Source organism: Rhizobacter sp. Root1221, assembly GCF_001425785.1.
Taxonomy (GTDB): domain Bacteria; phylum Pseudomonadota; class Gammaproteobacteria; order Burkholderiales; family Burkholderiaceae_C; genus Rhizobacter.
On record NZ_LMDI01000067.1, the window covers coordinates 1 to 57,671 of the forward strand.

The following is a 57,671-nucleotide window of genomic DNA, read 5'->3' on the forward strand; positions in this document are numbered from 1 at the left end:
CGCCAGGCCTTCGTGGCCGGTGGCTCGCGCACCGCCGAGATCTACGGCGACAAGAAGTCGGGCACGTCGATCGGCATCCAGGGCGAAACCTGGTGGTGATCTGACGCGTCGACCGCCGGCGGACGGCGAAGCTGTTGCGGTTGGGGGAAACCGACGTGACACTCCTCGTCTTCCGGCGCCGGCAGATCCCGGCGCCGGTGCCGTCAACCGGTGCTCACAGCGAGGCCTTCGGGCCTCGTTTTTTTTGGCGCGCGGACGAGGTGCCAGGGGAGGGGAGGACAGGCTGTCGGGCACTGATGCCCGCGCGTAGTCTGCGTTGCCCGCAATTTGCGGTGGCTTGCCCTCTACACCTTCGTACCAGCCTGAGGCCGGAGCAGGCGCAGGCCGTTGGCCACCACGATCAGCGTGGCCCCCATGTCGGCGAACACGGCCATCCACATCGTGGCGGACCCGAACAGCGCGAGTGCCATGAACACCGCCTTGATGCCGAGCGCAAGCGCGATGTTCTGCCACAGCACCGCATGCGTGCGGCGTGACAGCCGTATGGTCTCCGGCAAGCGGCCCAGGTTGTCGTTCATGATCACCACGTCGGCCGCTTCCATCGCGATGTCCGTGCCGGCGCCACCCATCGCGAAGCCGATGTCGGCCTGGGCGAGGGCAGGGGCATCGTTGATGCCGTCGCCGGTCATGGCCGTGGGGCCGTGACGCTGCTGCAGCGCCTGGATGGCCGCCTGCTTGTCCTGCGGTAGCAGGTTGCCTTGCACGTCGTCGATGCCGGCCTGGGCGGCGATTGCGCGCGCCGTGGTCGTGTTGTCGCCGGTGAGCATCACCGGCACCACCCCCAACGCCTTCAGTTCGCGCACAGCGTCGCGGGATGTAGGCTTGATCGTGTCCGCCACCGCAAAGAGGGCCATCACCCCGGCCGTGTCGGCCAGCAGCGTGACCGTGCGGCCTTGCTGTTCGTGTTCGGCGAGGCGTGCCTCGAGGTCGGGGGTGGCCAGGCCACGTTCTTCGACAAGCCGGCGGTTGCCCAGCACGAGGGGTTGGCCGGCGAGGCGGCCTTCGATGCCGCGGCCGGGGAGGGCAGTGAACCCGTCGACAGCGATACGGGTGCCGTCCAATCCGGCCGCGATGGCCTGTGACACGGGGTGGTCCGAGCGGCTGGCCAGGCTGGCGGCCAGCACGCGTGCGTCCAGGCCCGGGCGCAACAACTCCCAGGCCACCAGCGATGGCTTTCCGGTGGTCACCGTGCCGGTCTTGTCGAGCGCGATGGCCTTCAGTGTGCGTGCCGATTCGAGGTACGTGCCGCCCTTGATCAAGATGCCCCGGCGGGCTGCCGCTGCAAGTGCGCTGACCACCGTGACCGGGGTGGAGATCACGAGCGCGCAAGGACAGGCCACTACCAGCAGCACGAGTGCTTTGTAGACGGCATCGAGCCAGCTGAAACCGAGAAGCCATGGGGTAGACAGCGCCACGGCCACCGCCAGCAGGAAGACGGCTGGCGTGTAGATCGCCGCGAACCGGTCCACGAAACGTTGGGTTGGAGCGCGTTTGCCTTGTGCCTCCTCGACGGCATGGATGATCCGGGCGAGCGTGGTGTCCGAGGCCGCTGCCGTGACCCGGAACTGCAATTCGCCGGCCTGGTTGATGGTGCCGGCAAACACCGGGTCGCCGACGGTCTTGTCCACCGGCAGGCTCTCACCGGTGACCGGGGCCTGGTCGATGGCGCTCTGGCCACGGGTCACCACGCCATCCAGCGGCACGCGGGCGCCGGGACGCAGGCGCACCACGGAATCGATGGGTACGCCGGCCGATGCGGTGGTCAGCCACTGGCCGTCCACCTGCAACACGTCGGCCGATTCGGGGGCGAGGGCCAACAATCCTTCGATCGCGTTGCGGGCGCGGTCCGCCGCCCGCGCTTCGATCAACTCGGCGATGGCGTAGAGTGCCATCACCATCGCCGCCTCGGGCCATTGTCCGATCACGAAGGCGCCAGTGACAGCCACCGTCATCAGCGCGCTGATGTTCAAGCGGCCACGGCGCAAGGCCCCGAACCCCTTGAGGTACGTGTCGATGCCCGACAGCCCGATGGCCAACGCGGCCACGGTCAACCCGAGCGCTTTCAGCCAAACCGTCTCGGGCGCCAGGAAATGGAGCGCTTCCGCCGCCAGCGCGAGGATCAAGGCCGCGGCAAGGCGGATCGGGCTGGTGGGCGCCGCGTCGGGAGCGTGATCGGCATGGTCATGGGCGTGGGCGTGGGCGTGGGCGTGGGCATGAGCGTGCCCGTGATCGTCGTGCGCATGGGCATGTCGATCAGGCTCGCCGGTGGGTGCCGCGCCGCCCGGCGTGTGCTGTTTCGGATCGAAGCCTGCCTTGCGGATGGCCGCCAACGCAGCGGTCTGCACGTCGTGGTCGCCGCGGATGGCCAACGTTCGCGCGGCGAACTGGAAACGCAGCCCGCGGATGCCGGCGACGGGTTCCAGCGCCCGGCGGATCTCGTTTTCCTCCACGGGACAGTCCATCGTGGCGATGCGGTAAGTGGTGCTGCCGGCCAGCGACGGCATGGGCATCGCGGCCAATGTCCCGGAGCCACAGCCGCCGCTGCAGCAATCGTCGTGGGATTCAGTTGAGGTCGAGGCTGAGGGGTCGGGTCGCATAAGTGCATTACAAACCTTGCAGCAGGTGCAGAGTCAAGCGGATGGGAATCCTTTGGCAGTTCTACAATGTGCGTTATGTAAACTAATGAATGGGAACTGCTGGCCGTGATGCCTCCTGCGTTTCGACTCTGTGCTCGGCCTTGTCCTTGGCGACTCGTGCCCCCTTCAAATCTTTGCACGCGCCGCCTCCCGAAAGTGCTTGCCCGCCGGAAGAACAACGTCTGGGACGTCAGCGGGAGCCGCAAAAGCGCCCGGGTCCTTGATTCGTCCGCCGAGGTGCTTGAACCAGGTCTCCACGTTCGGGCTGACTGTGTTCGGCGAGCCGCTCTCGATCTTCTGCCGCACTCGCTCGATCGTCGGACGAGCGCCTTCGAGCAGGAGTGTGTTGCACGCCTACCAAACATCTTCTCGGGTGATACCGAGTGGCAACAAGGGTCTCCTGCAAAAGCGCCCTGCTCCGGCTTCCGGACCCTAGATAAACCATTGGCATCCGCATGTCACACTCGCCCGAAAGTCCGGTACCGCGATCCCTCCGGCCAGCAGTCGCTCAGCCTAAAACCCATGAACACTTTCACCTTCCGCCCCCACTGGCTGCTCGCCGCCTTGGCGCTGCTAGCCATCGAAGTGGCCATCGCCTGCTATGCGCCGCCGGGTGCATTGCGCGGCTTTGGTGGCGACGTGCTGGTGGTGGTGCTGGTGTACGCCTTGCTACGGACCTGCGTGGCGCAGCCGGCGCCGCGGCTGGCGCTCTCGGCGCTGCTGTTCGCATGTGCGATCGAATGCCTGCAAGGCCTGGGCATGGTCGACGTGCTGGGCCTGCACGGGCAGACCGCGTTGCACCGCGTATTGCGCATCGCGCTGGGCGCCACCTTCGACCTGTGGGACCTGGTGGCCTACGGCTGCGGCTGGCTGGTGTGCCGCGCGCTGGATTTGCCCAGGCTTACCTTGCGACCAACCTGTTGAACCCGGGTGGACCAGCATCTACGGACGCAGGGTTCATCGAGGGATTAGTCGAGATTGAATCGTCAGGCGCCATCCGAGGCCTTTGGGAACGGAACGCCTTTGATCTCAGCAAGAAAGCAATGTTTCGGCTCATAGTTGCCCACGTATGTCAGGGCAATCTTGCCTTCCCAAGTGATATCGAACAGATCCGCACCCCCCACACGGGAAAAGGCAATTTTGTGATCCACCACGGAATCATGCCCGAGCAGATAGGTATGAAATGCACGCGCCTCATAGCCTTCCTTCAGGTCATAGGGAGGTGTGTCTACGTGGAGCCGAAGTCCATCGACAGGCCCAGGTGCGAACTGTACGAGGGAGCAGCCTCGAAAGCCGCCCTGATGCCACTGGTCAGAGGAGATGGTGCAACTGCCGTAGTTGCACCAGACCCCCGGTGCCTCCCAAGCCGAGGGATAATCTTCATCCTCATCTTCTTCGATGTCTCTTTCGGCGTAGTAATTCTTGGTTTCCAAATGGAAGTGAAACCAGACGTCATCGCCCCTGCGCTCGGCGGACCACCGAAACTTCTTGAGGGCATGGCCTTCAGGCCACGGGTTGCTCAGGAATGTAATTCGACCTGATTTCATAGGGCGTAAACCTCTTTGTCGCTACAGATATTCTCGTCAACATACAAATTGCACTGCGCTCCCTTCCCATTGACTTCAATGGAAATGAGCGGCGACCGCAGGCAGGCAAAGCCTGTTGTAGGGCGTCCGCGCTCGATGAAGGGGTTAGGCGTCGCGGTCTTTGAACAAACCAAGATAAATCAAGCCGTTGTATAGCTTGTCGGGGTCTCGAACCAGCTGCTCCGGGTCTGCGTATGACATGACCGCGTTGGCTGACACAATGCCTCGTTTCTCACAAGCCCCCAGGATGTTTTCTTCCGCGGCTTGGGTATTCAGAGGCAGTTCATTCACCAACTTCTGCACCGAAACCGCGTTCGGAAAGTATTGGTAGTAAATCAGATCGCCGTCGTATAGATATTGACTATCCAAGTCAACGCAAAACCCGCACCCAGTCGCACTGGGACTAAGCGCATCTCGATCCTCCTGATCCCAGTAATCATCGGCATGCGAGAAGTAGCGGTTGAACTCTTCCAGGGATTGCGTCGTCGTGCCAATCCATACATGCGTTGATGAGAACGGGGGCGGTGAAGGAGGAAAGAATTCACGCACCCAATCAAAAATCAGTCGAGGTTCGAGTCCATACCTGGCCGCAACTTCAGGGTATCCACCCGGCGGCGTAGCGCAGTACGCCTCCGTGGCCACTTTTCGCTTGAACTCATCCGAATGATGTTCGCCCGCAGTACTACTCATGGATTCCGCCTCCCAAGCTGCCAACGAAGGCCTCCTCAATCATATGTGGGCCTATGCTCGCGACTGTTTGCGCTGCCTGCCCGGCTATTTCGAGGTATGTGGACATGAAAGTGAGTTTGGCCTTCAATGTTTGAGATCAACGGCGACGCCCGGCTTGCCGAGTGACATATTTTTGATTAAAGGGTTAGGCGGCCGCATCCGAATGCTCAAGCCTTGGTACTCGATGCCGCCTGCCATTTCAAGTTCGATATAACGCGACGAGGGCAGCAGGACACGGATGTATGGCCATACGCCCTGGTTGATGGGCTCCTGTATCTGCGTTTCGTACCAATCCGCGGCGTCGCGTTGGGTAATGCCAAGCCACTCCAGGCCTGGTTCCTCGACTTCTTCCGACGTGCAGTGCAAATCGAGTTGCATGGCCCAGAATTCTGGCTCATCGAGAACGTGAGAAATATCGATGCGCGCCTTGGCGCGGCTGATCGCCCCCAGGCCGATAAGCGTGGTGATCCTGAGCTCATTTGCAGGAAGCGGAATGCGAAGGATCAGGACAGTCTCGCGATGCTCGGGAAGGACCGGCCAGCCTTCGGGATGTTCGATGCGGTGCGAGTGGACGTGCGTGGAGATCTCTTCACCGTCCGCAAAACGCACGACGGCTGACTCGGGGCCGAAGTAGGCTCCGCTCACTACACGCCCACGGAGAACAAGTTCATCGCCGTCGGGGGTTGTCTCGAGCGCTTCGAATGTGAATGGCATTGCTTCGGTAGCCTAAGGTTTTTGCTTGCTATCTGGCGTGTGGGTTCGTGTCGATTGGTTAGTCCGAGGCGCCAAATATATGGCCGCAAGCGCACTGCAGGCGAGCGCTATCAACACGGCCAAGGCGAACCTGATTGGGAAAATATTCATCAATCCAGCATCTGGAATTGGATTCCAAACGGCTGCGCCGAGCTGGAACGTCAGGCAGGCGCAAAAAGCCAGAATGGCGGCAGCGTTTGAAGCCAACGTTGCAAGCAACTTTGAATTAATGATGCGGTGACAAACAAAAAAACAAGCCAGCCATGAAGTCAAAATAATTGCTACGAGTGGAATTCCGGTTGGAAAGGAAATGGATGTATCTTCAACGCTGCCGGGAATTTTCCTTCCTGCGGCCCATACAAGACCTGTTGAAAGCACCCATGTGAACGGAACTGTGAATGAAATCAACAGAACGACGGATGAAGCAATCCGCGAACTTCTAATGCCTGCAGTAACTTTCCCGGTCATGCTGATCAAGAGGTCTAAGGTTGAAGGTAGGCGGCTGCCAAATGCCGCACGCTCATGTTCGCTTGGCAAGACAACCCAGCCGCCATTTGGCGGTCCGCTGGACCGACGGGATGTGGGCGATGCGCATTCGCAAGTATGGCGCCCGTTCCTCCTCAATGCCTCGAGAGCGCCTCCAGGTGCTGACCAGTGCTTCAGCAGTGGCGAAGCGCCTTGCCGAACGCCTGCATCTGGCCGAAGGCGCGGTACCGCTGCAGGTGGACTTCCGTCGTGCCGGGGGACGGCCGGTAGGTGCAGCGCACCGCCGACATGTCCTTCATGGCGGCGGGAACATCGTCATACCGCTGCGCAGCAACCGCTCCGAGGATGGCCGCGCCCAGCAGCACCGGTTCGTCGGACGCCGTGGCCACCACGGGGCGGCCCGTGGCGTCGGCGAGAAGCTGGCGGACCAAATCGTGCCGGCCGGCCCCGCCACTGATGACCACCGATTCGATCGGTGCCCCCGCCGCGGCCTGCGCATCGATGATCTGGCGCAACCCGTAGCCGATCCCGCAGAGGCCCGCAACATACAGCGCCACGAGATCGTCGATGCTGCGGTCCATGCCAAGTCCGGCCATCATCGCCCGGGCCTCGGGATCTGCAAACGGGGCACGGTTGCCAAGGAATTCGGGAAGCACGTGCCGCCCTTGTGCCAGCCGGACGACGCCCGAGGCCTCGTCGCCGTGGCGGGCTGCTGCGTCCGCCAGGAAGTCGGGCAGCGACTGGCCCGCCGCTGCGGCCATGGTTCGCGCCTCCGGCGTGGCCGGGTGCAGCGAGAGCAGCTGGTCGATGGCGGCGCCCGCCACCGATTGGCCACCTTCGTTCAGCCAGGTGCCCGGCACCATCGCCGAGAAGTAAGGGCCCCAGACGCCCGGCACGAACACCGGGTCCGCCGTGGTGGTCATGGTGCAGGACGATGTGCCAAAGACGTAGGCCAGGCAGGACGCCGCTCCCCCCGCACCCGCGCCCACCGTGCCAATTCCCCCGGCATGGGCGTCGATCAGTCCGGCGCCGACGGGCGTGCCCGCGTTCAGCCCCAGTTCTCGCGCGGCCGCCTCGGTGAGGCCGGCGCCCAGGGGCGTGCCGGCGTCCACCACCTCCTGACCGATGCGGGCGAAGTCTTCGGATGCCAGCACGTCCAGGCCGACGGCGTGGAAGTAGCTGTCGTCCCATCGGCGCTCGTGCGCGAGGTACGTCCACTTGCAGGTGACGGTGCAGGTGGAGCGGGCAAGGTCCCCCGTGGCGCGCCACGTCAGGAAGTCGGTGAGGTCGAGGAACTGCCAGGCCGCGTCGAAGACGTGCGGCCGGTTCTCGAGCAGCCAGAGCAGCTTCGGTGTCTCCATCTCCGGAGAGATCCGCCCGCCCACGTACTTGAGCACCGGATGCGCCGTGGCATTGATCCGCCGTGCCTGGTTCACGGCGCGGTGGTCCATCCAGACGATGATGTTGCGTTCCGGGTCCTCCGACGGTCCCACCGGGAGCGGCACCCCGCCCTCCCCCAGCACGACGAGGGAACACGTGGCGTCGAACCCGATGCCGGCGATGTCGTCCGCCCGCAGCTGGCTGGCAGCCAGGGCATTCTTGACCGAACGGCACACGGCGCGCCAGATGTCCGAACTCGACTGCTCGACGATGGCGTGCGGCGCATGAAAGACCTGAATGTCTTGTTTTGCAGCGGCGGCGAGGCGGCCGCCCTCGTCGAAGATGCCTGCACGCACGCTGCCCGTGCCCACGTCGATCCCCATGAAGTAGCGCATGTTCACCTTCCGTTCGTCCGTTGCGTCCACGTCGGCCGGGCGTGTCACAGGTCGACGGCGTTGGGCAGGATCACGAGGTCGCGCACGGTGACACCCTTCGGGCGGGTCAGCATGAACAGCACGGCGTCCGCCACTTCCTTGGCCGGCATCAGGCTGCCGTTGGCGAGTGCATCGTCCATCTTCGCCTTGGGCCAGTCGTCCAGCAGCGCGGTGACGACCGGGCCCGGCGCGACGGCCCCCACCCGGATGCCGTGTTTCGCCACCTGCCTGCGCGTGGTGTGAACGAACGCCTGGACGGCGAACTTGGAGGCCGTGTAGATCGGCTCCCACACCACGGGCACGATGCCGGCGATGGAGCTGGTGAAAATGATGTCACCCGAGCCTTTCGACACCATGTGCGGCAGGATGGCGTGCACGCAGCGGAAGGCCGCGTTCACGTTGAGGTTGAGCATCCGGTCCCACTCGTCGGGATTTCCGGCCAGGATGTCTCCGCCCACGTAGGCACCCGCATTCGCATGGAAGATGTCGATGCCCCCGGCCAGCGCGAGCACCTGATCGAGCAGCGTGGAGACCTCGCGTGGCTTGAGAAGGTCCATCACGAGGGGCATCGCGTGCGGGCCGAGTTCGTCACACGTCCGGCGAAGCCGTTCTTCCGCATGGTCTACCAGAACGACCTTCGCACCCTCCGCGAGGAGCGTCCTGGCACATTCAAGACCGATGCCGGATGCGGCGCCGGTGATTGCTGCGATCTTGCCGTTCATCAGATGGGTCATGGGGTTTCCTGGGTGAGTCGTGTGGTTCATGCGCGGCCGTGGGACACACGGGACTGACGCGCCAGCGAATCCACGATGACCGCGATGGCCAGGACGGCGCCGGTGATCATGAATCGCAAGGAGGAGGAGAGGTTGAGCAGCGTCAGGCCGTTGGCGATGGACTGGATCACGATGATTCCGAGCACCGCCGAGTAGGCGCTGCCCCGTCCGCCGAAGAGGCTCGTGCCCCCGATGACGGCGGCGGCGATGGCGTTCAGGTTCACGTCACCCGTGCCGGCCTGCTGACTTGCCGAGGCCAGCCGAGACGCCATCAACACCCCGCCGAGGGCCGCCAGGCTGCTGCACAGCACGAAGGCGCTGACGAAGACGGCGTTCACACGCATGCCGGCCCGGCGCGCCGCCTCGCGGTTGCCGCCCACCGCGAACAGCGCCCTGCCCCAGCCGGTGCGCTGGAAGGCGTACTGCAGGGCCACGGCCAGTGCGAGGAAGAGTGCGAACATCATCGGAACGCCTCGTCCGAGGTTCAGGTAGGTGACGGCGACTTCGAGCATCACCGTGAGGGCGGCAGCGCGCAACGCCAGGCTGCCCACGGACGGCGCGAACAGCCGTGCGGCCGTGCGCCGCGCCCTCGTGCGCATGCCCGTGGCAAAGAGGACCAACCCAGGCACCAGGGCCAGTGCATGCGACAGGACGGCGGGAAGGACGTCCTGCTGGCCGAAGTCGACGGCGGCGGAGCCATACGGCAGGTTGATGGAACCACTCGGGCCCAGGATGTACAGCTGCATGCCCAGCACGGCGAGCAGGCCCGCCAGCGTCGCCACGAAGCTCGGCATGCCGAGCTTGTTGAAAAGCATGGCGTAGACCAGCCCGGTCACCGCGCCGCTGGCGACCACCACCGCCACGGCGGCAAGGAACGGCCAGTCCTGGTTGACCCACAGGACGCCCAGGAGCGCCGAGGCGAATCCGCTGATCGAGCCCACGGACAGATCGATCTGTCCGACCATGAGCACGCAGACGATGCCCAGTGAGATCACGCCCACCGTGGCACAGTCGAACAACAGGTTCACCAGGTTGTCCGGCGACAGGAAGACCGGATTGAGCGCGGTGAACACGGCCCAGATGACCACGAGTCCGACGACGACCGGCAGGGACCCCAGGTCGCCACTTCGGACCCGTTCGATGAAGGCGCGGACCGTGTCGCCGACGGTGGCGGCGTGTTTCACGCGGACATCGCTTCGATCCAGCAGCTTCGGCGACTGGTCGGCGTTTTCGATGTGTGTGTTCATGGCGCTATGGGTTCAGGCGCGTTCTGCGGCAAGGCGCCGCTCGGCCCTGCGCGAGACCGCGTTTTCGTCGGCGCCGGTGATGGCTGCGACGAGGTCCTCGTTGGAAGAGTCGGGGAAAAAGACCCCGTTGTTGCGGCCGAGGCGCAGCACGACGATCCGGTCGGCCACGGCCCGAACGTCTTCCATGTTGTGGCTGATCATGATCACTCCGTGTCCCCTGTCGCGCACGCGTTCGATCATGTTGAGCACCTCGGCCGTCTGCGCCACACCCAGTGCTGCCGTCGGCTCGTCCAGCATGATCAGCTTCGGATCGAGCAGCAGCGAACGGGCGATGGCCACCGTTTGCCGCTGCCCCCCGGACAGCGAGGCGACCACATCGCGCACGTTGGGAATGCGGGCGGACAACTCGTTCAGCAGGGTCCAGGCACGCACCTCCATCGCGGTCTCGTCCAGGCGCAGGGGATTCAGCTCCCGACCGAGGAAGATGTTGGCCACCACGTCGAGGTTTTCGCAGAGTGCCAGGTCCTGGAAGACGGTGGCAATGCCAAGATCGAGCGCCGAGGCGGGATCGGGCAGAGTGACCGGTTTGCCCGCGAAGGCGATGGTCCCTGCGCTGGGCTGGTGAACGCCCGCCAGGATCTTGATCAGTGTGGATTTGCCCGCACCGTTGTCCCCGACGAGGGCCACCACCTCGCCCGCGTGAACATCGAGGTCGATGCCGGTCAGTGCCGACACGGCGCCGAAGTGTTTCGAAATTCCGCGCAGACTCAAAACCAGGTCGCCGGGGCCCCGTGGGGCGTTGGAGTTGCGTGACATGTCTGTCCCCTTCAATGATCGGCACACCAGCCGTCGCGGATGCGCGCGCTGGTGTGCATCCGGTGTGTCAGCGGATGCCCAGCTTCTGGCAGCCGTCCGCGTAGCGGCCCGTGCACAGTTCCTTCGCGCTGGCGATGCCCTTGTCCACGATCTCGGCCTTCAGGTTCTGGGCCGTCACCACGGCCGGCGTGAACAGCTGCGACGGTGTGTTGTAGAGCGTGGTCTCGGCAGCAGGCTTCTGGCCCTCGAGGAAGGCCACGGCAACCTTCGCGGCGGCCGCCGCCACGATCTCGCTGGGTTTGGAGATCGTGTTGTATTGGTCGCCGGCGATGATCAGCTGCAGGGCGGCGACGGTCGCGTCGTTCCCGCTGACAGCCGGAACGGGCTTCACCCCGGCCGCCTTGAAGGCAGCGATGGCACCGCCACCGGTCCCGTCATTCGCCGCCACCACGCCCACGATCTGCGTGTTGAAGCGCGTGATCTGGCCCGCGACCCACTGCTGGGCCTTTGGCGGCGCCCATTCCGGCGTGTCGAACTCGGCGAGCGTCTTGTACCCGCTGCCCTGGATCCCCGCGTGGATGCCGTTCTTGATGAGTCCGGCGGCTGCATCGGTGGGAGACCCGTTGACTTGCAGCAGGCCACCCTTGTCCGTGGGCACACCTTTTTCCTTCAGGTGCCGGACCAGCGATTCGGCGATGGCCTTGCCGATGCCTTCGTTGTCGAAGGAAACGTAGTAGTCGGCCGGCGTGGAGGGGATTGGTCGGTCGTAGGCAATGACCTTGACGCCACGACCCTGCGCCATGCGCACCAGCGACGCGGCAGCGGTGGAATCCACCGGGTCGAGGACAACCACCTTCGCGCCCTGCGCCACCACTGAATTGAACTGCTGTTGCTGCTGTGAGGCATCGCCGGTCGCGTTCTGGTACAGCACCTTGCAGTCGGGGCACAGTTTGCTCATGGCCGCCTTGAAGCCCGGGAAATCGTGCTTTTCGTATCGGGTGGAGGCTTGGTCAGGCATCAAGAAGGCCACCGTTCCACTGGGAGCAGCGACAGCCTCGAGGCCGAGGCAGGCGATGGCCAGGGCTGCGGCAGAGCCGGGGAGATTGAAAGGCAGAAGCATGGTGGTTTCCTTTTGCAGCTGTTGAAGAAGGGCTCGGTGCTCCCGGGGCGGGCACCGAAAATGTCGCGTGGTACGCGAACATCCGGGTCGTGGCGGGCAGGCGCTGCCCTCGCCGCCCGCGTGGGGGCAACGATGTCGTGGGGGGCGGCGCCGGACCTTGCGCCTAATGGGGGGGTTTGGACTCGGCGTTCTCGCCGAACAGGTTCCTGAACTGGGTCGGCGACATCGACTTCAGCCGCAGGAACTGCCGGTTGAAATTCGAGATGTTTCGAAAGCCTGATGCGTAGCAGACATCCGTGATCGGCATCTGCGGTTCGCTCATCAAGAGCTGGGTCGACAGGTTGATTCGCAACCGGTTCACGTAGTGCACCAGCGACATGCCGGTGTGGCGCCGAAAGCTTCTCGAGAAGCCGCTGGTGCTCAGTTGCGACAAGCTCGCAAGCTTCTGTTCACTGAAGGAATCGGTCAGGTTCGAACTGATGTACGACAGTGCTTCATTGAGGCCGCTTGCCATGAATCCGGACGGGTCGGGCAAGTAGGCGGTGCTCGTCAAGGCTTGGACGTGCTCGGCGCGACTGAGCGTTCCGATGATGGCGACAAACAGTTCGATCCGGCGGAGGTCGGTGGCGTCCACCAGCGCCGCGAGCAGCGGCCCCACGCGTTCGGCCACCTCCGGCGTGAACAGCGCGCCGCTGCGGCTCTTGTCGAGCACGTGCTGGAACGCGCCGAGTTCGGGCAGCACCTCGGCGACACCCGTGATGAACCGTTCGCTGAATTGCAGCACCCGGCTGCGAACGGGAACGGTGGCCTCGTCTGCCAGGTCGCTGACCCAGTTGTGTGGCAGGTGGGGGCCGGTCAGGACGAGGTTGCCGGGCACGAAGGTGCCGATGAAGTCGCCCACGAAGTACTGGCCCGTCGTGGCCACCACATGGTGAAGTTCGAACTCGGGGTGGAAGTGCCACCGGACGGTGCGGAACGGGTAACCGTGCTCCCAGGCCTTGAACGACTCCGCTCGGCCGATCTGGACCACTTCCAGATCGGGCGTCAGGGGGCGCACGAGGTGCGGCTTTCGGTGTGTCTGCGTGGTGTCCATCGTGTTGCTCCCGTCCGTTGCGTCTCACGGTTGACACGACTGTAGGGCGCCTGCCCCGGGTGTCGCTACGCCCGTCCAGGCCTGGCACAGATACTTTTTTGACCTTTGACAACCCGGCGATGACCCAAAAATGGCAGCGCTCATAGGGAAGCCATGAAAAGGCGGTGTCAGGACGAGGCCGCTCGCCTCGGGGTTTGTCCCAATCCGTTGGGCATCAGTGCTTTCCCTTGGAGTGGGTGGCGTTGGAAGCGCTTTCTTGAGCTGTCGTGTCATCAACGGTCACGCAGCTGCCACACGAATGACATCGTTCCTCGGCAACCTAACGCTTTTCGACCTTCCGAAGTAACGCACATGTCCTCAGAGAACTCGAGCGCCTCGCCGTCCCTCATCTCATCGCTGCGTGAACTGGAAGGCCTGCCCGATCGTCAGCGCAGGCTCCTGCTGCGCGCGGGTTTGGGCTTGTCAGTAGGCGGCTCCGCCTTGCTCGCCGCCTGCGGCGGCGGTGACGACGCCAGCAGCACCGATGGCACCCAGGATCCGGCAGCCAACAAGGTGTCGAGCTTTGCGCTCGCCGTGTTGCCCGATACGCAGTTCTACTCGCGCTACGCCACCACCGACGAGAACCTGCAGTTCCAGCGCAAGTACGGCTCGACGCCCTACGCCGCACAGACCCAATGGATCGCCGGCAACGCCGCGGCACTGCGCATTCCGTTCACGATCCACCTCGGCGACGTGGTCGACCAACAGGGCAAGCCGCTGCAATGGCAGGTCGCGGATTCGGCGATGAAGATTCTCGAGTCGGCCAAGGTGCCCTACTCCATCCTGGCGGGCAATCACGACGTGGTGTCCGACGTGGACTATGCCGACGCAAGCAGCCAGTCGGCCAATACCGATGCGCAGCGCAACCTCGCGAAGGAGCCGTACCTGCAGACCTTCCCGACGACGCGGGCGCAGCAGCAGGCGACCTTCGGCGGCCGCGACCCGTCGGGCTTTCACGAGTACCACGTCTTCAGCGTGGACGGCAACGCCTTCATGGTGCTGTCGATGTCCTGGCGCGCTTCCGACGCCGCCATCGCATGGGCGCGCGGCGTGCTTGCCAGGCATCCGACGCTGCCGGCCATCCTGTCGACCCACCAGCTGCTCAACATCGCGGCCGACGGGGTGAGCCCACTGGAGGTGCCCTACGGGCTGATGCTGTGGGACAAGCTCATCCGCGACAACGATCAGATCTTCATGACCTTGAACGGCCACTACCACGGCGGTGCTCGTCTCACGAAGACCAATGACTTCGGCAACGCCGTCGAGGAAATGGTCGTCGACTACCAGATGGCCTACATGGGCGGCAACGGCCTGCTGCGGCTGTACGAGTTCGACCTCACCCACGACAAGATCAAGGTGCTGTCGTTCTCGCCGTGGGTGACGCAAAAGCCCACCGACACGCTCAATGAGTTCGACGTGGCCGTGCTGACCGACCCGAACCATCAATTCGAGATCGACATCGACTTCAAGAAGCGCTTCGCACGCTTCAACCCGAACTTCGCGCTGCCGCCGGCCGCCAACGCGCCGATCAACGAACGCGCCAAGGCCGCGTTGCTGTCCAACTTCACCGAGCCGGCCGCCAGCGCCAAGACGCCGGCGGCGGACACGGCGGACTACCCGCAGGTGGCTTCCACGGTGGCCCACTGGCGCTTCTTCGGCGGCACGGACGGTGCCGTCGTGCCGGTGGGCCAGGTCATCGACGATGAGGCGGGGTCCAACCCGATCTCGCGTCAGCCGCTCGCTCAAGGCGGCGCGGCGCAGGACGCTGACATGGCGTGGTCCAGCGATCACCACCATCTGTCGGCAGCGCCCGGCAGCGTGCGCTTCTCCAACTCGGTCAACTCGCCGCTGCGGATGAGTTCTTTTGCAACAGACATCAATGCGCCGCTGAATGCGCTGAGCTTCAACGACGGCTACACCGTCGAGGCGTTCCTGAAGATTCCTTCCAACTGGACGGCGGCCAACAACGCGTGGATGAACATCATGGAGCGCGAAGGGCGCCGCGGCGACGTCAGCGGCATCGACGCAGGCGCCGACGGCGATGAAAGCGCACTGATCTTCGCGATCTCGAGCCTGCGCGAGGTGCAGTGGGAAGTCACGCCGGGTACGGCGGGCACCCGGTCACCCGCCGCCAATTTCTCGGGCGAGATCGTGACCGAGCGCTGGATCCACGTGGCGATCGTGAACGACCCCGCGCAGAACAGCACCATCATGTACGTCGAGGGCGCGCCCATCCTGCGCAACGCGTCGAACACGAACGGCATCGCGGTCAGCAGCGCCACCGGCCGGATGATCGTGGGCGGCGGCGTCTATGCGAACGCCCCGTCGAACGGTTTCCTGGGCAACATCGGTGAGATTCGCATCTGCAGCGCGCCGTTGACCGCGGACAAGTGGCTCACCGCCCGCAGGAGCTGAGACCGCCATCGCAGCCTTCCAACCGCCTGCTTCGTTCAAGCGGACAGATGGCCCTGTGCATAGACGCACATGGCTTCTCCCAGAAAGTCGACCATGTTCGGGTGGTACGCATTGTGGAAGTTCTTCATGTCCTGGTTCTCCTGATAGAACAGGCCCAGCCCGATGTAAGCCTGTTTGGAGGGAGCGTAGAACCGGGATGCCACTGCGTAGTGACGGGTCATGAGCGCCTGCACCTCTGGTGACGAGGGCGACCGCTCCAGCAAGGGGGTCAGTTCCTTGTAGAGCACGTCCCAATCGAGGTGAGCCTGCTGCTTGTCGACATGCGACCAGTTGTCGGTGGTGGCCAGCGACCGGGTCTGTTCGGCGTTCAATGCGTTTCTGCATTCTGCGAGGTATTCGGTGCTCAGTTTTTTCATGCGTGTGAGGGTTGATTCCTGGTTTTCCGAGAGCGTCTGAATGACGCCCCGTGGCCGGTCATTGTGCACAGCAGCCAGCGACTGGCAGCGTTCGCGTTGAAAAGAGGCCCCCGGCCTCTGGGCACATCGGGCACCCGCTCCCACCGCAACGCTACTGCGCGGCGGCGCCGGGCCTGGCTTCTAGGGTGAACGCCTGGGCCGCGTCGTCGATCCAGCTCAAGTTGAGCAAGGACGCCGCGTGTTGCAACAGGATCGTCAGATCGACTGGTTTGGTGAGGAACGCGTCGGCGCCGGCGCGAAGGCACTGTTCACGGATCTCGGCGGTGGCACTCGCCGAGACCGCCACGATCGGCACCTTGCGCAGGCCCGGCACCTCACGCAGGCGCGCGATGACCTCCTGGCCGCTCAGGTCCGGCATCACGACGTCCATCAGGATCAGGTCCGGCACGAGGGCTTGCGCGCGGGCCAGCCCCTCGTGGCCGCCGGTCGCTTCGAGCATCTGGAATCCGAAGCGTCCGAGCATCTCCACGAACACCGCCCGGTTGTCGCGCGAGTCGTCGACGACGAGCACCTTCTTTCGCGGCCCCCGGTAGCCCGTCATGGCCGGCAGGGACACCGGCGGATGGGCGGGGGCTTCGGGGTGGGTCTCGGGCACATCCAGTTCGAAGCTGAATGAACTGCCCTCGCCTTCGCGGCTGCGCACCTTGATGTCGCCGCCCATGAGGCGCACGAGCTGGCGGCTGGTGACGAGCCCCAAGCCGGTGCCGGCACTGCGACGCTGCGTGTCTCCCACCTGTTCGAACGGCCTGAAGATCTGCTGGAGTTGCTCGTCACTCATGCCGACGCCCGAGTCCCGGATCTCCACGCGCAAGCGTGATGGCGGCACGAAATCCACCTGCAAGGTGACCTGGCCGCGGTCGGTGAACTTGACCGCGTTGTCCAGCAGGTTGAGCAGCACCTGGCGCAGCCGGGTGTCGTCCACCCGGATGGTGCTGGGCAGGTGCGGCGAGTGCTGGTGGACGAACTTCACGTCCGGTTTCTGTCCGGCCTTGACGCGGATGATGTCGGCGATGCCTTGCAGGAATGCCGGCAGGTCGACATCGGAGGGAAAGAGTTCGAGCTTGCCGGCCTCGATCTTCGCCAGGTCGAGGATGTCGTTGATCAGGGTCAGCAGGTGCTCGCCACTTTGATGGATGGCGGTCACCGCGCCGATCTGGCGCGGACTCAAGGACTGATCGAGCTGGAGGATCTGCGAGAAGCCGAGGATCCCGTTGAGCGGCGTGCGCAGGTCATGGCTCATGTTGGCCAGGAACGCACTCTTGGCCCGGTTGGCCACCTCGGCCCGGTCCTTGGCTGCAACCAGTTCGGCGGTACGCTCCTTGACCAGCTCCTCGAGGTGGTCCCGGTGGCGCCGAAGCGTTTCCTCGACACGCTGCCTTTCGACCACCTCGGCCCGCAAGGCATCGACGGCGCGGGCCAGCTCCGCCGTGCGTGCGACGACCCGCTGTTCCAGTTCGTCATGGGCTTGCCGCAGCGCCTCTTCTGCCTGGCTGCGACCGATCGCATAGCGAATCGCCCGGATCAACGTGGCGCTGTCCACGTGGCCTTTGACGAGATAGTCCTGGCTGCCCGACTGCAGCGCCTGGACCGCGACCTCCTCGTCTGTCAGGCCACTCAGCACGACCAGCGTGGGCACATTGCGCCCGAGTTCGAAAAACAGCCGCAGGGTGTCGAGCCCCGAACTGCCGGGCAAGCCGAGGTCGAGCAAGACGACGTCGGCACCGCTGGCGTGGAGCCGCTCGATGCCGCTCGGCAGATCCTCAGCCCACACCAGATCGAACATCAACCCCTTTGGGCGCCCCTCGGCCAGCATCAAAGAGATCAACTTCGCGTCGGCCGGGTTGTCCTCGATCAGAAGGACTTTGATGGGAAGGGGCATCGCATCTCACCTCGGCGGAAGGTTCACGACGGTGAGCCAGAAATCTTCGATGGATTGAACGATGCGATTGAACTGGTACAAGTCAACCGGCTTGGCCACGTAGCAGTTCGCATTGAGCCGGTACGCGCGCAGCACGTCCTCCTCCGCCTGCGAGGTGGTCAGCACGACCACAGGGATGAGTTTCAGCGCGCCGTCCGATTTGATGATCGACAAGACCTCGCGGCCATCCATCTTCGGCAGGTTCAGGTCGAGGAGGATGAGATCGGGCCGCGGTGCATCCTGGTACGGCGGGCGCTTGTACAGGAAGTCCAGCGCAGCGACACCGTCCGTGACAACGTGTAACCGGGTCAACAGCTTGTCGCCCTTCAGCGCCTCGCGCGTGAGCCGCACGTCGCCGGGGTTGTCTTCGACCATCAGGATCTCGAGGGCCCTGAATGCTTCGATGCCTGCTGTCATGGCCGGTCTCCTGGTCGCCGCTCGTGCGAATCATTCAGGCCACTATAGACCTAGTTGACACGCCTGGCCCATGGGGTGGGCCCCTGACTCCCCCGATCGCGGGCCCACCTTCGACACCGGAACCATCGACGTCCAGCGGGCCAACCCGCCCTGCGCTGCCATGGGCGAGAGGCCCCCTTCCCTCGAATTGTGCAGAACTGATGCTTCATTTCACGCGTTTGATCAGAACTGATTGAAGTGAACATTAGTACCGTCCGAAGACAGAGGGAATCGGCAATCCGATCGTCCTCGCCCGATTCCTCCTGGCTGATCTCGTGATCACCCAGGTGTGAACGCCTCCTCGTGACGATCATCGATTGCCGCAACGCGGACCTTCCGGGACAGCCCTGATCGACCGAATTGCACTGGACACACAGGTCCCAGCTTCATGACCTGTGCGCGATGCGGCTCGCGATCAGTCACCGGCCGCGTGGAGACACCCTTGAACGCTTTCAACAACCTGAGAATCGGCAGCCGGCTAGGCATCGCCTTTGCCCTGTGCGTGGCCGTGATGCTCGCACTCGTGGTCACGGCGAAGTACGGCCTGGGTCATGTGCGCGACGACATCGACCTGATCAACAAGGACCGCTACCTCAAGGTGCGCTGGGTCACGGACATCAAGGATGACGTGAACCTGGTTGTCCGCTCGGCACACAACCTGGTGATCCACACCCATGTGAACGAGCGTGCAGCCGACTTCAAGGAAATCGAAACGGCGCGTCCACGCATCACCGAGACCTTCAAGAAGATCGAGGCGCTGCTCGTCAACGAGGAGGCCAAGAAGCTCTTCGCGGACGTCCAGTCCCAGCGCCAGAGTTTCTTGCGCGAACTCGCCGTGCTGGAGCAGTTGGCGCGTGGCGACGACAACGCCAAGCTGCGTGTCCAGCTGCTCGAGAAGCTCCGGCCGGAGCAACACGCGTACATGAAGGCGCTCGGTGCGTTCGTCGACGTGCAGGAGCAGCGGATGATTGACTCGGGTGACGAAGCGGCGCGTACCGTGACACAGACGTCGACGATGATGATCATTGCCGCGCTGATTGGCGCCAGCGTGGCGGTCGTCGCGGCATGGAGCACCACCGTATCCATCACCCGGCCCATCAACCAGGCCGTGCAGGTGGCACGAACCGTCGCGGCAGGCGACCTGACCTCCCGGATCGACGTGACACGCAAAGACGAAACCGGCCAGCTGCTCGACGCGCTGAAGGCCATGAACGACAGCCTGGTGGGGATCGTCCATCAAGTTCGCCAGAGCAGCGACAGCATCGCGACCGGCTCCGGCCAGATCGCCACCGGCAACCAGGACCTGTCCCAGCGCACCGAGGAACAGGCGTCCAACCTGCAGCAGACCGCGGCGTCGATGGAGCAACTGACCAGCACGGTCAAGATCAATGCCGAGGCCGCACGCCAGGCCGCACAACTCGCCCTGTCGGCCAGCGGCGTGGCGGCCAAGGGCGGTGAAGTGGTCGGCCAGGTGGTGGGGACGATGGAGCAGATCACGAGCGCCAGCAAGAAGATCGCCGACATCATCGGCGTCATCGACGGCATTGCCTTCCAGACCAACATCCTCGCGCTCAACGCGGCAGTGGAAGCGGCCCGGGCCGGCGAGCAGGGCCGCGGGTTCGCCGTGGTGGCCAGCGAGGTGCGCAGCCTCGCGCAGCGCAGCGCCCAGGCCGCCAAGGAGATCAAGCAGCTGATCAACGACAGCGTCGAGAAGGTCGAGACCGGCAGCAGGTTGGTGGGCGATGCCGGCAGCACGATGGACGACATCGTGGTCCAGGTGAAGCGGGTGACCGACCTCATCAGCGAGATCGGCGCGGCCACGCTCGAGCAAAGCACCGGCATCGGCCAGATCGGCGACGCGGTGACCCAGCTCGATCAAGTCACGCAGCAGAACGCCGCGCTGGTGGAAGAGTCGGCCGCCGCCGCGGAAAGTCTCAAGCAGCAGGCCAATCAGTTGGTGCAGGCGGTGGCCATCTTCACGCTCGGTGCATCGCCGGCCGCGCAGGCAACGATGACACGCGCGCACCCGTCGGCCGGCAAGGCACCCGCGCCTCGCCCGGTCAGCAAACCGGCCGCCGCACCGGGCAAGGGTGTGAAGCCCAAGCCAGCCGCGGACGTGTCCACCGCCAAGGACGAGGACTGGGCCTCGTTCTGATCGGCCGCCGTGCGGCACCGGCGCCGCCAGGTGCCGCACGGACCACGGGAACTACACGACCGCCGCGTCGAAGCGGCGGCGCGCCTCCAGGATGGACGGATGGTGCTGTGTGGCCCATCGGGTCAGCCCGACCAGCGGTGTCATGATGGATTGGCCCAGGTCGGACAACCGGTAGTCGACGCTGGGCGGCTTGGTGGCATAGACGTGGCGCTGAACGAGGCCGTCGCGCTCCAGATCGCGCAGCGATTGCGTCAGCATGCGCTTCGAGATGTCAGGCACGGCCCTGTGCAGCTGGTTGAAGCGCGTGGGGCCGGCTTGCAGGGTCAGCAGGATCAGCGCCGTCCATTTGGTGCTGACGTGGTCCAGCACATCACGCACCGGACAACGCGCAGGATCGGGCGCGTCTGCAGACGGCACCGCGGTGACGGGCAGGTTACCTGGAACTACCTTGGGCACGGTTGGCTGCCTCCTTCTCAATCCCTGGGAAGGTCTCCAGAATGGGCTCCCTTCTGACTTGAGTATCCCCCATGTCCCTGCCCCATTCCGATGCACTGAACGCTAGTCACCATGCCCGTCGCCGCCGGCCGATGAGTCGGGTGTCGCAATGGGCCGCCGCGGCCTTGTTCCTGGTCGGGCCGATGGTCCAGGCACAGGACGCGGTGATCCCGGTCCGGGATGCCGAATCACTGTTCACCAGCCCGGATCCCCGGCTGCATGCCAACAAGCAGGTGGTCTACCACATCATCCGCAACCTGCTGGAGTCCGGCCGATGGGACCAGGCCGGCTTCTTCCTGACGGATCGCTACGTGCAGCACAACCCGAATGCCGCGTCGGGCCTGGCCAGCGTCGTGCACTACTTCGTCAACGTCCTGAAGGTCCAGCCCAAGCCGCTGCCGGAGCGCATCACGACGCCGATCGTGGCCGTGATGGCCGAGGGCGACCTGGTCACCGTGATGTACCCACGCACGGTCAACGGCCCGGCGGGCCAATACACCACCACCTGGTTCGACACGTGGCGCATCCGGGACGGCAAGGCCGACGAGCACTGGGACCCGGCGCTGAAGGACCAGGCGGCACCCTGAACCGGGCGGTCTTGAGGCTCATCGCGAAACCTCTGTCAGACCGCCACCAGCTTGCCGCGAAAGGTGTAGCCGACCTTCGCCTCGGAATGCAGGGGCACTGTCGAGGAGGTGGCGCGTTCGATGCGCCGGCGCAAGCGGTAGATGGCCGCGTGCAGGACGTTGTCGGCCTCCGTCGCCGGGTCGCGGCCGAGGCGCTCGCACAGGGTGGTGCGCGTGACGGTGGCCCCGTCCGCGGCGACAAAGCACTCGACCAGTACCAGGTCATTGCTGCTCAGGTCGATGCGCGCGCCATCGGGGGCGATCACTTTCTGCGCCATGCGGTCGAGCCGCCACACGGCGACCTGCGAGCGGCCGGATTCCACGCGCCGGTGCACCGCTTCGATCGCCAGCGCCACCTGTTCGAAGCGCACCGGTTTCATCAGGTACATGTCTGCGCCGGCCCGCAGGACGGCCTCGAACACGTCGGACCCGACGCGCCCCGACACCACCACGATGCCCGCGGGCCCCTTGCGCCGGATCAGCCGGATCAGGTCGACGCCGTCCACGCCGGGCAGGTTCAGGTCAACGACGAAGAAGTCGCATTCGTAGGCGTCCCGTGCCGTGAGGAACTCGTCACTGTCGGGGAAGACGCGAACGCGGACGCCCCGCTCCTCCAGGAACTTGCTGAGGTACTCCGCGTACTCGCGGTCGTCGTCGATGATGGCCAGCGTGGAAGGCAGCATGGTCGGTCTGGAAGGAGGTCAATCAGTTGCCCGCGAGTGGATCACACCTCGACGCCTTGTGGAATGAGCACCCGCACGAGGCTGCCGCGCGGCATGTCCGGCACGAATTCGATGCTGCCGTGGTGCCGTTCGACCACCCTCCGCGCAATGTACAACCCGAGACCCGCGCCGGTGGTTGCCCGCGTGTTCGTGCCGCGCGTGCCCTTGTCGAACACACGCGGCAGCAGTTCCGCGGGAATCCCGTCACCCTCGTCCTGCACCTCGAAGACGATCGCCAGCGGATCCTCGGAATCGCAGATGCGCAACCGCACCGGCGACCCGGGTGGCGAGTAGGCCAGCGCGTTGAACAGCAGGTTGCTCAGCGCCAGGCGCATCAGGACCGGCTGCAGCTGCACGGTGCGCGCCTCGGTCAACGACTCGATCGCGACACGCGGACGGTCTTCCACCGCGATGTCGCGGAAAACCAGGCCGACCAGCGTGTGGAGGTCGGTGTCGACGATCACGTCGCCGGCACCGGAGGTCAGCAGGGTCGCTGCGGCCAATGCGTTGTTGAGCGTGCCGATGACGTGGTCCAGCACGTGTTGCGCGCGTGCGAGCGGCGTGCGCGCGCCCGCCACAGGTTGGCTGCCCGAGGCGGCAATGGCCGACGAAGCACTCTCCAAGGCGGCGGACGCATTGTTCAGCGGCTGCCGCACCTCGTGGGCCAGCATCCGCAGCATGTCCTCGCGCTCGGACAGCATCTGGTCTCGTTCCTCGAGCAACCGGCGAAGCCCCTCCGAGACGCCCTCGGCCTTCAAGCGCACCTCCTTCTCGATCGCGAGTTCCTGCGTGCGCAGCAACTCGCGTTTCATCGCCTCCTCGGCCTGCCGGCGTCCGATGGCGTAGCGGATCGCCCGGAGCAGCAAGGGGCCGTCCACCTGCGCCTTGACGAGATAGTCCTGAGCACCTGACTCCAACGCCTTGACGGCGACGTCCTCATCGGTCAACCCGCTCAGGACAACGAGCGTGGGCACGGCACATCCTTGCGCGAACAAACGCTGCACCGTGGCCAACCCCGTGCTCTCGGGCAGGCCGAGGTCGAGGAGCACGACGTCGATACCTCCCCCGTGCAGGCGCTCCACCCCCGCGGACAGGCCGGTCACCCAGGTCAGCTCGAATGCCCATCCCTTGGCCTGCGCGAGCAGGCTGGTGATCCTGCTGGCGTCGGCAGGGTTGTCTTCGATCAGCAGAATCTGAAGCGGCTGGGTCATGGTGTGTTCATCGGCGTGTTTCGGGTTCCTTGAACTGCATCACCAGATCGAGAATGGCCTTGGGCTGGAACCGGTCCGCCAAGTCGCGGAGCCGGCGTGCGAAAGGCTCGTAGGCAGGGCCCAACGCGGCGAGATGGTCTGCTTGCGCCCGGATGCTGCGCATGTCGCCGATCTGGGCCAGCCGGAACAGGATTTCGATCTCGTGCGCGGGGGGCGGCACGAGGGGCGCCGCCGCTTCGGCAGCCACTGGTTTCGATGCCTCCGCGATCCAGGTCAGCTTCAGCAGCGCGCCGATCACGTCGAGCAGGTGCGCCAGGTGGATCGGCTTGGCGAGGAAGGCGTTGGCGCCGGCGGCCAGGTGGTGCTGCTGGTCCACCGCCGCGGCGCTGGCTGACACGGCAATGATCGGCACGCCGTCGAGCGCCGGCAGTTGGCGCAGGCGCTTGGTTGTCTCGAGGCCATCCATCACCGGCATCACGCTGTCCATCATGATCAGGTCGGGTCGTTGCACTTGCACCTGCTGCAGGCACGTCTCGCCATTGTCCGCCTCAGCCATCTTGAAGCCAAGGGGAGACAGGAAGTCGATCAGCAGCTGGCGGTTGGCAGCAACGTCATCGACCACCAGCACGGTATTGCGCCGGCCCTGGTAGCCGATCGGGCGTGGCCGCTGGGACGGCATCGTGCGCTCGCGCTCGATCGTGGCCGTGGGCAGGTCCATGTCGATCCAGAAGCGGCTGCCAGCGCCGTCGCGGCTCTCGAACTGGATGTCGCTGCCCATCAGACGCACCAGCTGGCGACTGATCGACAGGCCCAACCCGGTACCGCCGAAACGGCGTTGCACGTTCGCGGCCTGCTCGAAGGGCTCGAAGATGCTCGCTTGCTGGGCGTCTGGAATGCCGATGCCGCTGTCTTGCACTTCAAAGCGCAGGCGCACGCCAGTGGCACTCGCGCCCAGGGTTCGCACCCGCAGGGTCACTTGACCCCGTTCGGTGAATTTCACCGCGTTGCTCAACAGGTTCAGCAGCACCTGGCGCAGTCGCTTCTCATCGACACACACCACCTGCGCGACGCCGGGCTCGCCGTCGAAGTTGAACTGCAAGCCTTTCTCGTCGGCCTTGACCTTGATGATGTCCGTGATGGCGCGCAGGAATTCCGGCAGCGTGACCGGCTCCGCGTGCAGCTCGACCTTGCCGGCCTCGATCCTCGACAGGTCCAGGATGTCGTTGATCAGCGTCAGCAACTGCTCCCCGCCTTGCTGGATGATCCCCAACCCGCGGGCCTGGTGCTCGTTGAGCTTCGGATCGGCGAGCAGGATCTGCGCGAAGCCGAGGATGGCGTTGAGCGGCGTGCGCAGTTCATGGCTCATCGTGGCCAGGAAGGTGCTCTTGGACCGATTGGCCACGACGGCGGCATCCTTCGCCCGCTGTGCATCCGCGAACACCGTCTCCAGGTGCGCGATGGTTTCGGCCAGCCGCTGGGTCATCGTGTTGAAGCTCGTGGCGAGCACGCCGATCTCGTCTTGCGACGCCACTTCCGCACGGGCCGAGAGGTCGCCGGTGGCCACGCGCTCCGCCACGCCGGTCAAGCGCTGCACCGGCCCGACGATGCTGCGGCGGAACACCAAGGCCATCGCGACGCCGAGTGCGACGGCCACCAGTCCGCCGATCAGGGTCTGCGCACGAACGTCGTACAGGCTTTTCCGGGCCCGCGCCAGTTCGCTCCGCAGTTGAGCCTGCTGCCGCGTGGTCAGCTTGGCGAGCAAGCCGATCATGGCCTCGGCCTGCGGGGCGACCTCGGTGCGATACAGGAACAGGTCTTCGAAGGCCTTTTCGCCGTTGAGGATGCCGATGAGTTGCAACGCGAGGTCCGCCACGAGCGCCCGGTAGCGGGCGATGGCATCGAGCCGGGTGCGCTGCTCGGCCGAGAATTGCGGGCGTTTGGCCAGAAGCGCGTTCCAGACCGCGGCATTGGTTGCCAGCTGCGGGCCGTAGGAGAGCTTGAAATTGAGTTCGCCGGAGGTGGCGTAGGCCATCAAGTTGGTGGCCATGGCATCGAACGAGGTCTGGAAAGCCAGCAGATCCGACATCAGGCCGCGGTTCCGCGGCGAAGCGTCACGGGTCTTCTGCAGGCCGATGATGGCATCGATCTCGTCGAGGATCCGCACCCGCAGCGCCTGCAGGTCGACCCGCGCGATGCGAAGCGCGGGGCGATTCTTCAGCGGGTTGTCGTGCAGGTCGAACAGCTGCTGGGGCAGCGTGACCCAACGTTGGTAGGTCTGGGTGAGTTCGGTGAGCCACTTCGCCTCATCGGCTTCGGGCCAGCTGCGGGACATGGCCTGCAGCGAGGCCAGGCTCTTCTCGAACTCGTTCCGGGCGCCATGGTATTGCTCGATGTCCAGCGGATCGCTGAGCACCAGGTAACCGCGCACGTGCAGCTGCATCTTCAGCAAGCTGGCCTGCGCCTGTTCCGATGCGATCCATGCCGGACCGCGCACCTCCTCGGTGAGAACGATGTCATCCGTCGCGTTGCGCCCCGCCACGAAGGCCAGCAAGACGACCATCAGCGTGACGGCGGCCAAGGCAGCAAAGGCCAGCGTCAGTTTGCTGCCCACCCCGAGGGGCATGATGCGCCGTACGCTGCGCACCGTCATGGCAAACCGAGCGCGCTCCGGTACGCGCGCCGCTGCGCGTCGCGCCCGACGCGCAGGGTAATTTCCTCGAAGTCGACGGCGGTGGCCCTCAGCGCCGCGTCCGGACGCACCTGGCCCGACACCGCTGCCGCCAGATGCAGGTTGAACGCCTGCAGATAGGTGTACGTGCCGGGAATTCGCAGATAAGGAAGCTGGAGCGGGTTGCTGAAGTTGACGAAATAGGCGTGCAGATAGTCGTGTACGTCGGCCTCGTTCCAACCCGCTTTCAGGTAGTCGCCGATCTTCGCGTTGCCGTCCGGGGGCAGGAAATGAAAGCGGCGTCCGGGATCGATGCCGTCCCAACCGCGCGCGGCATAGACCTTCGACTTCTCCATCGTCGCCATCAGGGCAAGCAGGTAATAGGTCGCCTCGGGAGACTTCGAATACCTGGAGATCACGCCGGCCCAGGACCCGCCCGTGGTATTGCCGACCCAATTGGGCGGATCGCTCTTCACCCACCGGCGTTGCGTGACATTGAAGTACTCCGCAACGCCCGGCAGGTGCGCCACACCGACCTTGCCCTTGACCTGGCTTCCCTCTTGCTGCGCCAGCGCCCCGAGGTCCCCCCAGCTGAAGGTCAACGCCGCACGACCCGACAGGAAGTGATCCCAACTCTTGCCGGACTCCCAGTTGAGCATCTCGCGCGGTCCGAACTGCACCAGGTCGACCAGCACTTCGAGCGCGCGCACGTGGCCAGGACTCTCGATCAGCGGCCTCATGTTTTGTGGGTCGAACCAATAGCCCTTGGGATTGGTCGGGCCGATCACGAAGGCCGCCGACAACGACATGAAATGGAACATTCCCTGGTTGCCGGCCTTCAGCGCCAGGGTGAGCCCGTGGTCAGGCACACGGTCCCCGTTCAGGTCGCGGCCATTGAAGTACTCGGCAATGTCGCGGAACTGGGCCCAAGTCGTGGGCACGTCGAGCGCATGGCCGTACTTCCGCTGGAAGTCTTGCCGATGCTGCGGATCGGCCAGGAGGTCCCGGCGGTAGTACATGACCTGGCCGTCGTGGTCATTGGCAACCATGTACTTCTTGCCGCCATAGGACAGCAGGGCTTGCGGGGCGGGGAGCACGTCATGGATGTTCCACGCCGGAAAGCGCGGGTCGTGGAGGTACCGGTCGTAGGAGACGACATGATCCCCCGCCACCAACTCGCCCAGCCACCATGCGCTCGCCAGGAGCGCGTCGTATTTGCCGGCACCCTTGGTCACGTCGGAGTAGAAGGTTTCGAAGAGGTCGAGGGGACGCACCTCGACGATCTTGAGCGTGGCCCCGGTCGCGGCCTCGAACTCCTCCTTCAACTCCGGAACGGACACGGCGACCACGCTGTGCGGCAACAGCAACGTCACGGTCTTGCCTGCGAACGGGCAACTGCCGGGTTTGCAGGGCGGCACCACCCGCGGCGGAACGATGTCGTTCGGCTTGACCACGGTGACCGCGGAACTCCTGGGCGGCTGCGCGTCCGACGCCGCCGGTTCGGCGGCCGCCCAGATCGGGACGGCCAGGAACAGCCCGAGAACCCCGATCCACCTGGTTTTTCGGCCCTCGTACATCGGTTCGTGCGCGGTCTGCATAGGTTTAAGTCAATTCATGGCAGCGATCTGCAGGGTGCTGGCGCCGAACCCTCAAGCACTGATGCATCGAAAATCAAGCCTGGAACACTGCACTAGAACTCCATCGACGCCCGGTAGGCGTGCCGCTGCCGATCGCGCCCGAGACGGATGGTGATTTCCTCGAAGTCGATGGCAGTCGCCTTCAGCGCAGCCTCCGGACTCAGCTGCCCGCGCACCGCTTCCGCCAGGCGGATGTCGAGCGCCTGCCAATAGCTGAAGGCGCCAGGAATGCGCAGATAGGGGAACTGGAACGGGTTGCTGAAAGTCTGGAAATAGGCATTCGTGTAATCGCGGATGTCGGCTTCGTTCCACCCGGCCTTCAGATACGTCTCGATCCGCCCGGTGCCATGGGGCGGCAGGAAGTGATAGTAGCGCCCGAGGTCTAGGCCGTCCCAGCCGCGCACCGCGTACACCTCGGACTTCTCCTTGGTGGCCATCAGTGCCAGCAAGTAATAGGTGGCTTCGGGTGCTTTCGAGTACTTGGAAATCACCCCCGCCCATGAACCACCCGTGTTGTTGCCCACCACATTGACCCCTTCGGTCTTGACCCATCGGTGCTGCACCAAGCTGAAGTATTCGCGGGTTCCCGGCATGGGTGCCGTGCCGATCCTGCCCTTGACCTTGCTGCCTTCTTGCTGGGCCAAGGCCCCGAGGTCACCCCAGCTGAACGCCAGTGCGGCGCGACCGGTGAGAAAGTGATCCCAGCTTGTTCCCAGGTCGGCGGTGAGCATGTCCTTCGGCCCGAATGGCACCAGGTTCACCAACGTGGAGAGCGCCTGCACATGGCCCGCACTTTCGATCAATGGCTTCATGGTCTGCGGATCGAACCAATAGAGCTTGGGGTTGTCTCGCCCGATCACGAAGGGTGCCGACAAGGACATGAAGTGGAACATGGCCTGGCCGCCGGCCTTCAGGGCCATCGTCACGCCGTTGTCGGGAATGCCGTCCGCATTGAGGTCCTTGCCGTTGAAGTATTCGGCGACGTCGTGGAACTGCGCCCAGGTGGCAGGCACGGTCATCGGGTAACCGTACTTCCGCTTGAACGCCGCCTGGTGCTGCGGATCGGACAACAGGTCTCGCCGGTAGTACATCACCTGGCCGTCGTGGTCGTTGGCCACCATGTACTTCTTGCCCCCGTAGAAGAGCAGGTTTCGGGGGGCTGGCAACACGTCGTCGACGTTCCACTTGGGAAAGCGCGGATCGTTGTAGTACTTGTCGTAGGACATGATGTAGTCGCCGGCCACCAGGTCTCCCACCCACCAGGCCCCGGCAATCGACGCGTCATACGCGCCAGCACGGCTGCTCGCATCGGAGATGAAGTTCTCGAAATGCTCGTTGTGTGGGGCTTGGACGATCTCGAGCGTGGCGCCGGTCGCGGCTTCGAACTCCGCCTTCAACTCCGGGATGGCATGGGCAATCGTGCTCTTCGACACGATCACCGTGACCTTCTGGCCCGCAAACGGGCATTTGCCGGGCTTGCAGGGCGCCACCACACGCGGCGGAACCACGTCACCAGGTTTGACCACGCTGGCATCGACCCCTGGTTGCACCTTGAGTTTCCAGCCCTCGCGGCGCCCGTTCGACCTGGATTCGGGTTGATCGGCCGCAACCGAGATGGAGGCGAGCAAGAGCCCGATCACCCCCCAGGGCCACCGGATCCTCCCATCCTTGCCAGCGCGCGCGTGGCAAGGGCGCGCACCGGAACGGGTGCCGTTGAACACTCGCATGCTAGAACCCCAGCGAAGCGCGGTAGGCCCGCCGTTGCTGGTCTCGCCCGAGGCGAATGGTGATTTCGTCGAAGTCGACGGCCGCGGCCTTCAACGCCACCTCCGGCGTCAACTGCCCCGCCACGGCCTCCGCCAAGTGCACGTCGAGCGCCTGCCAGTAGCTGTAGGTGCCCGGAATGCGGAGATAGGGAAACTGCAGCTTGTTGTTGAAGTTCTCGAAGTACGCATGCAGGTAGTCCCGCACGTCGACTTCATCCCAGCCTGCGTCCAGGTAGGTCTTGAGCTGCCCGCTGCCGTCGGGTGGCAGGAAGTGGTAGGTGCGCCCCGGATCGATGCCATCCCAGCCGCGCACTGAGTACACCACTGATTTTTCCTTGGACGCCATCAGCGACAGCAGGTAGTAGGTGGCCTCCGGCGCTTTCGAAAACTTCGAGATGACACCCGCCCAGGAACCACCGGTGGTATTGCCCACGATGTTGGGCTGCGCGGTCTTGACCCACGCGCGCTGTGCCACGCTGTAGTACTCGGTGGTACCGGGCAGCGGCGCGGAAGCGATCTTGCCCTTGATCTTGCTGCCTGGCTGCTGCGCCAGAGCGCCCAGGTCGCCCCAGGTGAAGGTCAGTGCGGCACGTCCCCCCAGGAAGTGGTCCCAGCTTTGGCCGAGGTCCCAGTTGATCATGTCCTTCGGACCGAACTTGACCAGATCGACCAGCGCCGACAGCGCACGCACATGGCCCGGGCTTTCGATCAGCGGCTTCATGTCCTGCGGATCGAACCAGTACATCTTGGGATTGTCGGGTCCGATCACGAATGGCGCCGAGAACGACATGAAATGGAACATGCCTTGGGCACCGACCTTCAGGTGCATGGACAGCCCGTGATCCGGCGTGGTGTCGCCGTTGAGGTCCTTGCCATTGAAGTACTCGGCCACATCCCTGAACTGGGCCCAGGTCTTGGGCACGTCCAGCGGATAGCCGTACTTCTGCCGGAACGCCGCCTGGTGTTGCCGGTCGGCCAGCAAGTCGCGCCGGTAGTACATGACTTGGCCATCGTGGTCGTTGGCAACCATGTACTTCTTCCCCCCGTAGGAAAGCAGGCTGCGCGGCGCAGGCAGGATGTCTTCGACGCGCCATTTCGGGAAGCGCGGATCGTTGTAGTACTTGTCGTAGGGGATGATGTAGTCACCGGTCACGAGTTCACCCAGCCACCAGGCCCCGGCATACGCGGCGTCGTACTTGCCGCCCCGGTTCGTCAGGTCGGAGATGAAATGGGGGAACAGATCCTGGTGGGAAAGCTGCACCAGATTGAGCTTCGCGCCGGTGGCCTCCTCGAACTCACGCTTCAATTCCCCGAGCGCGCCTTCGTTGGATTCCTTCACGATCAGCATCGTCACGCTCTGGCCGGCGAACGGGCATCGCCCGGGTTTGCAGGGGGGCACGACCCGCGGTGGAACGATGTCACCGATGGCCACCGTCGACGTCTTGTAGGCCTCTCGCTTCTTGGGCGGTTCCGCCGCCAAGGCGGTCACGGCGAACGCCGCGGCCAACATCGCCATCCAACTCGTTCTTCCGTTCATGGAGTGCTCCTGTCAGTTTCCCGGCGCGCCGCCCTTGGCGATCCATTCAAGACCGACAGGCAGCGCATGCCCCATGGTCAGACATGATCGTCATCATGATCCATCGTCCGGGGTACGAGGGATCGTGAACCTGAACACCGATCCCTCCGAAGGGACCGACTCCACCCAGATGCGGCCGCCGTGCCGCTCGACGATCTTCTTGCACAGCGCCAGGCCGATGCCCGTTCCAGGGTACTCGCGGCGGCCATGCAGCCGTTGGAACAGCACGAAGATGCGTTCGAAGTACTCGGGCGCGATGCCGATGCCGTTGTCGCTCACCACGAAGCACCAGCCCGCATCGGTGCGCTCGGCCTCGATGCGCACCTCCGGCCGCAGGTCGCCACGGAACTTGATCGCGTTGCAAATGAGGTTCTGGAACACGTGGCCGAACTGCGTGGTGTCGGCCATCACCACCGGAAGCGGGCCTCGCGTGATGCGGGCGCCACTTTCGTCGATCGCCACGCGCAGGTCGGAGATCACCGTATCGACGAGGGCCGCGCTGTCCGTGGGCGCGAGCGGACGGGCCTTGGTGCCGACGCGCGAGTAGGCCAGCAAGTCGTTGATCAGGTTCTGCATGCGCTTCGCCCCGTCGACGGCGAAACCGATGAATTCGTCGGCCTCGGCGTCGAGCTTTCCCTGGTAGCGGTCCGCCACCAGTTGCAGGTAGCTGGCTACCATGCGCAGCGGCTCCTGCATGTCGTGCGACGCCACGTAGGCCAGCTGTTCGAGTTCGGTGTTGGAGCGCTGCAGCGCCTCCTGCGTCTGCTCGCGCGTGGCGATTTCCTGCAACAGCTGGGTGTTCTGCGCTTCCAGTCGAAGGCGCAGTGAGCGCAATGCCAGGTGGGTGCTGATGCGCGCCAGCACTTCAGCGCCATTGATCGGCTTGGTCACGTAGTCGACCGCACCGACTTCGAAGCCGGTCAGCTTGTCGGCCGTGTCGGTCAGCGCCGTCATGAAGATCACCGGGATGTCGCGCGTGCTCTCGTTCGCCTTCAGGTGACGACACGCCTCGAAGCCATCCATGCCCGGCATCAGCACGTCCAGCAGGATCAGGCTCGGTTGGACAAGCAGGGCGCGCTCGATGCCCTCCTGGCCGCCCTGCGCAACGACGGTGCGGTAGCCATGGTTTTCCAGGTGCCGGCCCACCACCTCGAGGTTGGCCGGGACGTCATCGACGATGAGGATCGTCTTTGTGCCTGATTCCGTTGCCTCGAGCGAGCGCATTCACAACTCCATCCACAAGCCCTACACCCCAGTCTAGACCTCCTGCATGCCCTTGGAACCTGCCACGAACCCTTGGCGTACACCCGGCCTAGGGGGGGCATCGCTCCCCTTCCCTCGGTCCTCGCGAGGGATTTGCGTCGCGCGACAAGATTGTGTGAATAGCCTGATGGCCCTTGCGGCGACGTCAGATCCACCCCAACGCCTGGACCAGCCTCCTGCCCAGCCCGGTCTTCCACCCCGTGTAGGGCGGGTAGAACAGGCTCACCAGCGTCATCCGCCCCGCGGCCAGCACCGCGCGCTCGTGCGAGAACGCTTTGAAGCCGAACACGCCGTGCGCACTGCCGATGCCGGAGTGGTTCACGCCGCCGAACGGCAGCCCCGCATGCGCGTACTGCTGCATGCAGTGATTGACGCAAACGCCGCCCGAACTCGTCTGCTCGATCACCCGCGCAGCGGTACGCTTGCGTTGGCTGAACAGGTACAGCGCCAGCGGCTTGGGCGCGGCGTTGACGCGGTGGATCACCGCGTCCAGCGTATCGAATGTCTCGATCGGCAGCACCGGGCCGAAGATCTCCTCGCTGGCCATGCGCGCCTCGGCCGGCACATCGCCGAGCAGCGTGGGCGCTACATAGCGCGCCGCGGCATCGTGGGCACCGCCGGCCAGCACGGTCGCGCCGCGCGCATGCGCGTCGTCGATCAGTGCACCCAGGCGCCCGGCATGGCGAGGGGTGATCATGCGGGCCAGATCGGGGCTGGCAGCGACGGCCGCATCGCTCGCGCCGTAGCGCGCTTCGATCGTCTCCCGGCAACGCTGCACGAAGCGCTCGCGCACACTGCGGTGCACGAACACGTGGTCCGGCGCAACGCAGGTCTGGCCGGCGTTGGTGAGCTTGCCCCAGAGGATCAGATCGGCTGCGCGCTCCACATCGGCCGTCTCGTCGACGATCGCCGGCGACTTGCCGCCCAGTTCCAAGGTCACGGATGCCAGGTGCTGCGCAGCGGCCGCCATGACGATTTTCCCGACCGCCGGCGAGCCGGTGAAGAACACATGGTCGAAAGGCAGCGCGAGCAGGTGCTGCGCGGTCGCGGCGCCGCCCTGCACCACGGCGATCTCGGCTGGGTCGAACACCTCGGCGATGAGTTCGGCGACCACTGCGTTGACGTGCGGCGTGAACTCCGAAGGCTTCAGGATGACCGTGTTGCCCGCCGCGATGGCCGACACCAGCGGCCCCAGCAGCGTGTTCACCGGGTAGTTCCACGGGCCGATGATCAGGCATCGGCCGCGCGGCTGGCAGAGCACGCGGGCCGTGGTGCCGAGCGTCGTCAGCGTCGCGGCCACGCGCCGTGGACGCATCCAGCGTGCGAGATGGGAGATCGCGTGTCGCGCCTCGTCGGCCACCGGCAGCAGCTCGGTCAAGTCGACCTCCAGCGGCGGTTTTCGCAAGTCGGTCTCGAATGCTGCCATCCAGGCCTCGCGCCGCTGCAGCAAGGCGTCGCGCAGCCGCCTCAGCTTGTGGATGCGCTGCTTTGCCGTCGACTCGCGCAAGGCGAGCGCGGTGGGCGCCTGGCGCTCAAAGAGGTGCTGGATCAGTTGAGGTGTCGTGTCGTCGATGGGCAGCAAGGCAGGCCTTTCTGGAGAGCCGACGAGGCACCGGCGATCAGGACCACCTTGCCGCGGATCGTCATCGCGCGCCCGTCATGATGGGTGACGCGCCGCTGCGCCGCGTCACCAGCAGCAGCACCGCTGCGGTGATCGCGAACCCGGCGCTGAGCAGTGGTACCGCCGCTGCGTTCTCGCCCTCGACGATGAACGACGCCGTCAGCGGTCCGAATGCGCTGCCCAGCAGCTGCGCCGCCGGCACCAGCCCGGCCAGGCGCCCGCTGGCATCGGCGCGGAATGCCAGCCCGATGTGGAACGGCAGCATGAACAGCCAGACGAAGCCGAACAGCGCGCAGCCGATCGCGAAGTTGAGCATGTTGCCGCCCGGCAACTGGTGAATCGTGGTCGTCACGGCCGCCAGCACGATGGAGCATGCGGCCAGCGTCGGCGCCACGGCCAGGCGCCGCACCGCGAACGAGGCCACGCTGCCGCCCACCACCTGCATCGCCAGCACCGCGGCGATCAGCGTTTGCGCGCCGCGCGCATCGAAACCGGCGGCCTTGCCCAGCGGTTCCAGGTAGGCCCAGAACGAGCCCAGCGTCGCGAGCTGCAGGAACACGACCGCCAGCGGCAGCAGCGTCGCCATCGACCAGCGAAAGCCCGAGAGCGCTGGCGGCGCCAGTGGCGCGAGCCGTTCGGGCTGCCCGAACGCCAGCAGGCACGGCAGCAGCGCGAGCACGCCCAGCGCCGCAAAGCCCCCCTGCCAGCCCCAGTGCGGGATGACCACGTTGGCCAGCAGCGCACCGAGCGCCGCCTGCGCAAGGGTCTGCGCCACGAAGAAGATGCCGGCGACGCGCGGCGGGTTCGCCGTGCGCACGACGACCCCGGTCGCGCCCCAGATCAGCACGCCTTCGGCCAGGCCGGCGGCCGCGCGCACGGCCGTCATCGCCCCATCGCCGGTGGCCAGCAGCGTGAGCAGGTCCAGGCCCGAGGCGAGCAGCGCGGCGACGATCGTGATGAGCCGCAGGCGCGACCACGGCAACAGCGCGTCGCCGAGCACGACGCCGAGGCCGAGCGTGACGATCTCGGCCATCGCGACGATGCCCACGCCCTCGAGGCTGACCTGCTTCGCCTCGACGAGTTCGCCCAGCAGGATGGGCTGGATGCCCACCATGAGGACGCCGATGGTGCCGACGGCCAGTGCAGCGGCGACTTGCCGGGAGGTGATTTCCGGGGCGTGGTTCATCGACATGTGCGGCTTCCCTGTTTTCCTGCGTTGCGTGATCCGGTTTCAGTAACCCTTGGTCTCTTCGGGCAGCAGGCCTTGCGCGAAGCGCTGCTTGGCGCGCTGCTCGTCCTTGTGGAGCCGGCGGTTGGCGACCAGGCGCACGATCCAGGGCAAGGCACGCACGGGCCCGCCGCCCGCCACCGCCAGCACATAGGCCTTGGCACATTTCTCGAACAGCTCGGCGTTGAGCGCCAGCCGCATCGCGGTCATGCCCAGGCACACCGGCCGGCCCTGCACCATCAGCACATTGCCGCCCTGGCGCAGCGAGGGCGCCACCTCGTTCAACGCCGCGGCAGCCGGCCCCATGGGCCCCAGGTGACGCGCCTGTTCGTCGAAGGCCTGTGGCATCGCGCCGCCGAAGTCCGCGAGGCAGCGACCGAACGCTGCACCGCCCACGGCAATGGCGCCTGCATCGGCGCGCGCGCCGTAGGCCGCGGCGTGGACCTGGCTGTCGCCGGCCGCCGCGCCCAGCGGCACCCGCCGTGGTGCCGTGTCGGTTGCGAGGCCGAACCACATCGCGTCGCCTGCCGGGATGCGCAGCGACAGGCTGGCGCGTTCAGTCGCCAGCAGCTGCTTGGCCTGCAGCCGCTCGCGCAAGTCCAGCCAATGCTGTCGGAGCAACGCTTCGGTGGTCATCGCGTCAGACCAGCTTGAACACGTCTTCGAACCGGTTGAGCGCGTCATCGATGACCTCGTCGGTGTCGGCCAGGCTGGTGTAGACCCGGCTGCCGGCCAGCGTGATGAGGCCATGCGCAGTGTAGGCCGCACCCATCTCCTCCATCATGTGCCTGCGCTGCCTGGCCTCGTTCTTGACCCGCAGCAGCTTCAGGATGTTGCTCGTGTCCAGCAGCAGCACGCCGGAGGTCTGCAGGTGCACGATCGAGCCCAGGTTGTAGGTCACGTACGGCAGGCCCAGGCGCGCGATGATGGCTTCAAGCCCCTGGCACAGCCGGTCGCCGGCACGTCCGGCCACGCCCGCGGCGTCGGTGCGCTTCGCTTCGAGCAGCGCGTGGTAGCCGGCCACGCACGACAGCGGATTGGCCGAGAGCGTGCCGCCGACGAAGGCGCGCCGCGCCGTCGTGCCGATGCCACCGACCAGCAGCATCATCACGTCCTTGCGGCCGCCGATCGCGCCCGCCATCGGGTAGCCGCCGGTCAGGCACTTGCCGAGCACGGTGAGGTCGGGCGAGACGCCGAAGTAGGCTTGCGCGCCGCCCATGCCGATGCGAAAACCCGTGACCACCTCGTCGAAGATCATCAGGGCGCCGAATTCGTCGCACAGCGCCCTCACCTGCCGGTTGTAGTCCGGGTGCACCGGCCGCGTGCCGCTCTCGGGCCCGAGCGGTTCGAGCAGCACCGCCGCCGTGCCGCCGCGCAGGCGGTTGAGCTGCAGCTTGCGGCGCAGCGCGTCGAGGTCGTTCGGGTTGCACTCCTGCGTGTTGCCGGTGGCACCACGCGGGATGCCGACCGCCTCCATGCGCCCAGTGCCGGGCAGCCTCATGCCGTAGACGAGCTGGTCGCTCCAGCCGTGGTACGCACCGCCCACCTTGATGATCCACTTCTTCTTCGTGTAGGCGCGCGCCAGGCGCACCGCACCCATCACCGCCTCGGTGCCCGAGCCGAGCAACCGCACCATGTCGACCGCGGGCATGGACTGGCACACCAGCTCGGCGAGCTTGACCTCGTACTCGTGCAGCAGCCCCGTGACCGGGCCGCACGAGTCCAGCACCTCGTTGACCTTCTGGCGCACGACCGGGTGGTTCGAGCCCAGCAGTGTCGGGCCGCCGGCCTGCAGGAAGTCGATGTAGCGGTTGCCGTCCACATCGGTCATGTGGGCGCCATCGGCCTTCGTGATCGCGAGCGGGAACGGGTGGTTGAAGGCCAGGTTGTGCTGCACGCCACCGGGGATCACGGCCTTGGCCCGCTCGGCCAACCGCTTCGAGCCCTGGCAGCGGTCGTCGAAGTAGCGCATCACCTGCGGCATCTTGTCCGCACGAATGGGCCGCATCGGCTGCTTGACCAGGTCGTCGAAGCGGCGGTAGAGCTTGTCCACGTCGGGCCAGGCCGAGATGGCAGGACGCGGCGGGGTCGCCGACGCGGCGATGTGGACGGGTGCGAGGTTGCTCATGACGTGGGTGAAGTTCGTGAGGTGAGAGGGATGGATCAGCCCGCGAGTGCGTCCGTGACGCGTCGCAGGGCCGGCTGCCTGTGAGGTTGCTGCTCGGCACGCGCGGCGATCAGCCGCGTCAGGTGCGTGCGCGCCAGCGTCTCGAGGTCCTCGACCGCCTGCAATGCCGCCGAGGTGCTGGGGCCACAGCACAGCGCCCCGTGGTTGAGCATCAGGTAGGCGTTGATGTCGCCACGCAGCTTGCGCGCCAGCTTGGACGACAGCCAGCTGGAGCCCGAAGGCGCGTAGCCAACCATCGGCACGCGCACGCCCAGCGAGCGCTGGAGCGCGCCGGGTGGAACCTCGAGGTCCCGACCCAGCAGTGCGCAGGCGCTGGCCACCGGCTGGTGGGTGTGGATGCTCGCCTGCACGTCGGGTCGTGCGCGCAGCACGCGCGCATGCAGGCCGCTCTCGACCGACGGTGCGCGTTCGCCCTCGAGCGGCACCAGGTCCGACAGGCGCAGCACGCAGACGTCGGCCGCGGTCATCGTCAGGTAGTCGGTGGCCGAGGGCGTGACGGCGATGCGCGTCGCATCGATGCGAAGCGCGATGTTGCCGCCGGTTCCGGAGAAGTGACCGCGTTGCGACAGCTCGACGCACAGGTCGACGACAGTCTGGCGGATGGGCAATGTGGTCATGCAGCGGCTCCCTGCGGCGCGTTGAGTCGGTGGTACAGCGGCGCCAGGCGTGTGCGGACCTCCTTGAAGGTCTCGAATTTGTCGCCGTACAGGCGGCGCAGCGCGCTGGTCGGTTCGTAGGTGCGGCGGGCCTGGCGCAGGTAGCCCAGGTCGGCAAAGCGCAGCGCGCCGATGCCGACGCCGGCGATGAAGGTGGCGCCGATCGCGTTGGCCTGGATCGGGCTCATGAGCTGGCGGATCGGCTGGCCGGTGACGTCGGCCATGATCTGGCACCACACGTCGGACTGCGCGCCGCCGCCCACCGCGGTGATGGTGCCGGCATCGCGGCCCAGCAGGCGCGCGAATGGCTCCAGCATCCAGCGCGTGTTCAGAGCCACGCCCTCGAGGAAGGCGCGGAAGATGTCTTCGCGCGAATGCTCGAGCGACATGTTGAGGAGCCCGGCACGCAGGCGCGGGTCGTCGACCGGTGTGCGCTCGCCGAGCAGCCAGGGCGTGTAGATGAGGCCGCGCGCACCGGGCGGCACGCGCGCCGCGATCTTGTTCAGCATCTCGTAGACCGCGGGGTGCTCTTCATCGCTGGCCAGCTCGTCGGGGTGGTAGAGGATGCGGTCGCGCAGGAACGAGAGGTTGGCGCCCGCCGTGGACTGCAGCGCCATCGCGAGGTAGCGACCGTCCACCGCGCAGGGCACGGCGGCGATCTTGTGGCGCACGTCGGTCTTCATGAACGGCACATGCGCGCCCAGCCAGGACGAGGTGCCCAGGTACAGGTGGGTCTCGAAATCGCCGACTGCCGCGCCCACGGCGACCGCCGAGTTGTCCACGGCACCGGCAACGACCACGGTCTTCGGGTCCAGGCCGAGGGCCTGCGCCACGTCCGGCAGCACAGGGCCGAGGATGTCGGTCGAACGCACGATCTCAGGCAGCTTCGAGGCATCGATGCCCAGCAGCCGGATCAGGCCGGCGTCGTAGCGCACCTGGTGCGCATCCCGGTTGTCGGTGACCCAGGCGGTGAGTATCGAATCCTGTGTCGCGCAGAAGCGGCCGGTGAGACGCAGGTTCAAGTAGTCGAGCACGTTCAGGAACTTGTGCGTGCGCTCGTAACGCTCGGGCTCGTGATCGCGGATGTACGCCATGTGCCCGGCCGAGTCGCGCCCCGACAGCGACGGCGCGCCGCCGGTCAGCCGCAGCCAGCGCCACAGCTTCAGCGGCCCGTAGCCTTCGATGTTCGGGCCACGCCCGCGCACGCGGCGCGCCATCGCCGCCGCGCCGCGCGAGTCGAGCCAGGTCAGCGCGCGCCCGAGGGGCTGACCATGGCGATCGGCGCACACCGTGCCTTCGGTCTGCGTGGAGCAGCACACCGCGACCACGCGGCCGCGCAGGCCGGCATCACCGGCGAGGATCTCGCCGGCGCTCTCGAGAAAGGCCGTCCACCAATCCTGCGGTTCCTGCTCGGCCAGCGCGCCCTGCACGTGCAGCTTGACCGCGCGGAACGCCCAGGCCTGTACCGTGCCGTCCAGCGACACGAGGGCGCACTTGCAGCCCGAGGTGCCGAGGTCCACGGCGAGCACGAGGCGTGCGTCGACCCCTGCAGGCCCGGTGTCGGGCGATCGATGCATGTCAGAACCGTCGCGAGATCGAGACGACGAACTTGTTGTCGTCGGTGGCGCGCAGCGCGTCGCCGTCCTGCGCCAGGTACAGCTCCCGGACGCGGGTGTTCGTGGTCACCCAGTCCGCGTTCCACTCGAAGCCCCAGCGCTTGTGGGTGACGCCGATGCGGTAGTCGGAGAAGTTCGCCTCCCTGAAGTGGGCGATCTTTTGATAGCCGGCGTGCAGGTTCAGCGTCGTGGTCGGGGTCAGGTTGTACTTGTAGTCCAGGTCGAACAGCCAGCTGCCGCGCGAGCCGTGGTCGCCGCGCGCATAGCATTCGAGCGCCTGGGTCGGGTCGGGCATCAGCGCGAGCATCGTGCCGCACACACCGCCGGTGTCCGCGCCGCGGTAGGTCTTGGAGAGCACATGGAGGACGCGCCCCTCGAGCTCGCCGTAGCCGATCTCGACCACCGCGAAGGTGCTGTTGTATCGCGTGGTCTGGAAGCCCGTCGGCGTGCCGGTGGTCATGTCGAAGCCGTGCGGCGCCTCGAATTTCGCGCCGGGGAAGAGCTCGGTGGCGAGGCCGGCGCCGAAGTGCCAGCCCTCGGGATCGCCAAAGCGGTAGCCGCCCGCCAGCGTCATGCCCAGCCCGGCGCCATCGAGGAACTGCTTCTTGCTCACCGACGAGAACTCGACGAGCCCGATGAGCCCGCTTTCGTGGACGGCCTCGATGCTCAGCTTGGCACCCGGGCGGTTCAGCGAATCGGAGATGCCGCGCGTGCGTTGGTCCGACGTGATCTTGACCTCGGGGTCGATGGCGAAGCTGGCCGTCTCCTCGGCCAGCGTGGGGACGGCGGCGGCGGCCAGCACCATGCCGGCGGCGAACGAAAGTGGGCGAAGCGAAGGCATGGGTCTCTCCATGAGGGTGGTGGGCGGGATCAGGAGTGGCACGCCGGCGAGGCCGGGATGGCAGGCACGCGCTTGAGCTGCTCGGTCTCGCCGAGAACCTCCACGCCGATGAAGGCGCGGATGAAGAGGTCGCCCGACTTGACGCGCACGACGCCCTTGTATTTCTTCTTGTCGCGCGGGTCGTAGATCCAGCCGTCGCGCCAGGCGTCTTTCTCGTACCGCTGGAGCTGGGCGATCTGCACGCCGCAGGTGTCGGCCGGCGTGCCTGCGTCCTTGTCCCAGACGATGCGTCCGCACAGGGCGCCCGGCGCATCGGCGCAGGCCTTGAATTCGATCACCGCGTCGCTCTGCGCGGTCATCCACAAACCTTTGGCGTCGTCGACGCCCGCGGCGCGGGCCGGCGCGGACAACAAAAGAAACGCGGCAGGGATCAGGGCAAGAACGGTCTTCACGGTGCGGTGCCTTTCGTTGCGAGACGATGCGACAAGAACCCGTCGCATTTAGGTAGTCATGGCTAGTGTATAGTCATCACTACTGTTTCGTGTCAACAAACTTTGCCCGGACAATCCCTGATGCCGCCCACCCCTCGCCCGATGCCGCCGACCCGCAAGCCCCCGCCCTCACTGGCCACGAAGAAGCAGCCGGCGCAGCAGCGCGCCACCGAAACCTACGAACGCATCCTCGACGTGACGGCGCAGACGCTGGCCGATGTCGGCATCGAGCGGCTGTCGACCAACCTGGTGTGCGAGCGGGCCGGGCTGTCGCCGCCGGCGCTGTACCGCTACTTCCCGAACAAGTACGCGCTGCTGTCCGAACTGGGGCGGCGCCTGATGAAGCGCCAGAACGAACGGGTCGATCACTGGATCACGCTCGAGGTCTTCAGCGGAGGTGTCGGCGCCCTCGAGGCCGCGCTCGAGGGGTTGATCCTCGACACCTACGAGGCGACGGTGCAGACGATGGGCGGCGTGTGGATCATGCGGGCCCTGCGCGCCGTGCCGGCACTGCAGCAGGTGCGGCTCGACTCCCACGCCGCCGTCACGCACGAGCAGGCCACGCTGTTGGCCAAGGCGCTCCCGGGTGTGAGCCCGGCCGAGCTGGTGCTCGTCAGCCGCATCGTCGTGGAACTGATCTACGCGACGGTCGAGATGATCTTCGACGAGCCGCTGGACGTGAAGGCGGTGGCGCGCACCGTGGCTGGCATGCTGTCCAGCCATTTGACGAGAATCAGGCCCGGGGATGGCCGGGCCGTCGAGTCTGTCCGGGCCCCGTAGGAAGCCCGGACCGCGGAAACTCCGCGCAAACTCAGCGCAGGCTCAAACCGCGCCGGCAAACGCGCGCCGGATCGAAACCGCCGCAACCCACCTCGCGCCACGTGCCTGCAGCAACGCGTCTTGCGCGCGCAGGCGGCTGCGACGCACGTCCAGCACGGTGTTCAGGTCAGTCAGTCCCGCTTGAAACAGCCGCTCGCTTTTGGCGGCGGCGTCGGTGCTGGCGATCATGGCCTGCTCGAGTTCGGCCACGCTGGCCTCCGATGTGTTCAGTTGCGTGAAGGCCACCTCCACGTCGGCCAGCGCACCGAGCATCGCCTTCTCGTATTCGGCCATGGCCTCCTGGGCGCGCGCCTCGTGGATGGCAATGTTGGCGCGGATGCGGCCGCCATCGAAGATGGGCAGCGAGAGCGACACACCATAGCCGACCACCAGGGTCGTCGCCGCGTCACCGCCCTGCACGCGCAGGCGTTCCTTGCGCCCGGCCCAGTCGATCTGGATGCGCGGATAGAGATCGGTCTTGGCCACCCCCACACGTGCCGCCGCCGCCTCGACCGCGAGCGCGCCGCGCTTCACGTCGGGCCGGCGCTCCAGCAGTTCGGCCGGCAACGGGGCGGCAGGTGCCGCGACGCCGTCGTTGCCCCAGCCTGCCCACGGCGCGCCGGCGGGTACTTGCACAGCCCCGACCAGCACAGCCAGCTGCCTTTGCCTCACCTGCAATGCACCGTGCAGTTGCGCTGCATTCGCCTTCTCCTGGCGCAGCTCGCTCGTGTAGCGGTCAATGTCGAGCGAGCCGAGCTGGCCGGCGTCGAAGCGGCGGCGCGCCACCGCGATCTGACGCTCCAGTGCGGCGACGCCCTCCCCGGCCACCACTTCACGGCGCGCAAGCGCCTGGAGCTCGACGTAGGCCGTCGCCACTTCAGCGGCCAGCGCGATGCGCGCGGCTTGCTGCGCCAGCTCGGCCCCTTGCGCATCGTGCGCCGACGCCGCACTCGCCAGCGCCTTGCCCGAGAAGACATCGAGCTCCCAGCTGGCGCGAAAGCCGGCGTACGCCACGTCGGCCTTCGGGTCGGCGCCCGAATCGCGCCCGCGCGTGGCACCCGCCACCAAGCCGAGCTGCGGCAGGCGGTCGGCGTCGCTGCCATCCGCCAGCGCGCGGGCTTGTGCGACACGGGCCGCCGCGACACGCAGGTCACGATTGGCCTGCAGGGCGGATTCGACCAGGGCGTCGAGCTCCGTGCTGCCGAAGTCGGTCCACCACGCATCGGTTCGCTGCGTGGGCGCATCTGCCGCGGCCTTGCCCCCGCTCCATTGCGCCGGCAGATCAAAGGACCGTGCAGGCAGCGAAGGCGGCGTGGCGCAACCGAGCAGCGTTGAAAGCATCAGCGTCACTGCGGCAAGGCCCGCTGGACGGCCCGGAGTTCTGTATTCGGTGTGAGGCATTGGAGGCTCGGGTGGTTGACGAATCGATGAAGCAAACTGTACTATACGTACAGTACAGTATCAACACCGAGGTACCCATGCCCAACACCACCTCCCCTCGCGGCAGCTCACGTGAGAAGCTGCTTGAAGCCGCTGGCGACCTGATCTCGCTCAAGGGCGTTCACGACCTGACGCTCGACGCCGTGGCCGCCGCGGCTGGTGTCACCAAGGGCGGCTTGATCTACCACTTCAAGACCAAGGATGACTTGCTCGGCGCACTGGTCGAGCGAATGATCGAGCACCTGGATCAGCGCAGCCGCGCCAAGGCCGCCAAGAGCGGCGCCACCAAGAGCGCATTGCTGCTCGCATTCATCGACGATACGTTCGACATGTCGCCCAGCGAGAGGCAGCTGTTGACCAACCTGCTGTCTGCGGCGTCGAGCTACCCGCATCTGCTCGGACCCGTGCGAGCGGCATTCATGCGGACGTACGGCGAGTTGAGCGACACCGGCAAGGATGCCGGCCTGGCGCTGGTGCTGGCCGTCGCGATGGACGGCATTTCATTGGTCGAGCTGCTCGGTCTCCACCAGTTCACCAAGCGCCAGCGCGACGTGATGCGCAAGACGCTGAAAGAACTGATCGCCCAAGTCGCCTGATCACGGTCCAAGAGTCTTCCATGCCCAAGATGCCTTCCCACGCGGTGGCTGCCGCCGCCCTTGCCGCCCTGCTCGCCGGTTGCAGCCAGCCCGCCGCCCCCCTCGTCCAACCCCCTCGTCCCGTCAAGGTCGAGGTCATCGGCAACGCCTCCGCCGATGCGCGTGAGTCTTTCGTCGGGACGCTGCGCGCGCGCCAGCGTTCGGAACTCGGTTTCGAATCGCCCGGGCGCATCGCCACCGTCCTGGTGGATGTCGGCGACCATGTGCGGGCCGGCCAGGTACTGGCTCGCCAGGACGATGCACCCGCGCGCTGGCGGCTCGACAAGGCCGAGGCCGACCGTTCCGCTGCGGCGGCCGCGCTGGCCGAGCGCACCACGCAGTTGCAGCAGCACGAGTCGCTGGCGAAGGAACGCATCGTGTCCGCCACCACGCTGGAATCTGCGCAGACTCAGCACCGCGTGGCCGTGAGCCAGATGCAAGTGGCGGAAGCGGCGCTCGCGCTGGCCCGCCGTGACCTGCTTCAGACCAGCATCAAGGCACCGTTCGATGGTGAGATCGTTGCGCGCTCGGCCCAGCCGCACAACGACATCGGTGCCGGCCAGCCGGCGCTGCAGATCGAGGCCGGCGGTGCGCTGGAAGTCGTGGCCATGCTGCCCGACACCGTGGCTGCGCGCCTGGTTCCCGGCGATGCCGCCACCGCGAGCAACCCGGACCTGCGCCCGCTGCCGCTCAAGCTCGAGCGCGTGTCCGCGCGCAGCGAAAGCGGATCGCTGGTGCAAGTGACCTTCCGCATCGAACGGCCGGCGAAAGGCCTGCGCAGCGGCGGCGTGGTGTCCGTCGAGCTGCCGCGCACAGGGCCGAGCGCCGTCTCGGTGCCCGTTGCCGCGGTGGTGTACGGCGCCGAAGGCCGCCGCAATGCGAGCGTGTTCGTGCTCGACACGGTGAAGCAGCAACTCATGCGCCGCGGCGTCGAGCTGGGCGACGCGGTACTGCCCGATGGCCGCGTGCCCGTCATGGCAGGCCTCGCCCGGGGCGACCAGGTCGTCGTGGCCGGCGCCGCCTTCCTCACCGAAGGCCAGAGCGCTGTCATGCACGAAGCACAGACCCTGCTGCTCGGGGGCCGGCCGTGAAGCTCACTGAATCCGCACTGGGTGCAAGCCGCCTCATCTTCTTCGTCGCCGCACTGGTGCTGGTGGCGGGCATCTTCAGCTTCCTCAAGTTCCCGTCGCAGGAGGAGCCTTCGACGACGATCCGCGACGCCATGATCTTCGTGGTCAACCCCGGCCTGCCGGCCGAGCGCATGGAGCAACTGGTGGCGCGCCCGCTGGAAGAGCGGCTGCGCGAGCTGCCCGAGCTCAAGCATGTGGTGAGCACGGTGCGCACCGGCAACGCCATCCTGCAGGTCTCGATCCACGAAAGCTATGCCGACCTGCAGCCCATCTGGCAGAAGGTGCGCGCCAAGGTCGCCGAGGTGTCGCCGCAGTTCCCGGCCGGAACGCTGCCCGTGTCCATCAACGACGACTTCGGCCGCGTGGCCGTCGCATCGATCGCCGTCACGGCGCCCGGCTTTTCGATGAGCGAGATGCGCGAGCCGCTCAAGCGCCTGCGCGACCGCCTGTATGACCTTCCCGGCGTCCAGGGCGTGAGCTTCCACGGCCTCCAGGACGAGCGCGTCTACATCGAATTCGACCGCGCCCGCCTGGCCGGCCTGGGCCTGGGCGCTCCGGCCGTGCTGCAACAACTGCAACAGCAGAACGTCGTTCTCTCGGGCGGCCAGGTGGTGCTCGGCGACATCAACAGCGCACTGATGGCTTCCGGCGAGATTGCCTCGCTGGACGCGCTGCGCGAGTTCGTGCTCAGCCTGCCCGATTCGGGCGGCCGCAACGGCCATGCCGTGCGCCTGCGCGATATCGCCAGCATCCGCGTGTTGCCCGCCGATCCGCCGGATTCGGCCGCCGTCTACAAGGGCGAGCCTGCCGTGGTGCTGGGGGTGTCGATGCGCGCGGGGCAGAACGTGCAGGCCTTCGGCCGGACGCTGAAGGCGCGGGTGGCGGAACTGCAGCAGATGCTGCCGGCCGGCTTCACGCTCGACTACGTGACCTTCCAGGCCGACGCCGTGGAACGCGAGATGGGCAAGATGAACCGCGTGCTGGCCGAGACCGTCGTCATCGTGATGACGGTGGTGGTGCTGTTCCTCGGCTGGCGCGCCGGCATCATCGTCGGCAGCATCGTGCCGCTCACCATCCTGGGCACGCTGATCGCGATGCAGGCGCTGTCCATCGAGCTGCACAACGTGTCGATGGCGGCAATCATCATCGCCCTGGGCCTGCTGGTGGACAACGGCATCGTGATCGCCGAAGACATCGAGCGGCGGCTGGCCGCTGGCGAGTCGCGCCGCGGCGCCTGCATCGACGCGGGCAAGACCCTCGCGATCCCGCTGCTGACGTCCTCCCTCGTCATCATCTTCGCGTTCTCGCCCTTCTTCTTCGGCCACACCTCGATCAACGAGTACCTGAGGCCGCTGGTGGTCGTGCTGGCCCTGGCGCTGCTGGGCTCGTGGCTGTTCTGCCTGACGGTGACGCCGCTGCTGTGCTTCTACTTCATGAAGCCTTCGCATGCCGCGGCGCAACACGAGCCATCCACGGAAAGCGTCTTCTACCGCAGCTACCGCCGCGTGATCGGCGCCGTGCTCGACCACAAGGCCCTCTTTCTCGCGGCGATGGCCGCGCTTCTCACCGGCGCGATGCTGATGCTGGCATCCGTGCCGGCGGGCTTCCTGCCAAAGTCCGACCGGCCGCAGTACCAGATCTCGATCGAACTGCAGCCCGCGAGCGACTCGCGCCAGACGCTGGCCAAGGTGCGCGACATCAGCCGCTGGCTCAGCGACCAGCAGGTCAACCCCGAGATCACCACGAGCATCGGTTACGTGGCCGACGGCGGACCTCGCATCATCCTTGGCCTGACACCGCCCTTGCCGGCTTCACACATCGGCTACTTCACGGTCAGCGTGAAGAGCAAGGACGACCTCGACCCGGTGATTGCCCGCACCCGTGCCTGGCTCGCCCAGGCGCACCCCGAGTTGCGCGCCGAGGCCAAGCGCTTCTCGCTGGGCTCCACCGACTCGGGCACGGTGGCCTATCGCATCAGCGGCCCCGATGAAGCGACGCTCAAGACACTCGGCGAGCGGATCAAGGCTTCGTTGCAGCAGGTGCCGGGCGTGGTCGACGTGCGCGACGACTGGGCCAACCGCGTGCCTCGCATCGACGTGCAGATCGACCAGCCCAAGGCGCGCGCGCTCGGCGTGACCAGCGAGGACGTCGCGACCTCGCTGGGCGCGCGCTACACCGGCATCGACGTGTCGATGCTGCGTGACGGTGGAACGCTCGTGCCGCTCATCGTGCGCGGCTCGGAGGACGAACGCCAGCACCCCGAGAACCTGGGCAACACGCTCATCTACCCAGCGACCGGCGCCTCACCCGTGCCGCTGTCGGCGGTGGCGGTGGTATCGCTCACGTCCGAGCCTTCGGTGATCAGCCGCCGCGACCTCGCGCGCACGCTCACGGTGAGCGGCCGCAGCGAAACCGGGACCGCGCAACAGGTGGTCGACCTCCTCGCACCCGCGGTGGCGATGCTCGAGCTGCCGCCCGGATATCGCATCGAGCTCGGCGCCGAGATCGAGGATGCGGCCGAAGCGAACGAGGCGCTCAGCCAGTACCTGCCGCACGCCGGCGTTGCGATGCTGGTGCTCTTCATCTGGCAGTTCGGCTCGTTCCGCAAGCTCCTGCTCATCCTCGCCATCATCCCGTTCGCCATGATCGGCGTGGCGCCTGCACTCAAGATCGCCGGCGAGCCACTGGGGTTCATGGCCAACTTCGGGCTGCTGTCGCTGGCCGGCATCATCGTCAACAACGCGGTGTTGCTGCTGGAGCGCATCGAGGCCGAACTGCATGCCGGCAAGAGCCCTCGCGAGGCGGTGGTCTCCTCGGCAGTGCAGCGCCTGCGCCCGATCGTGATGACCAAGCTCACCTGCGTCGCCGGGCTGGTGCCGCTGCTGTTGTTCGGCGGGCCGCTGTGGTCTGGGATGGCGGTCACGATCATCGGCGGCCTGCTGCTCGGCACCCTCGTGACATTGGGTTTGGTGCCGGTGCTCTACGAGCTGCTGTTCAGCGGCACGCTGGCGCGCTGGCTGGTTCGCAAGCGTGAACCGCAGCCCATCACCACCGCCGCGTGAGCGGCCCGCCGGCGCCTTCCTTCATCCGATCAACCCTTCGGCTTCCTGAACGAAAGACCTTTCCAGTGAACCTCGTCATTTCTCCTGCGCGCATCTGCGCATTCACAGCCGCGATGTCACTGCTTCATGTCAATGCGGCATGGGCCGCCGAGGCCGCGCTGTCCGGCGACCTGGGCATCGGCGCCTCATGGTCGCAAAGCCAGATCCGCGGCGAGCGCGAGAGGACCAGCGCGATGCCCTATCTGGACCTCGAGTACGGCCCGGCGTTCGCCCGCGTGGACACCTTCGGCGTGAAGGTGCTTCCGGTCGCCTACGGCCACATCGAGGTCGTGGGCCAATACCGGCACGATGGCTACAAGGCCGCGAACCTTGGCAAGCGCCAGGACTCGTTGCCCTTCGGTATGGGCACGCTGCAGATCACGCCCATCGGCGCCTTCGACGTGCGCGTCTATCACGACTTCGGCAAGTCCGCCGGCACGCTGTGGCAGGCGCGTTATCTCGCCGAGCTGTCGCTCGGGCGCGTGACGCTGTATCCCGAGATCGGCGCCGAATACCAGAGCCGCCGCTACACCCGCTACTACTACGGCACCACCGAAGCGGATGCGGCAACGCTCGCGCGCAACTACCAGCCCGGCTCGGCTGTCAACGTGTTTGCCGGCCTCCTGATCGATACCCGCATCACGCAACACTGGTACACCCACCTCTACGTGCGCCGCACCGTGGTCGGCGATTCGGTTGCCGACAGCCCGCTGGTCCGCGGAAAGGGCCGCAACACCGCGCTGCTCGCGGCCGGGTATCGGTTCTGAACGATTGCGCAGCGTCAGCAGGGATGGCGGGCTGTCCGACAAGCTTGCCGTGGTCCGCCCAGATGCCGGAGAAACCACGCCTGCGCACACTGCGCAACGGTATCCAGCGAGCCCGGTTCCTGGAACAGGTGGGGCGCGCCCAGGACGATGATCAATTGTGTCTCGGCGGTGATCTGAGCGGCCGCTCGTTGGTTCATGCCGATCACCGGAACATCGTCGCCGCCCACGATCAACAGCGTCGGCGCGCGCACATGGCTCAAGGCGCCGGCGGCCAAGTCCGGACGGCCTCCGCGCGATACAACGGCTCGCACGATGTGGGGACGCTGCGCGGCGGCCACCAGCGCTGCGCCGGCGCCGGTGCTGGCGCCGAAGTAGCCGGGCACACGCGTTGCCCGCCTTCATATACAAAGCCGTGAAAGGAGTCAGCCATGAAAGTTCGTGACGCAATGACAGACGACGTTTACCTGACCGACCCTGGCCAGAGCATTCGCGAAGCTGCCGAAATGATGGCCAACCAGGACATCGGTGCATTGCCGGTCGGCGAGAACGATCGCCTCGTCGGCATGATCACCGACCGCGACATTGCGGTCCGTGCAGTGGCCCGTGGCCTTGGCCCGGACACCAGGATCCGTGAGGTGATGTCTCAGGAAGTGATGTACTGCTTTGAGGATGAAGACCTGGACGATGCCGCGCAGCACATGGGCGACATCAAGGTCCGCCGGCTACCGGTACTCAGTCGCGACAAGCGCCTCGTGGGGATCATTTCGCTGAGCGACCTGACGGGGCGCGAAGATGCCAGGCAGATCGGCAAGGCGATCGCAGACATTTCATCACCCGGGGGGGCTCACTCGCAAACCGCTCACTGATTGACGAATCTGCCCCCGGGGACGGCTGCGGCCTGACCGCACGCCCACGGTCCGGGCACCCATCGGCCACCGCCGCCATGGCGCTGCCATCGGCGGCGAACGACGCGGCGCGCGGCCAGCAGCCGGCCGCGCCGGCTTCGCCGTTGCCGAGATGGTGTGCGGCAAATTTGCCAGTCAAATGTTCCGGAGAGGCAAAGCCGGCACACCATGATGCGCAATGCAATCGCTCCCGATTTGCCCGGCTTCGCGCCCGCGTGCGGGCCAACGAGCGTGTCGCCCAGGGACTGAACCTGGGCTGTGGTCAGTGCGGAACGATCAGCGCTACTTCGGTGTTGTCTTCGAGCCATTCAGCCACGGGCTCTCCCGCCTCGTCTGCAATGCCCTGGTTCCAGAACTGGGATGCGCAAAGGATCTCCAGATCGATGCCGCTGATGGTCTGCCGGGCCAGGACTGTGCCGATCAACATGGCGCGAGCGCGTTCCACGATTCCCCATGCCTTGGTGGTGCCTGTAGTGCACTGCAGTTCGAGAAGAAACGCCTCCCTGAGCGCGCCATCAGCCGTCTTGTCCTGCATCCACGAGATCTGCTGCGCCAGATTCTCGTCCTGCAAGAGAACGCCGACCAACTCCCGCACCTTGGTGGGTGTCAGCGGTGTGACGACGAAGCGCTCGGTGTTGAACGTCGGAACATTCCGGGGAAAAGCGCCCAGTTCGGCATTCGCATGTTGCAGCATCAAGATCACCCTTCGCGTAAATCCGGTCAGGGTAGTTGGCTGCGCATCATGCCGCCTCCCGAACACGAACGCCTGTACCTGCAGGCGAAGGCGCGCCACATGGGTGTCAGGCTTCGCTGAACCCCTCTGCCTTGATGTGACTGGACCTGAAGTTCTCCAGGAAGTCTTCCCCGTAGTCGGCCAGCACCTGTGCGTCGGCATGGTTGTCGTCGAACAGGTTGTCCAGCGCCACCATGGCCACCAGGCGTTCGATGCGCGGCTTGCCGGTGTTGTCCGTCAGCGTCGCGTCGAACTCGATGAACAGCGAATTCAGCCGCTTGTGGTCCGAGGCGGGCTCGGCCGAATCTGCTTTCAACGCGGTGTTGGCGAACGCGATGCTGTTGGTCGCCCCCAGGCCCGAGTACATCACCCGCCCATTGCCGCGCGGATGGGCGTCGATGGCATAGCGCTCGTAGTCCGGGTGCAGGGAAGCAGTCTGGGCAAGCTCATGGTCGTTCTCGACCAGCGCGCCCATGTAGAAGCCCAGGATGCGTCCGTTGGACAGCGTGGGCCGATCCGCGGCTGCTTCGGGACGAGGCACGAACAGTCCGTGCTGTCCGACCAGCATGCGCTCGTGGGGCTGTACGTCCGAGTCGCGCAGCAAGCGAGGCGTGCAGCGCGGCGGCCCGACCTCGCCGCGGATCAGTCGCTGCAGCTCGCGGGCCGCGTCCTCCTCTACCCTCGTCATCACCTCGGGCAGGCGGCGTGGATCCACGGAAAGCCGCGCATCCTTCGATTTCACAAGCTCCCGGAAGTAGCTGCGAAAGCCGCTGCCGAACTGCATTTTCCTGAGGCCCACACGGGGATGGACATTGCCGTCCTTGTCCGCGTAGCGTGGGTGGGCGCGTCCCAGGGCATCGGCCGGATCGCGCAGCGGGAACTTGTGGTCGTTCTCCGGCATGGGCACCATGTCGTGCCGCACGATGGCCATGTCGTTGCGGTCGAAGTGGGTCTGCCACTCGGCCAGCTCGCCGGTCAGGTCGCAGATCTCCCCGAGCTCGCGATGAAAAGCCGTGCGCGCCTGGTCCAGCGCCGTCTCCACGTACACCGGCGCGCGCGCTGGCACGGCGGCCTCGGCAGGCTCCGCCTTCACGGAAACAGGGCTTGCCGGCGCGGCCTGCCACGTCGGCCACATGGGCTCGAAATGGGCGCCGCTGATGCGGATGTACACGGACCTGCTTCGGGGCGCCCCCACGCTCTCCAGCGGGGACAGCCGCAGCGCACCATCGGGCAGCTGGCCGAAGGCGTGCACCTGCACGCCCAGGGCGCGCGCGATCGCGTGCATCTGGCCGTGGGTGTCCTCGAACATCTCGCCGGTGCCGACGAGGCCCAGCCGGTCGGCAGCCCGGCGCAAGCGCTGCGCCAGCCGCTCAATGCGCGCGTCGTCGCCCTCCCCGCGCGCCTGGTTCAGCGACAGCTGCGCGACGGCGTCGAACCAGCAGTTGTTGCCCACGCCCGAGGCGCTGCCGCGGGTGAACAACGCCTGCGCCTGCGACTCGCTCCAGACGACGCCCGCCTGGCGACTTTCCTGCGGCAGCGCTTGCATCGGCGAGGCCTCTGGCGGCAGCCATCCCAGATGGGCCGCGGAGCGCCGCAGCGCAGCCGCCAGCGTGCCGATCTGCGCGAGCTCGCTGCGCTCGGCCTGCGTGGGCTCCAGGTCGGCCTGACCGTCCAGCCGGCGCATGAAATCGCCGTACCGGCGACTGCCTTCGTCGACCAGTTGCTGGAGCACCTGTTGCGTTGCGGCCGTGCCGACGGGCGGATCCGAGGACACCGCCACGCCGAGTCCTGCCAGCAGCAGGTACGCTTCGGCGGCCCGGGTCTCCAACGCCTGGAGCTCGGTGGTGCGCCAGCCCAGCGTCAAGTTGTGCACCGACGTCGACAGCTGCTCATCGCCCAGTTCCTGCGCCAGCCGGACCGCGCGCGCGATGTCGGTGCCGGTGTCGGCACCGATCCGGGCCAGTACGGCGTCGACGCTCTGGTACGCATCATCGCGATGCGAGTACCCGTCGTTGAACTCATGCACCCGGGCCAAGACCTCCACCCGCAGCATCTGCCGCGCCTGCTGCGGGTTGTCCGGTACGTCTTGCCGCAGGTAGTCCGTGATGAAGTCGCGCTCGTCCTGCGCGATGGGCCATGCCGCTGCAGCATTGCGCACGGGCGCCTGGGCCGGCCGGCGGGGGCGATGGTCGCCCCATGCCGGCGACAGGCCGAACGGCAGAGCCGCGCCGGCAGCGGGCTCGGGCTCGCGCTTGACGAGCCGGCCCGGCACGTCGGCGTCGGAGTCGCTCTCGGTGTCGTAGTGCACGCTGAGCTGGCTGTCTCTCATCTTCGTGACGGAAGAGCCGATCGACAGGGCGATGTTGCGTTTCACCACGGTTTCCATGTCGGTGAATGCGTGGGCCGATCGCGAGCGCCAGAACGGCCCGCGATGGGCATCGTCCGGAAGGCCGAGGACATCGGCGCAGGTGCCGCACGGACGCATGGTCCCCGCCAGCGTTGCCAGATTGAGCGCCTCGCCGGTTTCGTGCGTGAAGGCCGCCTTGATGCGCCGCCCTGAGTGATAGTCGAGCTCCTGGCCGTCCAGCTCGAAGCGTTCCACCGGCACGCGAAAACGGCCTTCCGACATGACCTCGATCACCTCCCGCGCTTGGGCGGAGTGAGGCCGCGCCGATGGATCTGCCAGCATCCCGCGAAGTTTCGTCTCGTGACGGCCGTTCCTGCTCGCGTGGTCGAGCTTCCCGCGCTTGGCGAGCTGCCGCTGCAGGTTCGTGTCCGACAGGAAGGCCTGGATCTCCTCGTTGACCTCTCTCTTGTTCGAGGACACCCAGATCTCGCGGCGCTTCCGGTCGTAGTAGGTCGTGATCTCGACGGCGTCGTTGAACCGGCTCCTGAGCACGGTCGCCAGCCACCTCAAGGCTTGCCGGGGCCGTTCCGCCGTGAAGGGGCGCGCCGACCGGACGAGGTCCGGGCTGTGCGCGAAGACCTTGGCCAGGTTCTGCGTCTCCTTCGTCCCCGAAGCGGCATCGCCACTGCGGACGATGAAGAGCTTCGCGGAAGTCTTCTTGATCCTGCGGACGAGCACCCGCGACATGCCGGATGACGCCGGCGATTGCAGCTGCGCCACCAGCCCGTCCAGCTCCGGCCGCTGCTCGGCGTTGAAGCCCGGCAGCCGGTTGGCGATCTCCTGCGCATTGCGCAGCGCCCCGCCCGGGCCAACGACCAGGTCGAGCAGCTCGGGTGAAACGCCCTCGCGCTGCGCTGCCTCCGCGGACAGCAGCTGCTCGCGCCGCATCGCATCGGCCGCGGCCGCGACACGGCGCAAGCTGCCTTCCAGATCGCGCATGATGGTCACGGCCGGGGCTTCGGGCGCCTTCAGCTTCTTGGCCCGGTCGCGTTGGCCCAGCGCCTTGAGGGCCGCCTTGATGGCCAACCAGTGTTCCGCGTAGTCGGGCATCTCGAGCAACGCGTCGTTGCTGATCAGCAGCGCTCCCGTGCGGGCGTCGATGCTCTTCTCGACCACCTTCGGGTTGGCCTTCACGATCTTCGCCAGTGGCGCCGCTGTAGCGATGGTCGGGTTGTCGATCCGCGCCTTGAGCGTCTGCGCCAGCAGGGCGGCGGTCATCTGCTGCGGCAAGGCGTCCGCGAGCGCGTGCTGGCCGAGCTTCTCGAACAGCAACTGCAGGTCGTCCCTCACTCCGAAGTACCCGTTGAGCCGCATGAAGCTGCCAGGCGTCCGCTTTCCGGAAAGCGAGCCGTCGGGACCGAACCACGACCTGAGCGAGGCGCCGGAGAGCCTTGTCTTCGCCTCAACGCCATCCAGGAGCGGCCGCTTGCGGTTCCGGTTCTCGAGCATCAGCTGGAGCACCTGCTTCATCTCGAGGGCGAGCTTGAGCTCCGTCGCCTGCGGGCGAGGCTTCTTGCCGGCGGGCATCTCGGCCTTGACGCCGAGGGGGCGCTTCGCGGGCGCCGAGGGACCGGCAGGGCTCGCCTCCGCCTTCGACTCCCGGATGTTCGCGATCATCTCCTTGACGGCCTCGGCCGTCTTCGAGTTGTCGTCAATCTTGCGCATGCCGGCCAGGAGCCCTTGCTCGTCCTTGCGCCGAAGCACGATGATGGACTTGTCGCAGCCGTCAGGTTTGATCACGTGGCGCGTGATCCCGTGTTCGGCGTCTACCTCGACCGCGGGCGCGTCGTCGCACAGCTCGTTCAGATGCTTCACAAACCCTGAGCCGGTCGGGGTCGACTCGTCGTTCCTTTGTGCATGCAGGCGGCAGGCCTCGTACTCGCCGTTCACGTGCTTCGCCAGAGAGCGCCAAATGCTCCAGTGGCGCTGGTTCTGGGACGTCGCGCCGGTGTTGTCTTTCGTACGCGGTGCTGCGCTCTTTTGTGCGTCGCTGCTCTTGGCCGACTTGACCATCTCGTCCAGGACGTAGCCTTCGCTTGCCTCGGGGGGCGCGAGGCGCAGGTCGGCCAGTTCCTGGTCCTCGTCGAGCCGGCGCAGCACCTGGGCCGGGCCCGCACCGGGAACCGTGATGTCGAATCGCTCGATCTCCACCCCGGCATCGGCGTCGGGCACGCTCACCTTGGTGCCCTTGACCCCGGGTTCCATTGTCAGCCTGTAGAGCATGTCGAGGAAGCGCGGACCGCTGAGACTGGCATCCGTGTTCTTCTTGCATGCGTTGTGGAGGTCGGTGAACTCCGTCTTGCGCTTGCCGCTCCACAGCTTCGGGGCGCGGAGGCTGAGCTTCTCGCCGCCTCGGCGGCGGGCACTCGTGGAACTGCTCATCCCCGCACCCGTGTCCATGACCTTCGTCAGCTGGCCCAGCGCCTCGGGCGTTACCTTGCCCAGCCGGCGGATGTCGCCGGGAAAGCCGTTCGGCTCGTCCCGTCGCAGGATGTGGACCTCCTCCTGCGTGCCCGGGACCCGGATGCTGTAGCCCTGGATGAGCGGATGGCCGGTGTCGAACGGCTTGGCTTTTTTGGACTTCGTCAGCTCCAGGATCATGGCGAGGAACTTTCCTCCGGAGAGCGGCTTGGTGTCCTTCAGCGTGCCCTGGTAGGCAGTCATGACCGGGTCGAACTCGGCTTGGCGGCCCTTCTTTCCCGAGAACCACAAGACGTTCATGCGCTCGCCGACGGTCGGCTGGCGTGGGGCCTTGCCCGGTTCGGCGGCTGCAGGCGCCTTGGGGGGCGCAGGCGCCTCGGGGGCCTGCAACGACGTAGCTGCAGCGGGCGGCAACTTGACGCGAGGCCTCTGGGTCGCGTCGTCCATGCGGGCCAGCCTCGGCGCGGGCAATCCCGCGAGGGGCGTGCCCGCGTCGCGCGCTGCTGGCGCGCGGCGCTGAATCAGCGCGCTCAACGGCTGGTCGTCTTCGAGGGCCGTGACGCGCCGCAGGGCGCTCTTGATGGGTAGTCGCATGGGACGCGGGTGGGGCCGGCTCCGGCAGCCGTGGTGTCCAATCTATGCGCCGCCACTCGCCGGCATTCGCCACGGCCGAAACCATGTCGCACGGGGCGAAGGCGCCGCTGGAAGCGAAGTCGCACGCCAAGCCTGACGGCGCCTCCGCCTTCGAAAGATCGGAGAGGACGGGCGATGGCACGGCACTCCCGCCGCAACCCGGTCAAGGGCGGCGACGCGTGAGCCCGATGGTGTAGCTGGCCTGCAGGACGCCGCTGCCGAGCTTCTCGACATCGAAGGTGAAACGCTCGACTTCCGAGGCCGAGAACGCGAAATCGTTTCGGTTCAGCGTGTCGTGCCGTGTTCGTTTCGCATAGTCGGGATGATTGCCGTAGACCGCGTCATTCAACGCCTCATCGAAGAGGAGCTGCGAGATCAGCAGTTCACGACGCTCGACAAGAACGCGCAGGTGGACATGCGGCGCACGCCCACCATACCAACCGGGGTAGATCGTCAGGAAGCTCACGACGCCGCCGGCATCGGTGACCTGCCGCCCGCGCAGGAAACCGGCGCGCTTCGCAGCCGCGTCATCCGGATTGCACAGGGCGGCCGCGCGTCCGGAATAGATGCCACGAACGTCGGCATGCCAGATCTCGATGTCGGCGCCCGCGACCGGCTTGCAGCCAATCGCGTCGACAACGCGCAGGCTGACCCACATCGGCAGACCGGTGACGCCCGCGGTCACGTCCCGCCGGATGGGCACGTCGTTCGTGTGGCAGGGCCCGAGCGTCTTGTCGCGCATCACGACGCACTGTGGTTCGGCCCGAAATCTCGGCGCCGGCAACTCGGTGGGCATGCCCGCTGTCCCACCCGTGCGAAGGCCGGACATCGACCAGGCAGGGGCCTGCGGAACCGCACCGATTGCGCCGGTAGCGAACAGCCCGCCTGCACTGAAGATGAGTTCTCTTCGCTTCACGTCGCGCCCGATGCCCTGGATTGCCAATGATCCATGGTACGCCGCCTTCGACCGGAAAGGCAGCCGGGCGCACCGCGCCCTACTTGGCGGCCTCGATGGCGGTCACCGTGATGGCCCCGCCGATCCTGTCGGCAGCGAACTTCACCTTGTCACCCTCCTTGAGGGCATCCAGCATCTTCGGGTCTGAAACCTTGAAGACCATCGTCATGCCAGGCATCTGCAGGTTGGCGATGGGTCCGTGTTTCAACGTCACCTTGCCCTGCTCTTTGTCGACTTTGCGGACCTCTCCGTCGGTGATGGGTGCGCCGGCGGCTGGCGCAGGGGCGGTCTGTGCCGTGGCACCAGCGGCGAGGGCCAGACCGAGTGCCGCAATGAAAGGAATGTTGCGCCACTTCATTTCACGAGCACCTTCCCGACCATGCCGGCCTCGAAATGGCCGGGCTGCAGGCAGGCAAACTGAAACTCGCCCGGCTTGGTGAACTGCCAGAGAATTTCGCCGGCCGCGCCCGGCTTCACGTGGGCCATGTTGGCGTCGGCATGCACCATCTCCGGGAACTTCTTCATCAGTTCGGCGTGCTCCTTGATCG

At 66.2% G+C, this 57,671-nt stretch carries 47 protein-coding genes and 1 pseudogene (1 of these 48 running past the window's edge); 10 read left to right on the forward strand and 38 right to left on the reverse strand.

Annotated elements, in window-relative coordinates; all coding sequences use genetic code 11:
* Positions 1 to 344: 344 nt before the first annotated feature.
* Positions 345 to 2,570 carry a cation-translocating P-type ATPase gene (locus ASC87_RS27360; RefSeq protein ID WP_157604410.1) on the reverse strand — a complete coding sequence of 742 codons (2,226 nt, stop codon included), beginning with the start codon at positions 2,568 to 2,570 and terminating at the stop codon, positions 345 to 347.
* A 252-nt stretch (positions 2,571 to 2,822) separates the two neighbouring features.
* A pseudogene (locus ASC87_RS31335) lies at positions 2,823 to 3,038 on the reverse strand (DNA-binding protein); the annotation flags it as partial.
* A gap of 180 nt (positions 3,039 to 3,218) precedes the next feature.
* On the opposite strand from ASC87_RS31335, the gene ASC87_RS27365 reads away from it, so the two are divergent.
* Complete coding sequence (locus ASC87_RS27365; RefSeq protein ID WP_056670602.1) at positions 3,219 to 3,620, forward strand: DUF2809 domain-containing protein; 402 nt, start codon at positions 3,219 to 3,221, stop codon at positions 3,618 to 3,620.
* 62 nt (positions 3,621 to 3,682) lie between these two features.
* On the opposite strand, the gene ASC87_RS32285 is transcribed toward ASC87_RS27365, so the two are convergent.
* The 10 genes from ASC87_RS32285 to ASC87_RS27405 all read right to left on the reverse strand — a co-directional run bounded on the left by ASC87_RS32285 (position 3,683) and on the right by ASC87_RS27405 (position 13,113).
* Positions 3,683 to 4,243, reverse strand: coding sequence for a hypothetical protein (locus ASC87_RS32285; protein ID WP_157604411.1), 561 nt, complete (start codon positions 4,241 to 4,243; stop codon positions 3,683 to 3,685).
* A gap of 144 nt (positions 4,244 to 4,387) precedes the next feature.
* Positions 4,388 to 4,972, reverse strand: coding sequence for an immunity 22 family protein (locus ASC87_RS31340; protein WP_082569007.1), 585 nt, complete (start codon positions 4,970 to 4,972; stop codon positions 4,388 to 4,390).
* Between the two features lie 123 nt (positions 4,973 to 5,095).
* Positions 5,096 to 5,725, reverse strand: coding sequence for a hypothetical protein (locus ASC87_RS27375; protein WP_056670608.1), 630 nt, complete (start codon positions 5,723 to 5,725; stop codon positions 5,096 to 5,098).
* A 12-nt stretch (positions 5,726 to 5,737) separates the two neighbouring features.
* Positions 5,738 to 6,232, reverse strand: coding sequence for a hypothetical protein (locus tag ASC87_RS32290; RefSeq protein WP_235582324.1), 495 nt, complete (start codon positions 6,230 to 6,232; stop codon positions 5,738 to 5,740).
* 191 nt (positions 6,233 to 6,423) lie between these two features.
* Positions 6,424 to 8,025 carry an FGGY-family carbohydrate kinase gene (locus tag ASC87_RS27380; protein ID WP_056671133.1) on the reverse strand — a complete coding sequence of 534 codons (1,602 nt, stop codon included), beginning with the start codon at positions 8,023 to 8,025 and terminating at the stop codon, positions 6,424 to 6,426.
* 44 nt (positions 8,026 to 8,069) lie between these two features.
* Entirely contained in the window at positions 8,070 to 8,798 is a 729-nt protein-coding gene (locus ASC87_RS27385; RefSeq protein ID WP_056670611.1) for an SDR family oxidoreductase, read from the reverse strand.
* Positions 8,799 to 8,824: 26 nt separating this feature from the next.
* A complete protein-coding gene (locus ASC87_RS27390; protein ID WP_056670614.1) occupies positions 8,825 to 10,084 on the reverse strand; it encodes a sugar ABC transporter permease in 1,260 nt (419 codons plus the stop codon).
* 12 nt (positions 10,085 to 10,096) lie between these two features.
* Positions 10,097 to 10,900, reverse strand: coding sequence for an ATP-binding cassette domain-containing protein (locus ASC87_RS27395; protein WP_056670617.1), 804 nt, complete (start codon positions 10,898 to 10,900; stop codon positions 10,097 to 10,099).
* Positions 10,901 to 10,967: 67 nt separating this feature from the next.
* Positions 10,968 to 12,020: a sugar ABC transporter substrate-binding protein gene (locus ASC87_RS27400; protein ID WP_056670620.1), complete on the reverse strand. Its 1,053-nt coding sequence runs from the start codon at positions 12,018 to 12,020 to the stop codon at positions 10,968 to 10,970.
* Between the two features lie 163 nt (positions 12,021 to 12,183).
* Positions 12,184 to 13,113: an AraC family transcriptional regulator gene (locus ASC87_RS27405; protein WP_235582325.1), complete on the reverse strand. Its 930-nt coding sequence runs from the start codon at positions 13,111 to 13,113 to the stop codon at positions 12,184 to 12,186.
* Positions 13,114 to 13,464: 351 nt separating this feature from the next.
* Between ASC87_RS27405 and ASC87_RS27410 the strand changes: the two genes are divergently transcribed.
* Positions 13,465 to 15,567 (forward strand): LamG-like jellyroll fold domain-containing protein, encoded by a 2,103-nt coding sequence (locus tag ASC87_RS27410; protein WP_082569008.1) that lies wholly within the window; start codon positions 13,465 to 13,467, stop codon positions 15,565 to 15,567.
* Positions 15,568 to 15,602: 35 nt separating this feature from the next.
* Here ASC87_RS27410 and ASC87_RS27415 read toward each other — a convergent pair whose 3' ends face one another.
* The 3 genes from ASC87_RS27415 to ASC87_RS27425 form a co-directional block, all read right to left on the reverse strand.
* Positions 15,603 to 15,983, reverse strand: a complete 381-nt coding sequence (locus ASC87_RS27415; RefSeq protein ID WP_056670623.1) for a TipAS antibiotic-recognition domain-containing protein — start codon at positions 15,981 to 15,983, stop codon at positions 15,603 to 15,605.
* Between the two features lie 151 nt (positions 15,984 to 16,134).
* On the reverse strand, positions 16,135 to 17,922 hold the full coding sequence (locus tag ASC87_RS27420; RefSeq protein WP_056670626.1) for a hybrid sensor histidine kinase/response regulator: 1,788 nt from the start codon (positions 17,920 to 17,922) through the stop codon (positions 16,135 to 16,137).
* A gap of 6 nt (positions 17,923 to 17,928) precedes the next feature.
* Positions 17,929 to 18,378 carry a response regulator gene (locus ASC87_RS27425; RefSeq protein ID WP_056670629.1) on the reverse strand — a complete coding sequence of 150 codons (450 nt, stop codon included), beginning with the start codon at positions 18,376 to 18,378 and terminating at the stop codon, positions 17,929 to 17,931.
* Positions 18,379 to 18,805: 427 nt separating this feature from the next.
* On the opposite strand from ASC87_RS27425, the gene ASC87_RS27430 reads away from it, so the two are divergent.
* Positions 18,806 to 20,572: a methyl-accepting chemotaxis protein gene (locus ASC87_RS27430; RefSeq protein WP_056670632.1), complete on the forward strand. Its 1,767-nt coding sequence runs from the start codon at positions 18,806 to 18,808 to the stop codon at positions 20,570 to 20,572.
* 51 nt (positions 20,573 to 20,623) lie between these two features.
* Here ASC87_RS27430 and ASC87_RS27435 read toward each other — a convergent pair whose 3' ends face one another.
* A complete protein-coding gene (locus ASC87_RS27435; RefSeq protein WP_200954549.1) occupies positions 20,624 to 21,028 on the reverse strand; it encodes a helix-turn-helix domain-containing protein in 405 nt (134 codons plus the stop codon).
* Between the two features lie 131 nt (positions 21,029 to 21,159).
* Between ASC87_RS27435 and ASC87_RS27440 the strand changes: the two genes are divergently transcribed.
* A complete protein-coding gene (locus ASC87_RS27440) occupies positions 21,160 to 21,654 on the forward strand; it encodes a nuclear transport factor 2 family protein (RefSeq protein WP_056670639.1) in 495 nt (164 codons plus the stop codon).
* A gap of 35 nt (positions 21,655 to 21,689) precedes the next feature.
* Here ASC87_RS27440 and ASC87_RS27445 read toward each other — a convergent pair whose 3' ends face one another.
* The 15 genes from ASC87_RS27445 to ASC87_RS27515 all read right to left on the reverse strand — a co-directional run bounded on the left by ASC87_RS27445 (position 21,690) and on the right by ASC87_RS27515 (position 41,138).
* A complete protein-coding gene (locus ASC87_RS27445) occupies positions 21,690 to 22,376 on the reverse strand; it encodes a response regulator transcription factor (protein WP_056670642.1) in 687 nt (228 codons plus the stop codon).
* A 41-nt stretch (positions 22,377 to 22,417) separates the two neighbouring features.
* Positions 22,418 to 23,626 carry an ATP-binding protein gene (locus ASC87_RS27450; protein WP_056670645.1) on the reverse strand — a complete coding sequence of 403 codons (1,209 nt, stop codon included), beginning with the start codon at positions 23,624 to 23,626 and terminating at the stop codon, positions 22,418 to 22,420.
* A 7-nt stretch (positions 23,627 to 23,633) separates the two neighbouring features.
* Positions 23,634 to 26,276, reverse strand: a complete 2,643-nt coding sequence (locus tag ASC87_RS27455) for an ATP-binding protein (protein WP_056670647.1) — start codon at positions 26,274 to 26,276, stop codon at positions 23,634 to 23,636.
* Positions 26,273 to 27,892 carry an ABC transporter substrate-binding protein gene (locus ASC87_RS27460; protein ID WP_200954552.1) on the reverse strand — a complete coding sequence of 540 codons (1,620 nt, stop codon included), beginning with the start codon at positions 27,890 to 27,892 and terminating at the stop codon, positions 26,273 to 26,275. Before ASC87_RS27460 ends, ASC87_RS27455 begins: the two co-directional genes overlap by 4 nt.
* A gap of 92 nt (positions 27,893 to 27,984) precedes the next feature.
* Positions 27,985 to 29,559, reverse strand: a complete 1,575-nt coding sequence (locus ASC87_RS27465) for an ABC transporter substrate-binding protein (RefSeq protein WP_200954554.1) — start codon at positions 29,557 to 29,559, stop codon at positions 27,985 to 27,987.
* A 100-nt stretch (positions 29,560 to 29,659) separates the two neighbouring features.
* Positions 29,660 to 31,234: an ABC transporter substrate-binding protein gene (locus ASC87_RS27470; protein ID WP_200954556.1), complete on the reverse strand. Its 1,575-nt coding sequence runs from the start codon at positions 31,232 to 31,234 to the stop codon at positions 29,660 to 29,662.
* Between the two features lie 93 nt (positions 31,235 to 31,327).
* On the reverse strand, positions 31,328 to 32,497 hold the full coding sequence (locus ASC87_RS33995; protein ID WP_056670653.1) for an ATP-binding protein: 1,170 nt from the start codon (positions 32,495 to 32,497) through the stop codon (positions 31,328 to 31,330).
* 184 nt (positions 32,498 to 32,681) lie between these two features.
* Positions 32,682 to 34,118 (reverse strand): aldehyde dehydrogenase family protein, encoded by a 1,437-nt coding sequence (locus tag ASC87_RS27480; RefSeq protein WP_369820803.1) that lies wholly within the window; start codon positions 34,116 to 34,118, stop codon positions 32,682 to 32,684.
* Between the two features lie 61 nt (positions 34,119 to 34,179).
* The gene (locus tag ASC87_RS27485; protein ID WP_056670656.1) at positions 34,180 to 35,349 is read right to left on the reverse strand and encodes an MFS transporter; all 1,170 of its coding nucleotides are present in this window, start codon (positions 35,347 to 35,349) and stop codon (positions 34,180 to 34,182) included.
* 39 nt (positions 35,350 to 35,388) lie between these two features.
* Positions 35,389 to 36,021, reverse strand: a complete 633-nt coding sequence (locus ASC87_RS27490) for a hypothetical protein (protein ID WP_056670659.1) — start codon at positions 36,019 to 36,021, stop codon at positions 35,389 to 35,391.
* Between the two features lie 4 nt (positions 36,022 to 36,025).
* On the reverse strand, positions 36,026 to 37,513 hold the full coding sequence (locus tag ASC87_RS27495; RefSeq protein ID WP_056670662.1) for an aspartate aminotransferase family protein: 1,488 nt from the start codon (positions 37,511 to 37,513) through the stop codon (positions 36,026 to 36,028).
* Positions 37,514 to 37,548: 35 nt separating this feature from the next.
* Complete coding sequence (locus tag ASC87_RS27500; protein ID WP_056670665.1) at positions 37,549 to 38,190, reverse strand: class II aldolase/adducin family protein; 642 nt, start codon at positions 38,188 to 38,190, stop codon at positions 37,549 to 37,551.
* Positions 38,187 to 39,806, reverse strand: coding sequence for an FGGY-family carbohydrate kinase (locus ASC87_RS27505; protein ID WP_056670669.1), 1,620 nt, complete (start codon positions 39,804 to 39,806; stop codon positions 38,187 to 38,189). The genes ASC87_RS27500 and ASC87_RS27505 overlap by 4 nt, the downstream gene beginning before the upstream one ends.
* A gap of 1 nt (position 39,807) precedes the next feature.
* Positions 39,808 to 40,686, reverse strand: a complete 879-nt coding sequence (locus ASC87_RS27510) for a TorF family putative porin (RefSeq protein WP_056670672.1) — start codon at positions 40,684 to 40,686, stop codon at positions 39,808 to 39,810.
* Positions 40,687 to 40,715: 29 nt separating this feature from the next.
* Complete coding sequence (locus ASC87_RS27515; RefSeq protein ID WP_056670675.1) at positions 40,716 to 41,138, reverse strand: DUF2147 domain-containing protein; 423 nt, start codon at positions 41,136 to 41,138, stop codon at positions 40,716 to 40,718.
* Positions 41,139 to 41,258: 120 nt separating this feature from the next.
* On the opposite strand from ASC87_RS27515, the gene ASC87_RS27520 reads away from it, so the two are divergent.
* Positions 41,259 to 41,957, forward strand: coding sequence for a TetR/AcrR family transcriptional regulator (locus ASC87_RS27520; RefSeq protein ID WP_056670677.1), 699 nt, complete (start codon positions 41,259 to 41,261; stop codon positions 41,955 to 41,957).
* Positions 41,958 to 41,999: 42 nt separating this feature from the next.
* Here the strand turns inward: ASC87_RS27520 and ASC87_RS27525 are convergent, their stop codons facing one another.
* Positions 42,000 to 43,337: a TolC family protein gene (locus ASC87_RS27525; protein ID WP_082569029.1), complete on the reverse strand. Its 1,338-nt coding sequence runs from the start codon at positions 43,335 to 43,337 to the stop codon at positions 42,000 to 42,002.
* 137 nt (positions 43,338 to 43,474) lie between these two features.
* Between ASC87_RS27525 and ASC87_RS27530 the strand changes: the two genes are divergently transcribed.
* The 4 genes from ASC87_RS27530 (at position 43,475) to ASC87_RS27545 (ending at position 49,069) form a co-directional block, all read left to right on the forward strand.
* The gene (locus ASC87_RS27530) at positions 43,475 to 44,032 is read left to right on the forward strand and encodes a TetR/AcrR family transcriptional regulator (RefSeq protein WP_056670680.1); all 558 of its coding nucleotides are present in this window, start codon (positions 43,475 to 43,477) and stop codon (positions 44,030 to 44,032) included.
* Between the two features lie 20 nt (positions 44,033 to 44,052).
* A complete protein-coding gene (locus ASC87_RS27535) occupies positions 44,053 to 45,162 on the forward strand; it encodes an efflux RND transporter periplasmic adaptor subunit (protein ID WP_056670684.1) in 1,110 nt (369 codons plus the stop codon).
* On the forward strand, positions 45,159 to 48,263 hold the full coding sequence (locus ASC87_RS27540) for an efflux RND transporter permease subunit (protein WP_056670687.1): 3,105 nt from the start codon (positions 45,159 to 45,161) through the stop codon (positions 48,261 to 48,263). The genes ASC87_RS27535 and ASC87_RS27540 overlap by 4 nt, the downstream gene beginning before the upstream one ends.
* Before the next feature lie 113 nt (positions 48,264 to 48,376).
* A complete protein-coding gene (locus tag ASC87_RS27545) occupies positions 48,377 to 49,069 on the forward strand; it encodes a MipA/OmpV family protein (protein WP_157604413.1) in 693 nt (230 codons plus the stop codon).
* A gap of 14 nt (positions 49,070 to 49,083) precedes the next feature.
* Here the strand turns inward: ASC87_RS27545 and ASC87_RS27550 are convergent, their stop codons facing one another.
* A complete protein-coding gene (locus ASC87_RS27550) occupies positions 49,084 to 49,452 on the reverse strand; it encodes a hypothetical protein (RefSeq protein WP_056670695.1) in 369 nt (122 codons plus the stop codon).
* A 45-nt stretch (positions 49,453 to 49,497) separates the two neighbouring features.
* Between ASC87_RS27550 and ASC87_RS27555 the strand changes: the two genes are divergently transcribed.
* Positions 49,498 to 49,935, forward strand: coding sequence for a CBS domain-containing protein (locus ASC87_RS27555; protein ID WP_056670698.1), 438 nt, complete (start codon positions 49,498 to 49,500; stop codon positions 49,933 to 49,935).
* Positions 49,936 to 50,236: 301 nt separating this feature from the next.
* Here the strand turns inward: ASC87_RS27555 and ASC87_RS27560 are convergent, their stop codons facing one another.
* The 5 genes from ASC87_RS27560 to ASC87_RS27580 form a co-directional block, all read right to left on the reverse strand.
* Positions 50,237 to 50,668 (reverse strand): GNAT family N-acetyltransferase, encoded by a 432-nt coding sequence (locus ASC87_RS27560; RefSeq protein ID WP_056671155.1) that lies wholly within the window; start codon positions 50,666 to 50,668, stop codon positions 50,237 to 50,239.
* Positions 50,669 to 50,774: 106 nt separating this feature from the next.
* Positions 50,775 to 56,129: a hypothetical protein gene (locus ASC87_RS27565; protein WP_056670700.1), complete on the reverse strand. Its 5,355-nt coding sequence runs from the start codon at positions 56,127 to 56,129 to the stop codon at positions 50,775 to 50,777.
* Positions 56,130 to 56,331: 202 nt separating this feature from the next.
* A complete protein-coding gene (locus ASC87_RS27570; protein WP_200954558.1) occupies positions 56,332 to 56,964 on the reverse strand; it encodes a hypothetical protein in 633 nt (210 codons plus the stop codon).
* 199 nt (positions 56,965 to 57,163) lie between these two features.
* A complete protein-coding gene (locus ASC87_RS27575; protein WP_056670704.1) occupies positions 57,164 to 57,481 on the reverse strand; it encodes a copper-binding protein in 318 nt (105 codons plus the stop codon).
* On the reverse strand, positions 57,478 to 57,671 hold the 3' portion of the coding sequence (locus ASC87_RS27580; protein ID WP_056670708.1) for a plastocyanin/azurin family copper-binding protein. Its footprint extends 298 nt past the window's final position; the window shows 194 of its 492 coding nt (coding positions 299-492); its start codon lies off the right edge, out of view; its stop codon occupies positions 57,478 to 57,480. The genes ASC87_RS27575 and ASC87_RS27580 overlap by 4 nt, the downstream gene beginning before the upstream one ends.

Excerpts from the sequence above, each read along its gene's own strand:
- ASC87_RS27360 (WP_157604410.1), bottom strand. The coding sequence starts at position 2,570 with ATGCCCATGCCGTCGCTGGCCGGCAGCACCACTTACCGCATCGCCACG.
- ASC87_RS27555 (WP_056670698.1), top strand. The coding sequence starts at position 49,498 with ATGAAAGTTCGTGACGCAATGACAGACGACGTTTACCTGACCGACCCT.
- ASC87_RS27545 (WP_157604413.1), top strand. The coding sequence starts at position 48,377 with ATGTCACTGCTTCATGTCAATGCGGCATGGGCCGCCGAGGCCGCGCTG.
- ASC87_RS27415 (WP_056670623.1), bottom strand. The coding sequence starts at position 15,983 with ATGAAAAAACTGAGCACCGAATACCTCGCAGAATGCAGAAACGCATTG.
- ASC87_RS27455 (WP_056670647.1), bottom strand. The coding sequence starts at position 26,276 with ATGACGGTGCGCAGCGTACGGCGCATCATGCCCCTCGGGGTGGGCAGC.
- ASC87_RS27375 (WP_056670608.1), bottom strand. The coding sequence starts at position 5,725 with ATGCCATTCACATTCGAAGCGCTCGAGACAACCCCCGACGGCGATGAA.
- ASC87_RS27425 (WP_056670629.1), bottom strand. The coding sequence starts at position 18,378 with ATGACAGCAGGCATCGAAGCATTCAGGGCCCTCGAGATCCTGATGGTC.
- ASC87_RS27400 (WP_056670620.1), bottom strand. The coding sequence starts at position 12,020 with ATGCTTCTGCCTTTCAATCTCCCCGGCTCTGCCGCAGCCCTGGCCATC.
- ASC87_RS27460 (WP_200954552.1), bottom strand. The coding sequence starts at position 27,892 with ATGCAGACCGCGCACGAACCGATGTACGAGGGCCGAAAAACCAGGTGG.
- ASC87_RS27365 (WP_056670602.1), top strand. The coding sequence starts at position 3,219 with ATGAACACTTTCACCTTCCGCCCCCACTGGCTGCTCGCCGCCTTGGCG.
- ASC87_RS27575 (WP_056670704.1), bottom strand. The coding sequence starts at position 57,481 with ATGAAGTGGCGCAACATTCCTTTCATTGCGGCACTCGGTCTGGCCCTC.
- ASC87_RS27520 (WP_056670677.1), top strand. The coding sequence starts at position 41,259 with ATGCCGCCCACCCCTCGCCCGATGCCGCCGACCCGCAAGCCCCCGCCC.
- ASC87_RS27430 (WP_056670632.1), top strand. The coding sequence starts at position 18,806 with ATGACCTGTGCGCGATGCGGCTCGCGATCAGTCACCGGCCGCGTGGAG.
- ASC87_RS27470 (WP_200954556.1), bottom strand. The coding sequence starts at position 31,234 with ATGAACGGAAGAACGAGTTGGATGGCGATGTTGGCCGCGGCGTTCGCC.
- ASC87_RS33995 (WP_056670653.1), bottom strand. The coding sequence starts at position 32,497 with ATGCGCTCGCTCGAGGCAACGGAATCAGGCACAAAGACGATCCTCATC.
- ASC87_RS27535 (WP_056670684.1), top strand. The coding sequence starts at position 44,053 with ATGCCCAAGATGCCTTCCCACGCGGTGGCTGCCGCCGCCCTTGCCGCC.
- ASC87_RS31340 (WP_082569007.1), bottom strand. The coding sequence starts at position 4,972 with ATGAGTAGTACTGCGGGCGAACATCATTCGGATGAGTTCAAGCGAAAA.
- ASC87_RS27485 (WP_056670656.1), bottom strand. The coding sequence starts at position 35,349 with ATGTCGATGAACCACGCCCCGGAAATCACCTCCCGGCAAGTCGCCGCT.
- ASC87_RS27405 (WP_235582325.1), bottom strand. The coding sequence starts at position 13,113 with ATGGACACCACGCAGACACACCGAAAGCCGCACCTCGTGCGCCCCCTG.
- ASC87_RS27505 (WP_056670669.1), bottom strand. The coding sequence starts at position 39,806 with ATGCATCGATCGCCCGACACCGGGCCTGCAGGGGTCGACGCACGCCTC.
- ASC87_RS27440 (WP_056670639.1), top strand. The coding sequence starts at position 21,160 with ATGAGTCGGGTGTCGCAATGGGCCGCCGCGGCCTTGTTCCTGGTCGGG.
- ASC87_RS27530 (WP_056670680.1), top strand. The coding sequence starts at position 43,475 with ATGCCCAACACCACCTCCCCTCGCGGCAGCTCACGTGAGAAGCTGCTT.
- ASC87_RS27560 (WP_056671155.1), bottom strand. The coding sequence starts at position 50,668 with ATGCTGCAACATGCGAATGCCGAACTGGGCGCTTTTCCCCGGAATGTT.
- ASC87_RS27510 (WP_056670672.1), bottom strand. The coding sequence starts at position 40,686 with ATGCCTTCGCTTCGCCCACTTTCGTTCGCCGCCGGCATGGTGCTGGCC.
- ASC87_RS27565 (WP_056670700.1), bottom strand. The coding sequence starts at position 56,129 with ATGCGACTACCCATCAAGAGCGCCCTGCGGCGCGTCACGGCCCTCGAA.
- ASC87_RS27390 (WP_056670614.1), bottom strand. The coding sequence starts at position 10,084 with ATGAACACACACATCGAAAACGCCGACCAGTCGCCGAAGCTGCTGGAT.
- ASC87_RS27525 (WP_082569029.1), bottom strand. The coding sequence starts at position 43,337 with ATGCTTTCAACGCTGCTCGGTTGCGCCACGCCGCCTTCGCTGCCTGCA.
- ASC87_RS27410 (WP_082569008.1), top strand. The coding sequence starts at position 13,465 with ATGTCCTCAGAGAACTCGAGCGCCTCGCCGTCCCTCATCTCATCGCTG.
- ASC87_RS27490 (WP_056670659.1), bottom strand. The coding sequence starts at position 36,021 with ATGACCACCGAAGCGTTGCTCCGACAGCATTGGCTGGACTTGCGCGAG.
- ASC87_RS32290 (WP_235582324.1), bottom strand. The coding sequence starts at position 6,232 with ATGACCGGGAAAGTTACTGCAGGCATTAGAAGTTCGCGGATTGCTTCA.
- ASC87_RS27445 (WP_056670642.1), bottom strand. The coding sequence starts at position 22,376 with ATGCTGCCTTCCACGCTGGCCATCATCGACGACGACCGCGAGTACGCG.
- ASC87_RS27495 (WP_056670662.1), bottom strand. The coding sequence starts at position 37,513 with ATGAGCAACCTCGCACCCGTCCACATCGCCGCGTCGGCGACCCCGCCG.
- ASC87_RS27395 (WP_056670617.1), bottom strand. The coding sequence starts at position 10,900 with ATGTCACGCAACTCCAACGCCCCACGGGGCCCCGGCGACCTGGTTTTG.
- ASC87_RS27500 (WP_056670665.1), bottom strand. The coding sequence starts at position 38,190 with ATGACCACATTGCCCATCCGCCAGACTGTCGTCGACCTGTGCGTCGAG.
- ASC87_RS27385 (WP_056670611.1), bottom strand. The coding sequence starts at position 8,798 with ATGACCCATCTGATGAACGGCAAGATCGCAGCAATCACCGGCGCCGCA.
- ASC87_RS27450 (WP_056670645.1), bottom strand. The coding sequence starts at position 23,626 with ATGACCCAGCCGCTTCAGATTCTGCTGATCGAAGACAACCCTGCCGAC.
- ASC87_RS32285 (WP_157604411.1), bottom strand. The coding sequence starts at position 4,243 with ATGAAATCAGGTCGAATTACATTCCTGAGCAACCCGTGGCCTGAAGGC.
- ASC87_RS27570 (WP_200954558.1), bottom strand. The coding sequence starts at position 56,964 with ATGCCCACCGAGTTGCCGGCGCCGAGATTTCGGGCCGAACCACAGTGC.
- ASC87_RS27380 (WP_056671133.1), bottom strand. The coding sequence starts at position 8,025 with ATGCGCTACTTCATGGGGATCGACGTGGGCACGGGCAGCGTGCGTGCA.
- ASC87_RS27420 (WP_056670626.1), bottom strand. The coding sequence starts at position 17,922 with ATGCCCCTTCCCATCAAAGTCCTTCTGATCGAGGACAACCCGGCCGAC.